Genomic DNA, 57248 nt, shown 5'->3' with positions numbered 1-57248 from the left:
CGTATCGGGGCCGATGTGTTTGATGTGCTTACCCTGGAAGGGTCGGTTCAGGCCCGCAATCACTTGGGCGGTACGGCGCCGGATCAGGTTCGTGCGGCCGTTGGCCGGGCGCGCAGCCAACTGGGCTGAGCCGCACCTGCCGGCCACGGGTGGGGCCGTTAGCCGCCAATCCGTCCCGTGGCCAGATCAACCGCTGCCGGCGTTAGCTGTTCCAGAGGTTGCGGGCGGAACAGGCGGTAGCCCTGGCCATAATGGATGCCGAGGGTCCTGACTTTCCGGAGGGCATCGTCGCTCTCGATAAATGTGGCCACGGTGACCTTGCCGGCGGCCTCGGCAATCCGGTGCAGGGCTTCGAGCATCACCTGCTGCACCGGATCCTCTTCCAGCTGCTGCACCATCCGCCGATCCAGCTTGATAATGTCCACGGGCAATTTCGCCGCCAGGCTGTAACTTTCCACCGAAGCGCCGGCGCCGTCCAGAGCCACCCGACAGCCCGCCCGATGCAGGGCGTCGCAAAGCACGGCCACATCGTCCGGGTATTGGGTTGCATGAGCTTCGCGAATTTCCAGGCAAAAGCAGTTGGGGGCAAACGGCGATTCGCTCACAGCCCGGGCCATAAAATCCGGGAAGGTGTCATCCAGTACACTGGCCAGCGACAGGTTAAAGCCGCAGTATTTCAGTCGGGGTTCCAGCAGCGGCTGGTTGCCTAACCAGTCCAGGGTTTGGCAAATCACCTGGCGGTCCAGGCGTTTGGCCAGATCAAAACGTTCCGCGACAGGCAGGAAGTTGTCGGGCCTGAGCATGGTCCCGCCATCCGATGTTGCCGGGATCCGGCACAGGATTTCAATATGATCGCCCCAGGTGGGGCTGGCCACCGGTCGCATGGCTTGATATTCGAGAATCAGGTGACCGCCGTCCAACGCCTCACGTATCTGCTCCACTCGTCGGCTGGCGGTTGAATCGTCGGTCTGTTGGGTGATTGCTCTGGCGGCATGGACCCGGTTTCGGCCCGAGGTTTTGGCGGTGTGGCAAAGGTCCGCGGCCTGGCTGAGCAGTTGTTCCGGATCGCCCGGTATGTCGCTGTCCATGATCAGGAGGCCGCCGGAGGCTGTGGTCTGAAGCTTGTGGCCCTGCCATTCGAAGACCAGTTCCCCGATCAGGTCCAGGGTTTCCTGGGCAATTTTCCGGGCCCGGGCCTCCGGGCAGTTCTCGATCAGCAGGGCGAAAGTGTCTCCGGCCAGTCGTGCCAGGGCGTCACGCTGATGCACCCGCACGCCGAGATTGCCGGCCAGCTCCCGCAGGTAGCGGTCACAGGTACCGCTGCCGGCCAAATCGTTGAAGCGTTCAAAGTCATCAAGATCCAGATACAGCAGGCTGTCACAGGAATTCCGGTGGGCTTTCTGTTCCAGAGTCCGGAGCATCCGGGCGATGAATTCCTTGCGGTTCATCAGGCCGGTGACCGGATCGTGCCGGATCCGGTGGTCGCCATTTGAGGCGTGGTTGATGCGGTTCCCGATGCGCCTTGCCACATGGACAGCGCCGGTCACTTCGCCAAGTTCGTTGGTCAGGCGCTGGTAGTGGAATTCATGCACTGGCAGCTCACGTGACTGTTGTGCCATAGGCATTTCAACCACGAAGCTGTCGCGCTCGAAGGCCCGATGCCAGAGGCGCTCCATCAGCCTGCGTTCATTCGGAAATTCCTGCAGAAGTTTGCTCAGGTTATCGCCGTGCCCGGGATTCACGCCAAATGTTTCCACGAACTGGCTGGCCCAGGCACCATTGAAGTGCAGCAGGTTGAACGATGTGTCCACTGCAACCACAAGATCCGGTGTGGCACGGGTGGTCGCTGCCAGCAACTGTTGCGCATTCTGGCAGGCGCATTCGCGCTGCATTTCAGCAGTATGGTCCACCAGTGTTCCGCCGAGCCTGTGAATCCCGCCCCCCTGCTTGAGTGCCTGACAATTCAGGGTAACCCGGCGCGGGTTCTGCCTGGAGGTAAGAATGTCAAGATCGAGGGAAAAGCTTTCGCCGGCCCGCATGCAGCGCCGGAACATGGCCCTGACCCGTGCCTGTCCCGTCTGGCAGCAGAACAGGGCCTGTTCCGGGGTGATCTCGCTGCCGGGCCTAAGCTCAAGGAGCCGGAACATACCCTCTGTCCAGGTCATCTCGTTGGTTCGGGTGTCGAGCTCCCAGACTCCGAAGCGGGCACTGTTCTCCGCCGAGCGCAGCAGCCGTGAGTCCCTGGTTGCACTGTCGCACGGGGTTATGGTGGCGCTGGCTGCCTTGTCGGAATCGCGCATGTCGGCGCGCAGGCTCAGACAGGCTGTGTAAAAGAACCCTTCCTTGTGCCTGAATGTCACCAGAACGCTCTGGCCACGTTCAATACGGTGTCGGTTCGCCGGCGCAAAAGGGTCGTCCTGGCGGGATGCCAGGATCCGGTGTACCGGCTGGCCCACCAGTTCATCGCTGCCGTAACCAAGGATGGCTTCGGCCTGATGATCGGCAAGCAGCACTTTGCCTTCATCGTCAATGCGCACAATCGTATAGCGCTCCGGTGTCGGGGACTGCTCCGAGCGGTAGCGGCGAATGATGAATTCTTTCACGACGGGTGAGCCTCGGGGTTCTATAGCTTTTATTTTTTTGTCGGTTTTGCCACGATGCGTCCATCATACCCATACTGACCCTGAAAAGAACCTCTCTGCGGAGGCGCCTTGACCGCCCACGTTGCCCCGATTGCCCTCGACTTTGAGGAGGGAATAGACCGCAAGACCCTCCGTCGCCTGAGAGACCGGTTCCTTCTGGTCAATCAGCAGCGCTGGAGCCGTGCCCATTCGGCATTGTCCTATCGCCAGCAGATGGTGCTGGAAATCCTGCCCCTGGTTTTCCATCTCAACCATCCGGCTTTGCCGGGGTACCTGGACAGCGATTGCCCCTATGGCCTGAACGATTACAAGCCGTCCTTTGCAACCATCAACGCGGCGCGACGACTGGCCAGGACCTTCACCCTGAAGGATGAAGGCAAGCGCAAACCGGGTCTGGACGCCATGTTTCTGATGGGCAGCCCCGGCACCCTGGGTCATTCCGTGGCGAGCGATCTTGATGTCTGGCTATGCCACCGCAACGATTTGCCCGAGCGTGGAATCCGCTGTCTCGAACGCAAGGCCGAGAAGTTGGCGCGCTGGGCAGAAGCCCTCGGTGTGGAACTTCACGTATTCGTCTTCTGTGCCTCGGACTGGCGGGCCGGCCGGCAGCGGGCCGAGGTAACGGGCGAGAACTGTGGCAGTGCCCAGCACTTCCTGTTGCTCGACGAGTTCTACCGGACCAGTATCCACCTGGCCGGTGCCTGGCCCATGTGGTGGCTTATTCCGGCCGAACAGGAAGCGAGCTACGATGACTGTATGAGAAAACTGGTGGATTGCAGGTTTGTGCGGGCTGATGACTACATTGATTTTGGCCCTGTGCCGGCGATTCCTGAGGCGGAATTCCTCGGTGCCGGAGTCTGGCAATTGTACAAGGGGATTGATGCGCCCTGGAAATCCATTCTTAAACTGCTTCTGATTGAGTGTTATGCGCGGACAGCGGGACAGGCATTATTGTCCAGCGAGTTCAAACGTGCGGTGTTCCGGGGCGAGACCGGTGCGGACAGTCTCGATCCTTATGTCATGCTTTATGACCGGCTGGAGGCCTGGCTTTCAGGGCCTGGGATGGCGTCCAGGCTGGACCTGATCCGTCGGAGCCTGTATCTGAAAGCCGGCCTGCCGCTGACCCGTTCGGAGGTGTCCTCTGAACAGTGGCGAGCCCGCCTGCTGAGACGGCTGGTTGAACGCTGGGGCTGGCCGGAGAGCACGCTGGCGGAGCTGGATGAGCGCCAGCGCTGGCGGGCTGAGGATGTCACCAGCCTGCGCCGGATGATCGTGAACGAGCTTACCCACAGCTATCGCCTGCTCTCGAAAATGGCCAGGGAACACGGCCAGCGGGCCGCCATCAGTGACAGCGATATCAACCTGTTGGGCCGTAAGCTGTACGCGGCGTTCCAGCGTAAAGCCGGCAAGATTGAACAGATCAATCCGGGCCTCGCGCCGTCGCTGGCGGAGGAGAATCTCGCCTTCCACCACCAGTCTGGGCAGGGTGGCAATGGTGAAGGCTGGTTGCTCTACCGGGACCTGGAAGATCCGGCCGATGCCTTCTGGCAGCCGGTAATTCGCCGCTCTGGCAATCTGGCCGAGTTGATGGTCTGGTGCTACTGCAATGGCCTGTTGACCCGGTCGACACGGCTGAACGTGCGTTCCGGAACCCGTATTGCCTCGGTCAGCGAGTTGCGGGAAATGCTCGATGCCCTGTCCGCGTTCCTGCCATTCCCGATTGCACCGGCCGAGCGGGAGGCCCTGTCACGGGGTGTCCGGCCCCTGAGAACTCTCCTGCTGGTGAATGTGGGCGTGGACCCCCAGGCTCACCTCACTGAAAAGGGGCTCCATAAACTCAGTTCGCGGCATGATTCACTGGGTTTCAGCGGCGGTCGGGAGAACCTGGTTATCAGCATCGATCAGATCACCTTCAACAGCTGGCACGAAGTCAGCCTGCAGCACTACGCTGCTGGCGACACGCTCATCCAGTGCCTGAAAAATGTTCTGGCATCGGTGGCGGCCAACCCATCCGAATTGCCCGGTATTGTGGTGCATTGCCATAACCGGGGGCACGGCTCCGCCATTGCCCGTCGGGTTCAGGAACTGTTTGCCGACGTTCTGAGGCCTTTCTTTGCCGGCGGCAGCGGGCCACACCCGTTGCGCTACGTGATTGAGATGGATCGCCGTTATTTCCTGCTGCAGTTTAACGGCCTGGAGCCGGGGTTCGTGGCGCTGGAAAGCTTCGAGGCGCTGATGGAGCACCTGGCGTTGCCCCAGGAGCGATACTTGCCGGTGGTGTTTGATCGCTACGCGCTGCAGGAGGAACAGGCCCTGCGGGCCGTTAGTCAGGCCAGTGAACCGGATAATATCCAGGTTTTTTTCCGGGTTCTGGGGGATCAGGCGCGGCTTTGGGTCGTTGATGAGCTCGGTTCGGTGTTCAGCTGGGACCAGGCTGTGGGCAGCCGTCGGCACTTGCTGGTGCCTGTGCTGCGCTTTCTGGACAACCTGATTGAGCGGCGGTTGCTCAGCCATACTGATGCGCCCGGGATTGTTGCCGGGGTGCAATGCTACGAAGTTGTCCGGCGCGACGGCACCTGGTGTGCCGAATACCGGCCGGAATCGGATTCGGGTGCGCCCTTGCCCGGGCTTGAGGTGCAGGCTGTCGGAATTCACGAAGGGGATAGCCGGCTGCGCTTTGATATTTTTTGTGGCGAGCAGGAATTTACCGTGCAGGAATACGGCGACCAGTTGATTCCTGCCGTAGCCCACTACATCCGTTCCCTGCGCCAGAGCGGCGAGGTTTACCCGGTGTACCTGACCGATGTCCATCTGCCTCACGATATTGACCCCAGGGTCTATCAGCAGGATATCCAGACCAGCCAGTACCTGTATTACCGGTCAGCGCTGGAGGATTCCCTCAACCGGCAGCTTGCCAGGGTGCGCTGACCTCGCCGCACGGTGCGGGTCTCAGGTATACTGCCGCCATAGTGAACTCAGGGGTAGCAGGTATGCGTGCGTGGACTCTGCCGATCATGGTGCTGTTGCTGGCGTTGGTGGTGAACGGTTGCGGCCAGAAAGGACCGCTGTACCGTGACAGCCAGGACGCTTCGAGGGCTTCCGGGACGGGCTCTGCCGGGCAACCGCAGGACCGGAAAGCAGACCGAGACTGACGCTCAGGCCTCCTGACCCCGCGCAACGAATCAGGAAACTCATGGATCATTTCAACTATCGCGACGGCGAGCTGTACGCCGAGGATGTGGCTGTCTCTGCCATCGCCGATCACTTTGGTACGCCGGCCTACGTCTACTCCCGGGCAACGCTTGAGCGTCATTACCGGGCCTATGACGATGCCCTGCGGGATCACCCGCACCTGGTGTGTTATGCCGTCAAAGCCAACAGCAATCTGGCGGTGCTCAATGTTCTGGCCCGGCTCGGTGCCGGTTTCGATATTGTCTCGGCGGGCGAGCTGGAGCGGGTACTGCGGGCCGGCGGAGACCCGGCAAAGGTGGTGTTTTCAGGCGTTGGCAAGCAGGAATGGGAAATGAAGCGCGCGCTTGAGGTGGGTGTGCGCTGTTTCAACGTTGAATCCGATACCGAGCTGGACCGGCTGAACGCTGTCGCCGGCGAGCTTGGCGCCAAGGCACCGGTTTCCCTGCGGGTGAACCCGGATGTTGACGCCGGTACCCATCCCTACATTTCCACGGGTCTGAAAGAGAACAAATTCGGAATCGACATCGCCGAAGCGCCGAACGTGTACACCCGCGCTGCGAGCCTGCCAAACCTGGAGATCAAGGGCGTGGACTGCCATATTGGCTCCCAGCTCACCACCGTCTCCCCGTTTCTGGATGCGCTGGACCGGGTGCTGGCCCTGATCGACACCCTGGCCGACCGGGGTATTCACATCCATCACCTGGATATGGGGGGCGGTCTGGGCGTTACCTACAATCAGGAGCAGCCACCGCAGCCGTCGGATTATGTCCGGGCGCTGGCGGAGCGTCTGGGTGACCGGAAGCTGGAGCTGATTCTCGAACCGGGCCGTTCCATTGCCGCCAATGCCGGCATCCTGGTGACCCGGGTCGAGTTCCTGAAGTGCACCGGGCACCGGAACTTTGCCATCATTGATACGGCCATGAACGACCTGATCCGCCCGGCCCTTTACGGTGCCTGGCAGGCGATCATTCCGGTCAGGCCGCATCAGGGCGGCGAGCAGAAAGCCTGGGATCTGGTCGGTCCGGTCTGTGAAACCGGAGACTTCCTGGGCAAGGACCGTCATCTGCGTCTCCAGGCTGGCGACCTGCTGGCGGTTCGCTCTGCTGGTGCCTACGGCTTTGTCATGAGTTCCAACTACAACACCCGCAATCGTCCCCCGGAACTGATGGTCGATGGCGAGCAGGTGCATGTGGTCCGGCGCCGCGAAACCCTTGAAGACCAGCTCGCGCCCGAGAGCTGCCTTCCGGAATGAGCGGAGGCGAGGAGATGAGTCAGCAGCGCCGGAGCCAGGGCCCCTTAATTCGGTTCACCAAGATGCACGGGCTGGGTAACGATTTCATGGTTGTGGATGCCATCAGCCAGCCGTTCCGGCTGCGCCCGGACACGATCCGGGATCTGGCCAACCGGAATTTCGGTATCGGGTTTGACCAGTTGCTGGTGGTGGAGCCGCCGGGCTTGCCCGACGTGGATTTCCGCTACCGCATCTTCAACGCGGACGGTTCCGAGGTGGAGCAGTGCGGCAATGGCGCCCGTTGTTTCGCCCGGTTTGTCCGGGATCAGCACCTGACCAATAAAAAGGTGATACGGGTCCAGACCGCCAAGGGTGTGATCGAACTTCGCGTTGGCCGGGATGGCATGGTCATGGTCAATATGGGGGTGCCCGAGCTGAACCCGCCGGCCATTCCGTTTGCCGCAGACCGTCGCAAGGACGTCTACACCGTGGATGTGGACGGCCAAACCGTCGAACTCAGCGCTGTGTCCATGGGCAATCCCCACGGCGTGCTGGTGGTGGCGGACGTAGACACAGCGCCTGTGGACACCCTGGGGCCGAAGCTGGAGCGGCACCCCCGCTTCCCGGCCCGGGCCAACATCGGCTTCCTGCAGATACTGGATCGCAGTCACGCCCGCCTCCGGGTGTTCGAACGAGGCGCCGGCGAAACCCTGGCCTGCGGCAGCGGAGCCTGTGCCGCTGTTGTCGCTGGCTGTTTGCGTGGCCTGCTGGATCATCGGGTTGAAGTGGAGTTGCGCGGCGGCAAACTGGTCATTGAATGGCAGGGTGACGGGACCCCTGTTATGATGGAAGGGCCTGCAACCAGCGTATTTGAAGGCCAGTTAAGGCTGCCGGGTGATTCTGGCAGCCGCCGCCGAAAGGGCAGTGGCCGCCCCCACAAACAACGATCCTGACAGCCAGGAGTTCACCATGACAGAACAAGCGGCCCGCCAGAAGGCCGGTGACCTCACCCGGAAAGAGGTGGCGGAGTACTTACGAGCCAACCCCGATTTCTTTGTCGACCAGGACGAGCTGCTGCGCAGTCTGACCCTGCCCCACGACAGCGGTCGCGCCATTTCCCTGGTCGAACGCCAGGTGCACCTGTTCCGCGAGCAGCGGGACACGCTGCGCAGGGAGCTGGTGGAACTGGTGTCCATTGCCCGCCACAATGATCGCCTGTTTGAAAAGAGCAAGCGCCTGTTGATGCAGGTGATTGAAGCGCGGACCCTCAACGATATGGCTTCAGCCATCGATGACAGTATCCGTGGCGATTTCGGCCTCGACGCGGCCTCGGTGCTGCTGTTTACCGAAGCCGAGCTGCCGGAGGCCTCCCAGGGGGCTCTTCATGTGGTGAGTCCGTCCGTGGCTCGAGAACGACTGGGCAGTCTGCTTGAAGGCGAACGGGCGGTGTGCGGCCAGTTCCGCGAGAGTGAACGGGAGTTCCTGTTTCCGGACCGGGAAGAGGCGATTGCTTCTGTCGCCCTGGTGCCCTTGCGTCATGATGAACTGGTGGGCGTGTTTGCCGTTGGCAGCTGTCAGCCCGGTTATTTTGACCAGAGCATGGGCTCGCTGTTTCTCAGCTACATCAGCGACACCCTGAGCCGGCTGCTGCCGCCCATGGTTCAGCGCCACACCATGGCTGCCCCGGTTACCGATATGGCGACGGAGTCGCGCTGAGGTGTCAGAGATTCCGGCGGCGTCGGATGTGCCCGATGAGCTGTGCGGGCCATTAACCGGTTTCATCCGGCATCTGGCGTCGGAGAAGCGGCATTCACCCAGAACCTGTGACAGCTATCAGCGGGACCTCCTGCGCCTTGCCCGGTGGCTGGCTGGCGGCGGGGTTCCTTCGTGGCGGCGGGTTACCAACCATGATCTTCGCCGCTATGTGGCGACTCTCAGCCGGGAAGGCCTCTCGGGCCGCAGTATTGCCCGGCACCTTTCGGCAACCCGTCGTTTTTTCCAGTTTCTGCTCAGGGAAAAGCTGGCACCCGACAACCCGGCCCTGGGCACCCGCGCGCCGAAGGGTGGCCGGCGCCTGCCCCGGGTGGCCGACGTCGACCAGCTGAGTCAGCTTCTGGACAGCCCGCCGGATGACCCCCTCGAAGTCCGTGATCTGTGTATGTTTGAGCTGATGTATTCCTCCGGATTGCGGCTGGCGGAACTGGCAAACCTGGATCTGGAAACCGTTGACCTGCGAAGTGGCGAGGTTCGGGTAGTCGGCAAGGGTGGTAAAGAGCGGCTGTTGCCAGTCGGGAAAAAAGCGGTGGAAGCGATCCGGGCCTGGCTGCCTCAGAGGGCGGGGCTGGCCCATGAGGCTGAAGGCGCCCTGTTTGTCAGCCGGCGTGGTGGGCGGCTCAGCCACCGGAGCATCCAGGCCCGGCTGAGTCGTTGGGGGATCACCAGGGGGGCTGACCAGAAACTTCATCCCCATCTTCTGCGGCATTCCTTTGCCAGCCACATGCTTGAATCCAGTGGAGACCTTCGCGCCGTTCAGGAACTGCTGGGGCACGCCGACATTGCCACAACCCAGGTCTATACTCATCTTGATTTTCAGCATTTGGCCCGGGTTTATGACCAGAGTCACCCCAGGGCCCGCCGGGATAAGTATCATGGCAGGAGCAAGGACGAAAACAGCTCAGGTCAGTGACCGTCATACCGGTCCCTTTCACTCAGTAACGGTACGGCCAGCGTAAACGGGAGTGCTTCATGGCATCCGATCTTTCCTGGAAGGAGAAATACCTTCAGGAACTCGAATCCGCAGATAACCGGGAAAAGCAATGGAAGGCGGAGCGGAATACCCTTGAGCGGATGCTGGTGCGTACCAGCCTCGCATCCGAGGGCCAGACTCCGGAGCTTGACCGCTTGCTGGTCCGCATCCGCAAGGACCTCCGGAAAAGCAGGGTGGATGTGGATGCCTGGAAGGAACTGCAGAATCAGATTGACCGCCAGGTAGCCCTGCTGGATGAACGCCAGGCCTCCGGTAACATGAAGCGTTCGTTTTTTTCGCGCAAAGAGCGGGAGCCAGAGCCAGAAAACGGGCCGGAGCCCCAACCAGAGCATGAAGTCGCCTCAGAAGCTATTAATGTACCGGGCAATGACCAGGATATTGAAGACAATGCCCAACGGCTGCGTATTGCCCGCCGGGTTGGTCAGCTGCTGGGCCAGATGCTTGCTCAGGTCTCGCTGGAATCCACCGCCGAGGCCCGGGCCCGGGCCCTTCAGCGATCCCTGCTGGCAAGTAACGACTGGAATGAGTTGCGGGAAGGCCTGAATCATGTCGCGGAACTGGTCATTGCCGCGGTTACCCGGAGCAAGCGTGAGTTTGAGGCCTTCCTCAAACGTTTGGATGAGCGACTCGAGATCCTGCGGGAACATTTCTCGGTCCAGTCCTCGGCCCAGACCGGTCGCCTTGATGCGTCAGAGCATCTTGACCGGGAGATCCGCGAGGAAATCGAGCAGGTTGGGCTGCGTTTGCAGGCCAGCGACAACCTCCAGGACCTCAAACAGTCTGTCAGTGGCCATCTGGAAAGCATTGTTCAGGCAGTTGGCCGGTTCCGCACCCTGGAGTCAGAGCGTGAGCAGGTGCTTTCCGAGCAACTGGAGGCGATGCAGGAGAAAGTGGCCGCCATGGAGGCGTATTCAGAGCAGATGCAGGAGCAGGTTCGCAAGGAGCGTCTGCGAGCCATGACCGATTTGCTCACGGAGCTGCCCAACCGGGAAGCCTGGCAGGAGCGGCTGTCTTTCGAATGCAACCGCTGGCAGCGTTACCGTCATCCACTGACCGTCGGCGTTCTCGATATCGACCTTTTCAAGCGAATCAATGACTCATACGGCCACAAGGCCGGGGACAGGGTGCTTCAGCTGGTTGCCAGGGAATTCAGGGAGCGGCTGCGTACCACCGATTTCGTGGCTCGCTTCGGGGGCGAGGAGTTTGTGGTGCTGTTTCCGGAAACCGGGCCCGCCGACGCCCGTACCGTTGTTGACAAGGTGCGGGAGTATGTCGGCAAGCTGCCATTTCATTTCCGGGGCGAGCCGGTAACCGTTACCTTTTCTGCCGGCTTGGCGGGTTTTGTTCCGGGCGACACTGAAGAATCGGTGTTTGATCGGGCCGACCGCGCCCTTTACCAGGCCAAGGACGCGGGCCGTGATCGGGTTATTATCAGTGAGGGCGCCGAGTTCTAGTGGCGCATCCGGGCATCCAGTTCATCGATAATCTCTGCCCAGTCACTGTCTTCCTCCAATCCTTCTTCCAGGAAATGAGACTGGCTCTCTGACCAGAAAGGGGCATCCTGGATCGCAACCTCGCTTGGCAGGGGAGAGTACCTGGCGACAAAATCCTCGATGCTCTCGGTATCGGAGGCAAGGCCAAGCTGCTCGAATAAAGTGCTGAGGTCGTGTTTGCTGGTGTCCATGTCCACTCGTCTCCTGTTGGCGGTCCGCCTGAATGAAATCGCCGGCGATTGCAGGTATTGTTCCCTCAAATGTAGCGGAACCCTTGAGGAATTCCAGTGAAGGTTACCCCTCCTCTTCTACTGTGCTGCCTGCTGGCACTGTTTCAATCCCCGGTATGGGCGGACCCGCCGCAAACGTCGCCGGCGCCGGTGCTCGGTCTGAAGGAACTGACCTGGCTGGCGGAGCAGGAACGCTTCCGGATAGGTCTGCGTAGTGCTGAGGTTCCACTGGCTTTTGATACGGGCGAAGGTGCTCTGGCGGGAGTCTATATCGATTATCTGGCCCGGTTATCGGAAAAGCTGGATGTGGCCATCGAGCCCGTGGTCCTTCCGTCGGAGAAAGACCGTGGCCCGGTTCAGCGCGAGTCCGAGACCGATGCCATTCTGACCACCCGGATGCCGGGCATGCCAGTGGTGCCGGGGAAACGGTTCACCGACCCGCTGATGTCCCTGACCTACGGTCTGTTTGTCAGTGCCGGCGACGCCGCCATCCGAACTCTGGCGGATCTGGAGGGCAGCCGGATTGCTGTCATCGACGGCGACCCGAATCAATACCCCATGCTCGACCGGGTGGAGGCGTTCACACCGGTTCCGGCGGCCAATGTCAGCGAAGCCGTGGGGCTGGTCCTTTCCGGCAAGTCCGATGCATTTCTGGCACCGGTGCCTGTGGTTTCAGATTACCTGCAGTCGGCAATGGTGAGCGGCATCGGTTTATCGGATTTGCTGGACGACAATCCGGTGGATGTGGTGTTGCAGGTGGACGCCGGAAATGATCGTCTTTTTCAGGTACTGAACAAGGCCGTTTCGGCGATCAGCTACAACGAGCATCGGGGGATCCGCCAGTCCTGGCTGCAATCGGGGCAGCCTGTGCTGGAGCGAACCGGGACCGAGCTATCTGCTTCCGACCATGACTGGCTTAAGCGGCACCCCGATCTCAAGGTGGCCTTTCGCTCGGACTGGCCGCCGTTTGAATATTCCCAGGATGGCCGGCCCACTGGCCTGGTTCCGGATCTGCTGACCCGCCTCGAAGAGCGATTGAACACCCGGTTCATCCGTACGGTGGTCGGGAGCCGGGTGGAGGCCGAAGACCAGCTCCGGTCCGGCGAGGTGGACATACTTCCTGGATTGTCCCGGACGCCGCGTACCGAAGACGACTTTCTGTTCACCCGGGCCTACCTGACCGTGCCCATAGTCCTTGCCATCCGGGATGACGGGCGCTTTATCGGCGATCTCCGGGAGCTTCGCAATGAACGGGTGGGAGTGGTGAACCGGCAGGCGGCCCATGACTACCTGCTGATCAACCACCCGAATCTGGACCTTTACCCCGTGACCACCGTAGAGGAAGGACTTCTGGCACTCTCCAATGGGGATCTGGACGTTATGGTTACTCACATCCCGGCGGTCAGCTACACCGTTGCCCGGCTGGGGTTGTCGAACCTCAGAATCACCAGTATCACCCCCTACCAGTACGATCTGAGACTGGCGGTCCGGAAGGACAGTCCGGAGCTGCAGCGGGTGCTGAACAAGGCTCTGGGCAGCCTCGATGCAAGCGAGACGGAGTCCATCTACAATCGCTGGATTCACCTTGATATTGAACAGGAAACCGATTACACCGTGGTGCGCCGGGTGGTGCTCATTGCCATCGTTGTTGTTCTGATTTTCTTGTACTGGAATCGGAAGCTGTCCCGGGAAGTGGATGAACGGATCCGTTCTGAAAATGCCCTTCGCCGCAGCGAGGACGAGTTGCGGGCGGCCAAGCTTGAAGCCGAGCGTCTCGCCCGGGAGGCAGAGGCCGCCAGCCTCGCGAAAAGTGAGTTCCTGGCAAACATGTCCCACGAAATACGGACACCGATGAACGCCGTGATCGGCTACAGTGATCTGCTCAGCAACACGGTGACGGATCCCCGGCAGCGAAATTATCTGGACGCCATCCGGGCTGGTAGCCGCAGTCTGTTAATGCTGATTAACGACATTCTGGATCTGTCCCGCATTGAAGCGGGGAAAATGCGTCTGGACTATTCTGCCGTGTCGGTGCGGCGACTGCTCGACGATGTTCGCCATATTTTTGATCTCCGGGCCCGCGAACAGGGCATCACCCTGGAGGTGAGTGTTGATTCCAGGATACCGGCGGCCATGATGCTGGACGAAACCCGACTGAGACAAGTTCTGTTCAACCTGGTAGGCAATGCCATCAAATTCACCCATGAGGGTGGCGTTACTGTCCGCGCCGCAGCGAAGCCTCTGAAGGTCCGGGAAAAGGGCAGCCCGGGCTCCGGAAGTCCGGAACGTCAGCTTTACAAGCTGGTGGTGACCGTCAGGGATACCGGTATTGGTATCCCTCGGGATCAGCTTGAGCGGATTTTTGATGCCTTTGAACAGCAGGAGGGCCAGAACACCCGGCGCTATGGGGGTACTGGCCTCGGCCTGGCCATCAGCCGAAAGCTGGCCCGGATGATGGGCGGAGAACTGGAAGTTGAGAGTGAATCAGGCGCCGGCTCGGTATTCACCGTGACCTTGCCTCGGGTTGAAGCGACCGTGGAACAGGCGGAAGGCGAAGGCGCCTCGAAAGAATCTGATTGGCTGCTGGCCCAGACCCTCAGCATTCAGGAACGGGGCTGGCTGAGAGAGCAGCTCGCTTCCGACTTTGGTGACGAGTGGAAAACGGTCAGGGAAAGCGGCGATCCGGAGCAGATGAAACATTTTGCCCGGCGGGTGCTGGCCTGGGGCCAGCGATTCCGGTCCCGGTCAGTGACGGGTTACGGGGAAAAACTGCTTGCCGATGTGGAGGCGTTCAACCTCGACGCCGTCAACAGCGCGCTTGAGGCCTTTCCGAAACTGCTGGGCCGAGATGACTGACCAACCCGGCAGCGATGCTACAGGCAGTCAAACTGGGAGCGGCGGTCAAAGGCGACTGATACCATGTCGTAACCGGAATCCGACAGTTGCCGGATCAGCTTGCGGTCTTTCAGCAACGCCATGCAGACCTTGTGAACACTGGCCTGGAGCTGCTCTGAGGCCAACTGACTGGAGGCCAGGCGAAAATCCACAATCAGGTATTTGCGTTCTACCGAGGCGCTGGCCGGGATATCCTCCCGCTCGACGCTTTCATAGCCGATGTAGGTTGCCTGTGCCTGTGGGAAAACCTGGCTCAACAGTACGTCCAGGTTTTCACCATGGGCAAACGGTGCCGACAATAAAAAGGTTACGGCGGCGATGCGAAGTGATTGTGTGATCGTCATTGGAGACCACTCCCTGGTGATGTTCCGTTCAGAATGTAACTGATTGTAAATTTTGGTTACCATTAATTATTGCAGAATCTGTCGCAATTTGCGTGATGTGTGAATGGATTTTTCAATTGTTTGCAGTCTGGATACAGGGGCAGCAGGCTTCGCGGACTCCCGGAGCGCCATGCGATCAACTATGATGTGAGAAAGACAGACGCCAAGAGGAAGACGCATGTTTCAGCTTGTCTTTAAAGGGGAATGCGTTCCCGGAACGGATCTGGAAGCTGCGCGCAACAATGCCCGCACCTTGTTCAAGGCTTCGCTCGAGCAGGTCGACCGTATGTTCAGCGGCCAGTCGGTGGTTATTCGCAACCGGCTGGAAGAGGTGCAGGCCGAAAAGTACCGCGCTGTGCTGAAAAAACACGGCATGGTTGCATACGTTCAGCCCATGGCCGACGCCCGGCCCGCCGCCGCCAGTCCCGCCGCCGCCAGTCCTCAGCCGAAGCCGCCGGCAGCGCCTGCCCCTGTTGCACAGAAGAGGGGTGCGGCTCCTCAAACCGAGCCTGGCGACCGTCTGCCGGTGGCGGGTGAAAAGGTAGACGACATTCTCTCTGGCTCCGGCCTGAGCCTGGCCCCGGTTGGAGAAACGCTGGCGGAGCCATCGGAGGTAGAGCCACCGATGTTCCAGCATCTGGACGAATGGAGCCTGGCGCCGGCCGGCAGTGATCTTGGCGTTGAGCGTAACCTTCCTCCGCCGGTGGTGCCGGATGTGTCCCACCTGTCGCTGGCGGACGACGACGCCTCTGACAGAAAATGATGCGACGGTGAGTTTGCGGAACCTCGGGCGAGGCAGGTCATAACACCGTGTCTGGCTTGCCGCTGGTATTGCCAATCGCGTCCAGGACCTGATGGCATTGCTGCAGGGCATAACGGTGCAGAATGCCTGCCAGACACTCCTCATCCCGGTCCTTGATGGCGCTGATGGACTCCTGCATGTGGGCGAGGTTGTCTTCCAGCACCTGATTGCCACCCTGCTGGAAGGCGACGAAGGCGCAACGCTTCGCCGATGGCCAGAGATCGTCAATGGCGGAGACAATAAAATAGTTATCGGCGTAGGCCAGCGATGCCTTGGTGTATTCGATGCCCAGTTCCAGAAAGGCCATCAGATCGTTCTTTTCGAAGCAGGCTTTCATCTGGTCATACAGAGATTCGAGCCGGGCCATATCATCCGGTTGCCAGTTGCGGACCAGCTTGCGCCCGGTGTGCGTAAGGTAAAGTTCCAGTGTCTCATAGAGGCTGCGAACGAAGTAGTCGTCCAGCGGCGTGACAAACGCGCCTTTGCGGGGAACATTACGGACCAGGTGCCGTTTCTCCAGCAACAGGAGCCCCTCTCGTATCGAGCCGTGGCTGACGTCCATCTCCCTGGCCATGGTGCCTTCGTAGATCCGTTCTCCGGACCGGAGCTGACCAAAGGCAATGAGGTTCTCTATGTGGCGGGCAACCTGCTCGGTCAATGTTTCTCTGGGTTTGAACACGTTCATGATGATCGGTCGCTACTGCATACTGGCTGATTTGTACTGGCATATTCGCACATTCCGGCATGGCGGAGCCAGTAGCCACGGAAGCTCAGAGCAGGGGCGCCAGCAGCCGGACCGCCCGGCAGCCCAGGCGGAACAGGATGGAGCGATCCTGGTAATCGCCTTCGGCCATCAGGCGTGAGCTGTCCAGATCCTCCTCCAGCATGGACTCAACGCTTCGGACAAAATGGCGCGCTGTGGTAATGGCGGTAATTTCGAAGTTGAGGCGCATGGAACGGTTGTCCATGTTGGCGGTTCCGACCGCGGCGTAGCGGTCATCCACCAGAATCACTTTCTGGTGCATGAAACCCGGCTGGTAGCGGTAGATGGCTATGCCGTTCTTGCAGGCCTGGACCAGATAGGAGTAAGCCGCTAACCCGATCAGGCGGCTGTCGGATTTTTCCGGAATAAGGATTCGTACATCCACGCCCCTCAGTGCCGCCAGCTGAAGGGCATTCATGATCTGGAAGTCCGGGACAAAATAGGGCGAGGCAATCCATAGCCGGGTGCGGGCGTTATTGATGCAGTTGAGGAAAAACAGAGTGCAGGTTTCCCAGGTGTCCGCAGGCCCGGTTGGCAACATCAGTACCTCGTCGTCGCCAGCCCGGTTCTCCACCGGGGCCCAGTCAAGGCTCGGAAAATCGCTACTGGCCCAGTTCCAGTCCTCCAGCCAGGCCAGTTGAAGACCGGTGACCGCCGGCCCCTCGACACGGCAGTGGGTGTCGCGCCAGGGTTCCTGATCCATGGCAGTGCCCAGATATTCATCCCCGAGGTTAATGCCGCCGACAAATCCGATCCTGCCGTCGCAGACCAGCAGCTTTCGATGGTTCCGGAAATTGATCTGGAGACGCCGTCTGCGAATATTGCCCTTGCCGAACGACGCGATCCGGGCCCCCGCTGCGGCGAGCTGGTGCAGATAGGTGCGTGGCAGCCAGACGCTGCCGATGTCGTCGTACAGGAACCAGACTTCCACACCCTGGGCCAGTTTGCGCTCAAGGATGGACTTGATCCGTCGCCCGACCCGGTCCGAGCGGACAATATAAAACTCAAGGAGGATATAGCGCGTAGCGTCCTCCATGGCTTCAAACAGAGCCTCGAAGGTGGCTTCCCCGTCCCGCAACAGTGTGCATCGGTTGCCGTTGGTAAACGGCTGGCGACCCAGCCTGCACAATACCTTAAGCTCTTCACTGGACCGGTCACCGGTGGGTGTCGGGATGGACGTGGTCTGTTGTTCAAACCGGTTGAGCAGATCAGTCAGGGATTCGTCGCCCAGCCGGCGGGCCTTGACGTAGCCGCCGAACCGGTATCGCCCGAACAGCACGAACATGGGTACGGCGAGATAAGGCAGGCCGAGAAGCCCAATGATCCAGGCGATAGCGCCCTGGGTGGTGCGGTAGGTCAGAAGTATGCGGTAGATGCACGCCAGCGCGCCAAGATAGATGGCGCCTAATGCGATGGCAACCAGCGACAGCTCTCCCATCATCGTTCTCCGCTAGTGTCAGCCGGCGCCTGGTCGACTGTTCCGGGTGGTGCGAGATGCCTGGCGCGGTACTCCGCCGGGGACGTGCCGGTCCAGCGCTTGAACGCCCGGCTGAACGCGCTGAGTTCGGAGAATCCGAGTAAAAAGGCAATTTCGCCGAGGGCGTAGTGGTCAGCGGCAACATAGCGCAGGGCCTTGTCCTGGCGAACCTGCTCCACCAGGCCGTGGAAGCTGAGGCCTTCTTTTTTCAGTTTCCGGTACAGGGTCTGGCGGCTTATGTGGCACTGGTGCGCCAGGGTATCGGCGTCGATTTTTTCAGTCGCCATCTGCCTTGAAATCAAACGGCGAATCCTGCGGCCGAACGAGCGGCGGGTCTGCAGCCTGGCCAGCAGCGCGTTGACCTGTTTCAGCACCGCCGAATAGACATAAGGATTGCGGCGCGGAATCGGGTGTCCCAGGTGCCGGCTGCTGAAGGCCAGCCGGGTTATGCCACAGTCAAACCGGACCGGGCCGCCAAGAAGCTTCTCGTACTCATTGGCATAAGCCGGGGCCGGATGGGCAATTTCCGCCCAATCGGCGCGGATGCCTGGATGGATGAAGTGCCGGGTCCGGGTGATGACAGCGGCCAGTGTCCGGTCCATATCCTGCCGGCAGTAGTGCTCGGCCACGTCCGGCTGCCAGCACAGAATAGCCTGGTCTCCGGTCTGTTCGAAGCTCAGGAGCACGGATTCATTGATCAGCCGGTGCAGGCGCACGTATTGGGTAACCGCTTCTCCCAGGGTGTCGCAATTGAAAAACACGTGCCCCACCAGCCCCATTCGTTCCGGGTCCACCACCTGCCCGGCATGGAGCCCGACGCCCGGGTCGCCTGTTACCCGTTCGGCATGTTCCCACAGGCGGTAATGAGCATCGGCCGGTACCCGCCGGTCCGGATCCGTGAGTTCCGACATGGCCAGACCGGTGAGTTGTTCAACACGGGACGGGTTCAGCACGCCCTGGCGTTCAAGGTAGTGCGCCAGGGCGAGGGTGCTGGACGCCGCGACCCGCGGTGCGTCTGTGGTGTCTGGCTGAGCTGATGTCACAATGTCTGGCCTGACCGTTAATGACCTGTCATGAGTGCTGATACAGAATGTCAAGTGGATGCAACCGCCTGTCAACGGGTACTCCTGTGTTTAACGATAGCATCAACTCAACGGGTTGAAGCAATGGAAAGACAATCGGGAGGTGTTTTATGGAACAGCAGATTTTCGTACCCCATACCGAGCTTGAGCGTAAAAACGTGGTTGAGCTGGCCGAGTACCTGAACAGCATCTTTTATTGCTGATCTTTCAGGCGTAACGTCTATGATCTGGATGCCGGGCTTTGCCCGGCTTTTTTTCGCCTTCAGAAAATAACCGCCAATACCGGCACTTGCTCGCGAGGCTGGCAGTGGTAATGTATTTGTTTCGAGAATGCAGAGCTATCCGGAGACTGACTGCCCATGAGTGTTGCGCTGAATCACCGCATTACCGGCGAAGGCCCGCCGCTGATCCTGTTACACGGTTTGTTCGGATCCCTGGAAAACCTTGGTGGTATCGCCCGGCGCCTTGAGGATCAATGGCAGGTCCACGCACTGGACGAGCGCAATCATGGTGGCTCTCCTCACACTGGAGCCATGGATTATCCGGCGATGGCTGAGGACGTGATTGCCTACATGGACGCCCGGGGGATCGCAAAGGCCAGTCTTCTGGGCCACTCCATGGGCGGCAAGGTAGCGATGCAGGTTGCCCTTCAGGCGCCGGAGCGGGTGGATAAACTGATCGTGGCCGATATTGCGCCAGTGAGCTACAAGCCCCACCACGACGCTATCCTGGAGGGCCTGAATGGCATCGACCTGAACGGTGTGCGCTCCCGTCAGGACGCAGACAAGCTGATGGCCGGGTTTGTTGACACCCCGGGCGTCCGGCAATTCCTGTTGAAAAACCTTGAGCGTATTCCCCGGGAACAGCAGGAAAAGGGGGGCGCCGTGTTTCGCTGGCGCCTGAATCTGCCGGTCATAGATGCCTGTTACGAGAAGCTCGCCAGGGCACCGGAGGGCGAGGGGCCGTTCACCGGCCCGGTGCTGTTTCTCAAGGGTTCGGATTCCGCCTATATCCAGGACAAGCACCGGGGCGATATCCAGCGCCTGTTCCCCCAGGCTCAGTTACGGATTATCCAGGACACGGGGCACTGGCTGCACGCCGAAAAAGCCGATACCTTCGCGGCGTTGTGCCTCCGTTTCCTCAGCGCCGATAGCTGAGCGGCACCCCGAAAACCGGCATTTTCATGCTCACCGGCCTGTCTGCTAAGGTTAGGTGATCGCTGATCCACGGAATGTACATAACAACGGGCGGGCAGAATGTATGAAATGGCTGATGGGGGGGTTGTTGGTTGTTTTCCTGCTGCTTGGCAGTTTCCTGCTGACGCCCTCACCCGTCGACAGCAAGGCCTGGAATCCTCCCGCCCCGCCGCCCCTGACAGGACCCTTGGCGCCGAACGAGCGTTTGCGGCTTGCCGATCTGTTGGCCCGGGGGCAGGTTTACGGCCCTGAAGACACCACAGTCGGCCCCGATGGTGTGCTGTACACCGGAACCCAGGACGGGTTTATCGTTCGGGTGTTCCCGGGTGGCCGGGTGGAAAACTGGCTGTCGACCGGTGGCCGGCCTTTGGGTATGGTGTTTGACCGCCAGGGCAACCTGATCGTGGCGGATGCCTGGAAAGGCCTGCTATCCATTAGCGCCGATGGTGAGATTACGGTACTGGCCAGGGAAGCCGGGGGTACCCCATTCCGGTTCACGGATGACGTCGATATTGCCGATGACGGCCGTATATACTTCACCGATGCCAGTTCCCGCTTCGAGCAGCCGGATTACCGGCTGGACCTGCTTGAGATGCGGCCCCACGGCCGATTGCTGCGCTATTCCCGGAAAACCGGCAAGGCCGAGGTTCTGCTGGGCAACCTGTACTTTGCCAATGGCGTCGCCGTATCTCCCGACGGCAATTCCGTGCTGGTTAATGAGACCTGGAAATACCGCATCCTGCGTTACTGGATCCGCGGCCCCAGGGCCGGGCAGGCGGAAGTATTTGCAGACAACCTGCCGGGTTTCCCCGACAATCTGGCGGTGGATGATAAGGGCCGCTACTGGGTCGCGTTTCCTACCCTGCGCAATTCCCAGGTGGACACCCTGCACCGGTACCCCTGGCTCAAGGATCTGGTGGCCAAGCTGCCGGACCGCCTGAAGCCGGCGCCCCAGGAGTATGGCCTGGTCATAGCTTTTGATCAAAACGGCGAGGTCATCACCAGCCTCCAGGACACTCGGGGCACGCAACTGAAGGAGATCACCTCGGTGAATCCCCACCGTGATTACCTGTACTTTGGTTCACTCCACAATGACCGCATTGGCCGGCTGGCGTTTCAGGCCATTCCGGGCTTCGGGGATAACCAGTAATGCCTCACCGGGATATTGCCTGGGTGCGGCACGAAAAGACCGGCAGGGCTGTGGGCTTGCTGAGCCCTTTTGTGCTTTACTTCTGCTAGTCTGAAACAAAGCCAAGCCTGTTTAACCTGTTGTCCGGAGATTCTCATGGAAACGACTGCTGATCAGAATGCCGAATCCAGGATGCGCCATGTGGTCTATGATCGCTTTGGTGCACGCGATGTGCTGCGGGTGGTTCAATCCGGTGTGCCGGCGCCTGCGGCGGGGCAGGTGTTGGTCCGGGTGCATGGTGCGGGGCTTAACCCCATCGATTGGAAAACCCGTAAGGGTCTGGGCTTTGCGGCCCGGCAGATCGAGAATTCCCTGCCCTGGACACCGGGATACGATGTCGCCGGCGAGGTAGTGGCTGTTGGCGATGATGTCACTACACTGGCCCGGGGCGACCGGGTGATGGGCATGGTTGGCTTTCCCGCCGGAGGTGGCGGCTACTCGGAATACGTGTTGGCGGCGGCGGATGAACTGGCTATCGTGCCGGAGGAGCTGGATCTGGTGTCCGCCGGCGCTTTGCCGCTGGCGGCGCTGACTGCCTGGCAGGCCCTGTTTGAAGTTGCCAAGCTGGACGCTGGCCAGAAAATCCTGATCCACGCGGGCGCTGGCGGCGTGGGACATTTTGCGGTGCAATTTGCACTGGAACGGGGTGCGCACGTGATTGCCACGGCCTCTGCCGGCAACCGGGATTTTCTCGCAGAACTTGGGGTCCATGAAGTAATCGATTACCGCACCACGGATATTGGCGAGGAATGCTATGGCCTGGATGTGGTGCTGGATCTGGTGGGCGGCGACGCTGGCAAGCGTTCTTTGCACACCCTCGGCGAACATGGCGTTCTGGTGACAATTCCGACGGTCACGGCCGATGAGATCATCAGCGCAGCGGAAGAGCTGGGCTTACGTGCCCACGGCATGACCGTCCGCCCGGATGTTTTTCACCTGGACGAGATTGCCGAGCTGATTGAAGATGGCGACGTGAAGGTCCACATTGACAAGGCTTTCCCGCTGGACGAGGTTGCGCAGGCCCACGAACTTCTGGAAGGCGGGCATGTGCGCGGCAAGTTGGTGTTGGACTGCCGCTGAGGCGCTCCCTCAGCCGTCCGTTGAAGGCTCTTTACTGGCGTATGGTTCCTTGCCCGCTTCTTTCCCGCCATCTTTCTCCCTGCGTTCTTTTCTTGCCTGCGGGGGCACCAGGCTGATCAGGATCCAGTCGTCATCCGGTTTCAGGTCTTCCATACTGCGAACCGGGGCGACGTGTTCCTTGCTGTCGAAGGTGAACAGTACCAGGGCCTGGTTCTGGTACTTCTTCAGGAAGTTTTCGTAGTCGAACGACTCGCTCAGCTGGGTGGTCTTTATGGTGTAGCCCTGGCTTACCAAGCTGGCCAGTTTGGCGTAGCTGACGCCGTCAAAGAGCCCCCGTGTCATCTGGATCTTTTCGGCGGTCTGGTGCCGGGCCTTCTGGTCCTGGTCACCCTCGGCAAGGCTGTATACACATTTGTTTCCAAACCAGTCAAGGAAGTGGTAGATGGCCAGGGAGTTCATGTGCTTGTAGGGGGAAATCACCAGAAGCTTGCCAATTCCAGTCAGATCCAGGTGTGTGGAGGCGTGTTCTGAAACCGGGTTGCCGAAGTAAGCCTGAAGGTTTTCCATGCGTGCCTGGCGAACGTTTTCCCAGTTGGTGTCTGCCAGGGTCACCGGGACCTCATATTTTTTCAGAGCCTTTCCTATCATCCGGGCCACCGGGTTGGCGCCGAGAATCAGGAAGCCGTATTCCGCCGGCTCAGCGACCTTCAGCAGTCGAGCCACCGGCCTTGCTGTCATGCTTTGCAGGGTGACGGTGGCAATAATCAGCATGAATGTCAGCGGCACCAGAGCGCCGGCGCTCTCATAGCCGAGCTCCTGAAGCTGGAAGGCGAACAGGGCAGAAACCGCCGCAGCAACAATGCCCCGGGGGGCAATCCAGCTGAGGAAAAGCTTCTCCCGACAGTTCAGGTTGGTGCCGATGGCCGCAAGGAAGATGCTCAGGGGGCGGGCGACCAGCATCAGTAGCGCCAGCACTACCACCAGGCCCCAGCCGAGCTCGGCGATGGCGGCAAACTCCACCCGTGCCGCCAGAATGATGAACAATGCCGAGATCAGCAGAACACTGAGGGATTCCTTGAATTCGAGGATACTGTCAATTGGCACCCGCTTCATATTGGCCATCCAGATGCCCATTACGGTCACTGTCAGCAGGCCGGACTCGTAGGCCAGTTCGTTGGAAATGGCATACACGCCGAGCATGAAGGTCAGGGTGCCGGCATTATGAAGGTATTGGGGGATCCAGTGCTTGCGCAGTACCATGCCATTGAGGTGGCCGGCTACGGCGCCAATCAGGAAGCCTACCGCCAGGGTCTTGCCGAAAATACCCAGGGAGTGCCCGAACACATTGCCCTGGCCCCAGGAAACAATGCCCTCGAACACCAGAACCGCGAGCAGGGCGCCCACGGGGTCGATAATGATGCCTTCCCAGCGCAGGATGTTGGCCAGTTTTGAATCCGGCCGCACGGATCTTAGTAAGGGGGCGATCACGGTGGGGCCGGTGACAATCGAAATGGCGCCAAAAAGCAGGGCCACGGCCCAGGAAACGTCGAGTACCCAGCGTGCTGCCAGCGTGCCGATGATGCAGGTGACCATGGAGCCCACCGGAATCAGGTTGCGGACCATCTTGCCGTGGCCGCGTATTTCCGCAAAGCGCAGGGTCAGGCTGCCTTCAAACAGAATAATGGCGACGGCCAGTGAAATAACCGGAAACAGCAGGTCGCCGAACACGGCCTCGGGTACCAGGAACCCCAGTACCGGCCCCGCGGCGATGCCGCCCGCCAGCAGGAAAACAATTGCCGGCATACGGACACGCCACGCGAGCCACTGGCAGAACAGTGAGAGAACGCCAATGCTGGCAAGAAGCAGGACAGTGCTGACAGGCATAGTGGTTTCAGGTCCGTTGAGTTATTGGTTGGCGCGCCGTGCAATGCGGTTCAGCAGCCGGGACGCTGCAAAGAATCCGAAGCTGGCAGTCACCGGGCTGGCGGCGCCAAAACCGGAGGCGCAGTCGAGCCGGACCGGGCCGTCAGTGGCGGGTTTCTGCCGGCAGACTTCCCCGTCTCCGGCAGGATACGTCAGCTGCTCGAGGGAGTATACGGCCTCAATGCCAAAGCGCCGTTTCGGGTTGCGGGAAAAACCGTATTCCCGGCGCAGCAGGTTGCGCACCTTGGCCAACAACGGATCCTGAGTGGTTTTACTCAGATCGGCCACCTGAATCTGTGTCGGGTCGACCTGTCCGCCGGCACCTCCGGCGCAGATCAGTGGAATTTTCCGGCGCTGGCAGTGGGCAATCAGGGCCGCCTTGGCCTTGACGCTGTCAATGGCATCGACCACACCGGTCATGTCGGCCATGATCAGCTCACCAACGTTCCTGGTGGTCAGGAAACCGAAGTGCGCACGGATGTCCGCCGCCGGATTGATGGCTCTGAGGCGATCAGTCATGGCATCGGTTTTGGTCCGCCCGTACTGGCCTTCGAGGGCATGGAGCTGGCGGTTGGTGTTGGAGACACAGACATCGTCCATGTCAATCAGGGTAATGGTACCAATGCCGCTTCGGGCCAGGGCCTCGGCGGCCCAGGAGCCGACACCACCGAGCCCGACTACCGTAATATGGGCGCGGCGAAAGGCCTCCAGAGCCTGGCGTCCGTACAGTCGTTCAATGCCGCCAAAGCGGAAAGCGTAATCGCTGGCGTTCATGGTGTCCCCGTGCTGGTCCTGCTGGAAGCCGGACGGAATCTAAAAAGCGCAATTGTAACCCAGTGGTGGCGCAGACAAAAAAGCGACCATGAAAAAAGCCACGCGAAGCGTGGCTTGCAAAAACTACCCAGTCCTACCGGGAGCCTGGCAGGACTGCTTCAGCGGATAAACGGGTTCAGCATCCGGGTAAACGTACCTGTCAGTCTGACTGGCGCGCTCAGCACCGACAAGGTAATGCAGTCTTCACAGCCAACCGCGACGGGTTTGTGTTCATCGTGATCGGTCAGTACGACAAAGTCCCACTGGTTGAACACGCCTTTCTGATCGGCAAAGGCGCCTTGCAGAACGATGGTCGTTTCGTCACCCCGGTGGGTGTGAGCCGGAGCCTTGCCGCCGGCCGCCAGTTTCTGCAGAACGACCTGGTCTTTCTGGCCGGGGAACCGTTCGGTAATATCCAGCACGCTGACATCGCCCAGTTGCCGTTTCCAGGGCAGGCTGCTGAGGTCTTTGCCTAGCAGCTTCTGAAGGACACCGATCCTTGGGGCTGGTGGCATCGCCGGTTGGTCATTGGGTGCGCTGTCAATCTTTGCAAGTATGCTGTCGAACATGCTTTCCGAGAGGCTCACCTTTGGCTGCTGTTCCATCACCACAGCGCCAAGACTGTCCAGGGTGTCTACCCGACTGCGGCAATGCGAGCACTGATCCAGGTGGAGCCGGATGCAAAGGGCATGGGGCTCGCTCAGGTTGCCTGCGCTGTACTCCATTAGGCTCAGGCTGTCGGGATGATGCCGTGTCATACGTTCTGGTCCTGCAAAATTACTTTCAGTTTATTCAGTGCCAGGCGTACCCGGCTTTTCACGGTGCCAAGGGGAATGTTCAACTCATCGGCCACCATCCGGTGAGACTTGTTTTCCATGTAAACCTTGGCAATCACCGTGGTCTGTTCTTCCGGAAGATGGCTCAGGGATTCGCGAATCCGCCGCTCCGACATCAAACGGTGCAGCGAGGTGACTGGCTCATTCTCGTTTTCGCCAGGGATTTGCCAGAGGTCTTCGGTTTCAACCGGCATCTCGGCACTGGTACGCTGCATCTTTCTCAACATATCAATGCGCTGGTTCCGGGCAATCGTGAAGATCCACGTGGACGCAGCCGCTTTGCGCCAGTCATAGAGGCAGGACCGCCTCCAGATAGACACGAACACTTCCTGGACCAGTTCTTCCGCGTGACTTGCCAGACCGTTGGCCATGGCGTAGTACTTGATCTGCGGGCCAAAATGCTGGAATAGCGCATGATACGCCTCGCGATCCTGGTTCTTGCCCACTTTCTGCAGCAACTGGCTCCAGGGGTCTTTGCGACCCTCGGAACTGGCTGGCTTCTGATCCAGTGTGGTCACCGGACGCTCCTTGACAGTCGCGTGATTTGAGCTTGTTCTGGTCATCATTCTATGCACTCGCCCCGGGTTTGTCAGTCTTAGGATTTACGGATCTGTCTGAGGCGCGGATCAACTGACCGGTAAATTATTCTTCCAGATAGGTGTAGCCCTCCAGCCCGGAAGAGAGCTCTGCCAGCAGTGCCGACTGGGTTTCCGGTGTCAGCCCGGACGCCGTGAACTGTCGCCGATACGCTTCCAGCAGGGCGTCCGGTTCAAAGTTGACGTAACGAAGGACCTTCGCCACGGTATCTCCGGTGATGGGCGCACCGATCTCGTACCCGCCCTCCGTTGTCAGGCGGACATCCACGGAATGGGTGTCGCCGAACAGGTTGTGCATGTCTCCGAGGATTTCCTGATAGGCCCCGGTCATGAAAAAGCCCATGAGGAGAGGCTCTCCGGGCTGGTCTTCCGGCAAAGGCAGGGTGGTTTCCGTGCCCTGGCCATCCACGTACCGGTCGATGCGGCCATCGGAATCACAAGTGATGTCCTGGATCACGGCGCGGCGATTCAGCGGGCGATTCAGGCCGTTGACCGGCATGACCGGGAAAATCTGGTCAATGCCCCAGACATCCGGCAGTGACTGGAACAGGGAGAAATTCACGAACAGCTTTTCGGCCAGTTTTTCGTTGAGCTCGTCGATGATTTCCCGGTGGGCCCGGTTGCTGCTGTCCAGTTGGTTTCGCAGCAGGCGGCAGCAGCGGGTATACAGCGTTTCAGCCTCTGCCCGCTCCTGCAATGAAAGCAGGCCGTGGGCAAACTGGGCATGAACATCCGCCATGGCATGCAGCACATCGTGGTAGATCTCTGCCAGTGAGCGTGGGGAGTTGGTCTCTTCCAGGCTCTCCAGATCGCGCCAGAGATCGTGCAGCGGGGCCGGTGCCCCAGGTTCCGGCTGCTTCGGGGCGCGATTTTCCGGCGCTTCGCGATCAATCACGTTGGTCACCAGTACCGAGTGATGGGCAGTGAGGGCGCGCCCGGATTCGCTGATCAGATCCGGGTGGGGAATGCCTTGGCGGTCGCACTCCGCTTGCAGAATATGCACCACGTTGTAGGCGTATTCATAAACGCTGTAATTCATGGAACAGCTGCTGCGGGAGCGGGTACCCTCATAATCGACGCCCAGGCCACCGCCGATATCGACCGTGCCGATCGGGGCGCCCATCTGGCGTAGCTCACTGTAAAACCGGGCACACTCCCGCAAGCCGGTCTGGATGTCCCGGATATTGGCAATCTGGGAGCCGAGATGGAAATGCAGCAGTTGCAGGGCACCCAGCGCATCAGCCGCGCGCAGGGTGTTTACCACATCAAGCACCTGGCTGGCGGACAGGCCGAACTTGGATTTTTCACCACCGGTATTCTGCCAGTTGCCTTTGCCAATGGTCGCCAACCGGGCCCGAACGCCAATCAGCGGTTCAACGCCCAGGTTGTTGGCTTCCTCCAGAATCAGCGGCAGCTCCGATTGTTTCTCCACCACAATAAATACCCGGTGGCCCAGGGCCTGGCCAATCAGGGCCAGGCGAATGTATTCCCGGTCCTTGTAACCGTTGCAGACAATCACCGAGCCCGGTTGCCGGGACATCGCCAGCACCGCCATCAGCTCGGGCTTGCTGCCTGCCTCAAGGCCGATCTGTCCCTTCGAGGCGGCAGGCTCCGCAGCCAGAAGTTCTTCAACCACCCGCCGCTGCTGGTTCACCTTGATGGGGTAAACTGCTGTGTAGCGGCCCCGGTACGCCTGCTCGTTCGCCACCTTGTTGAAGGCATTGCACAGTTTATTGACCCGATCATGCAGGATATCGACAAAGCGGATGAGAACCGGAAGCTGGAGCCCGGATTCGGTCAGTGTGTGGGTCAGCTGCGGCAGATTGATCTGAGCCGCGGTGTGGCCGCGGTCCGGCCGGATCATTACCTGGCCCCCGGCGTTGACGCCGATGTAGCCATCACTCCAGTGGGCAATGTTATAAACCTTGTGGGCCGGGGTCGCGCTGGCTTCGCTCATGCTTGCTATCCTGTCAGGAAACCGGAGCCGGCGGCTGTTCGGTCAGGGGCCGGCCTATGGCCGCCATTGTAGGGATTCCCATCCCCGCCTAAAAGAACCGGGTGCGGAAATTATCTGTCCGGTAATAACGATTATCCCTTTAGCTCAGGGTGGGGCACCCCTACAATATGCCCTTTCAACACAGCCCAAGGGCCACAGCGGGAGGCAAGAGATGACAGTACTCAATGATGGCTGGTTTACCGAGGTGTTCCAGGACCAGGGAACGGCGTTCTCCCTGCAGGTGAAAAAGAAGCTCCACCAAGAGCAGACGCCGTTCCAGAAGCTTGAGATCTATGAAACTGAGACCTTCGGCAACCTGATGGTTCTGGATGGCTGCGTGATGCTGACCACCCGGGATAATTTCCTGTACCACGAGATGATGACGCACCCGGCCCTGTTTACCCATCGGGACCCGAAAAAGGTGGTGATTGTTGGTGGCGGCGATTGCGGCACCCTGAAGGAGGTGCTCAGGCATCCGGGTGTGGAAGAGGCTTGGCAGGTGGAAATTGATGAGCGGGTTACCCGCCTGTCAGAGAAGTATTTTCCGGAGTTGTGCGAGGCGAACAGCGACCCGCGCGCCAATTTTTTCTTTGGTGATGGCATCCAGTGGATCCGCGACATGGCGCCGGGCAGTGTAGACCTCATCATTATCGACAGCACGGATCCGGTCGGCCCGGCGGAAGGCCTGTTTGCCGTGGATTTCTACCGTGACGCCATGCTGGCGCTGCGTGAGGGCGGCATTATTGTGCAGCAGAGTGAGTCTCCTCTGCTGCACACCAACACCATCATCAAGGACATCCACAATGACATGCGCAAGGCCGGCTTCCGTCACCTCCAGACCCTGCCGTTCCCGCAGCCGGTCTATCCGACCGGCTGGTGGAGTTGCACCATGGCCAGCAAGGAGAACCCGGTAAAATATTTCCGCGAGGACGATGTCAACAACCGGCCGTTCGTGACCCGCTACTATAATGCCGGAGTGCACTACGGGGCCTTGGCGATGCCCCAGTTCATGGTGGATGCGCTGGAGGATGAGATCAGGCCAGAGGAAGGTTAAGCCGGCAAAAAAAGAGGGGCGCCAGATGGCACCCCTCTTCGCTTTTATGTTGCCAGCGATTATTATTTGCTGCTGACAAACTCCGGATAGGCTTCCATACCACACTCGGACAGATCCACACCTTCGTACTCGTCCTCTTCGCTTACCCGAATGCCCATGACAGCCTTGAGAATACCCCAGACAATCAGGCTGGCAACGAATACCCAGACGAAGATGGTGATGGCGCCGATGATCTGGCCGCTGAAGCTGACGTCGCCGTTAGTGACCGGAACCAGCAGCAGGCCCAGCAAGCCACAGGTACCGTGAACCGAGATGGCGCCCACCGGGTCGTCGATGCGCAGCTTGTCCATGGTCACGATGCTCAGGACCACCAGGATGCCGCCGAAGGCACCGAAAAGGGTCGCAGTCAGGGCGCTCGGAGTGGATGGTTCAGCCGTGATAACCACCAGGCCAGCCAGCGCGCCGTTCAGCAGCATGGTCAGGTCAGCCTTGCCAAACATCAGGCGGGCGGTGATCAGGGCGGCAATTGCACCGCCGGCCGCGGCGGTATTGGTGTTCAGGAACACCATGGCCACGGAGTTGGCGCTGGCGATGTCGCCCAGCTTGAGAACCGAACCGCCGTTGAAGCCGAACCAGCCCATCCACAGAATGAAGGTACCGAGAGTTGCAAGCGGCAGGTTGGCACCCGGGAAGGCGCGGATTTCGCCGTTCGGGCCGTATTTGCCTTTACGGGCACCCAGCAGCAGAACGCCTGCCAGAGCTGCGGCCGCACCAGCCATATGAACGATACCGGAACCGGCAAAGTCACTGAAGCCGAGGTCGCCCAGGGTATACATGCCGAACACCGAAGCGCCGCCCCAGGTCCAGGCACCTTCCATCGGGTAGATGAAGCCGGTCATGAACACAGCAAAGACCAGGAAGGCCCAGAGCTTCATGCGCTCGGCCACGGCGCCGGAGACGATAGACATAGCCGTTGCAACGAACACAACCTGGAAGAAGAAGTCAGACGCGCCGGAGTAGATGGAGCCACCCTCGAAGCCGTCTTCCCGGCTGGCGAAGTCACCCAGAACAGCGGCGGTGTCAACGTCCGCGATCCCGGAAAGGAAAATGTTACCGCCGTACATGATGGCATAGCCACTGACCAGGTACATGATGCTGGCGATGGCAAACAAAGCCACGTTCTTGGTCAGGATTTCCGTGGTGTTCTTGGCACGCACCAGGCCAGATTCCAGCATGGCGAAGCCCGCTGCCATCCACATAACCAATGCACCGCACACCAGGAAGTAAAAGGTGTCTATAGCATACTGCAGGTGAAAAAGATTGCTTTCCATATGAAGCCCTCCGCACGAGGCTTTTCAGGTTATAAATTTTTTTGCGTTGGCTGATCGAAAAAATCAGAGCGGGTTCAGACCGCTTCTTCGCCGGTTTCGCCTGTCCGGATACGGATGGCCTGTTCCAGTTCAGTCACGAAAATCTTGCCGTCACCGATCTTGCCGGTGTTGGCTGCCTTGGTAATGGATTCGATGACCTGGTCCAGCAGGTTGTTGCTAATGGCCACTTCCACTTTGACCTTGGGCAGGAAGTCCACCACGTATTCCGCGCCACGGTACAGTTCTGTGTGGCCTTTCTGCCGACCGAAGCCTTTGACTTCAGTGACGGTTACGCCTTGCACGCCAATCTCGGATAGTGCCTCACGGACATCATCCAGTTTGAAAGGCTTGATGATCGCTGTCACAAGTTTCATTGCTTTCTCCTTGGTAAAGCCGTCCCAACAGTGAGGGCCCGTCGGCCAGTTGTTGAGGTCGGGATGCTGCCACCTCGCACACCAATTGTGCGGATTGCGTACGAGGGCTTTAGCATCGGGTATGCCAACGCAAAAAAAACACATTCAAAACAATAATCTACAATATCCGCGTACCAGAATGGCGCAAAGATCTGCACCAAAATGGAGCGGGCAGTCAGCCGGTGAGTCAAATTGGAGCGGGCTCACTGGCCGTTCGTCCATTATTATAAGGCCGACCGGGCACAGTATGGCAGGGGCTGCGGTGTGATACACTCCCGTAAACCGGTGAGAGCTCCTCTCTTTTAGTCGAAGCCCGACATTTCTGGAATCAGTGAGGTGATGTGTGAAGGGTCCCCAGGATATTTTCGCCCAGTTACAGGGCCAGCTTGGTCAGTTCGTTCCCGATATGGCCCGCGCCGCCCGAGAGGATTTTGAAACCCAGGCTCGGGCAACGGTGATGTCGGTCCTGTCCCGCCTGGAACTGGTAACCCGGGAAGAGTTTGATGCCCAACAGGCGGTGCTGCTGAAGACCCGTGAAAAGGTGGAGGCGCTCGAAAAACGGGTCGCCGAGCTGGAAAAGTCCCTGCAGGAACAATAAACTCCGGATCAGTCCGGCAGGGTGCCGGGCACGGTTTTCCGGTCACCATGGAAGGTTGTCATGTTAGCTATCGTTCATTCCCGCGCCATAATCGGCGTGTCTGCTCCACCCGTTACAGTTGAAGTCCACCTCTCAGGGGGATTGCCGGCACTCTCGATTGTCGGCCTCCCTGAAACCGGCGTTCGCGAGAGCAAGGAGCGGGTTCGCAGTGCCCTTCTGAATGCGGGGTTCGACTTCCCCGCCCGCCGCATTACGATCAACCTCGCCCCCGCTGATCTGCCCAAGGAAGGCGGCCGGTTTGACCTGCCCATTGCCCTTGGGGTTCTGGCGGCATCGGGCCAGATTCCGGCGGAGAGTCTTGCCGGTTGCGAGTTTCTCGGGGAGCTGTCCCTCGATGGCGCGCTGAGGCCTCTGAAGGGCGTGCTTCCGGCTGTGCTTGCTGCCCGGCAGGACCAGCGAGCCTTGCTGGTTCCCCACGGCAATGCCGGCGAGGCGGCCCTGGCCAGCCAGGGTGACGTGCTGGCGGCCGGCCACCTGTTGACCGTATGTGAACACCTCAGCGGCCGGGCCAGGCTGGTTCCGGTGCCCAAATCACCACTGGAGCGGGTACCCGGCAACAACGGTGAGATACCAGACCTCTCCGATGTCCGCGGCCAACGGGTCCCTCGCAGGGCGCTCGAAGTGGCCGCCGCCGGCGGCCACAACCTGTTATTGTTCGGGCCGCCTGGTACCGGCAAGAGCATGCTGGCCAGCCGTCTGCCGGGTATTCTTCCGGCATTGACCGACGATGCGGCCATGGAAGTTGCCAGCGTTCACTCGGTTGCCGGGCTTGCCATGAGAGAGGGCGGGTGGCGCCAGCCGCCGTTCCGGGCGCCCCACCACACAGCATCCGCGGTGGCTCTGGTCGGTGGCGGGAGCAGCCCGCGGCCGGGGGAAATCTCTCTCGCCCATCGCGGCGTACTTTTTCTGGATGAATTGCCAGAGTTTGAGCGTCGGGTTCTGGAAGTGCTTCGGGAACCCATGGAAACGGGGCACATTACGATCAGCCGGGCCGCGCGCCAGGTGAATTTTCCGGCTCGCTTTCAAGTCGTCGGGGCGATGAACCCATGCCCCTGCGGTTACAGTGGTCACCCGACCATTGAGTGTCAGTGTACACCGCAGCAGGTGATGCGGTATCGGTCGAAGATCTCCGGGCCTCTGCTGGACCGGTTCGATCTGCATGTGGAGGTCCCGGTTCAGGGTGGCGGCCTACTGATGCAACAGGGCGGCGATGGCGAGGCCAGTGCCAGGGTCCGGGAACGGGTTATCGCAGCCAGGATGAAACAATCGGAGCGGGGTTGCGTGAACGCTGCCCTGGCAGGGCGGGGACTTCACTCAGCTTGTCAACTGGACCACCAGGGAGAGCAGTTGCTCTGCGGCGCCATGGAGAAGCTGGGGCTGTCGGCCCGGGCATTGCACCGGATATTGCGGGTGGCTCGTACCCTCGCGGATCTTGAGGACTGTGACGGACTCCACCAGGTCCACCTGGTTGAGGCGCTCGGCTACCGGCAACTGGATCGCCAACAGGGGCGCAATTCGGTGGTATCCGCCTGAACCTTGTCACTCTGGTAGACTGTGGTCAAAGTCCGTTGAACAAGACCCGCTGCCGGCGGTTAAGGATTGCAGATGACTGACCAGAAAGAGCCGCAAGATCCGAAAGGCACTGCCACGGAATCACCGGTAACAACCCGCCGTGGCGTGCGCAGCTTTGTCCTGCGCCAGGGCCGAATGACCGAGGGCCAGAAAAAGGCGTTTGAGCGCAGTTGGCCGAAATACGGCCTCACCCGGGAAGACGGAATGATCGATCCGCGCCAGGTGTTTGGCCGGGACGCCATGCTGAATCTGGAGATTGGGTTTGGCATGGGCAAGTCCCTGGCGGAGATGGCGGAAGCTGCCCCGGAGCAGGATTTCATCGGTGTCGAGGTGCACCAGCCAGGTGTGGGTGCTCTGCTCAGGGAGGTTGAGGATCGCGGCCTGGACAATGTCCGGATCTATAGCATCGATGCCAATGACGTGATTGATCTGTGCCTGCCGGATGCCTGTCTGGATCGGGTGATGGTGTTCTTCCCGGACCCCTGGCACAAGAAAAAGCATCACAAGCGCCGGCTGATCCAGCACGAGTTTGTCCAGCGTGTTCGCCACAAGCTCCGGGTGGGCGGTATTCTCCATCTGGCGACGGACTGGGAGAACTACGCGGAACACATGATGGAAGTAATGAATGAATCCGAAGGGTTTGTTAATGCCCGGGAATCCGGAGGATATTCACCGCGACCGGAAGATCGTCCGATTACCAAGTTTGAAAAGCGGGGCGAAAACCTTGGACACGGGGTATGGGATCTGTTGTTTTATCGAACCAATTAGTCGGTGACCCCCGGCAGGAATGGTCGGGCGGAGCTTCAGTGGTGCGCCAGCGGACGGCGCCGCGAGGCCCGGAGAATGACCAGCCCGGCCATGCCCAGGGTCAGCGCGGTAAATTTGACCAGGGCGCAGAGGGTTGCCGAAAGGCTCATCGCATCGGTGGGCGGGCTGAAATTGTTCAGCAGCAGGATGTTCTCGGCAACATCACTGAGCCCGGCCGTTACGAATAGTGCTCGGACCCATCTGGCCACCATGCGCTCACGGATTCCGGGGCGATCCCGGGTGAAGTGATGGGTCAGGAGAACCAGGGCGATGGTGTAGGCGGGAATAAACAGGAAATCCAGCCACAAGGAAACCTTGGCCCAGACAACGCCCTCACTGCGCCAGCTACGAATGATGGCGTGCGCCTGGTCAGCTGTGCCGGCGAGCTGGTAACTGACAATGCCTTGGGGAGCGGAAGCGGACTGCAATGGCTGATTGATCAGCAGCAGGGCAAACAACAGCACCGCAGCCACGACCAGGCTGACTTTCAGGCCTTTTGGAAAGGCTGCCAATCCGTGCGCAGGGTCCATTACAGAAAACGCTCCAACAGGCTGTTAAGGTATCTCTGGCCCAGGGCTGTGGCCTGCAGCCGGTCTTCAACCAGCAGTTTCTCATCGCGTGCTGTTTTCAGTTTTACCCCAACTGATGACAGGGGTAAACCCGTTCGCTCGCAAAAAAGGCGTTCGCTCACCCCCTCTGTAAGCCGCAGGGCGTTCATCAGGAATTCCAGGGGCAGGTCTTCGGGAGCAATCATGGCATTGCCTGCTGTCCGGCTGCCGATCCGGTTCAGGTAAGCTTCGGGCTGGCGGGTTTTCCAGTATCGCCGGATGCTGCCATCGGCCAGGCTGATCTTGCCATGGGCTCCGGCGCCAAGCGCCAGGTAATCACCAAAGGTCCAGTAATTCAGGTTGTGGCGTGACGCGCTATCGCCTCGGCTCCAGGCTGAGACCTCGTAATCCTGAAAACCCTGCTGCCGCAGAAGTTGGATGCCCTGCCGATAGATGTCCCAGAGGTGATCGTCGTCCGGCATATCCGGTGGCCGGCTATGGAATTCGGTGTTCGGCTCCAGGGTCAGTTGATACCAGGACAGATGCGGAGGCTGGTAATCGAGAGCGGTTCTGAGATCTTCCAGTGCCTGCTCAGGCGTCTGGCCTGGTAACCCGTGCATCAGGTCTATGTTGAGGTTGTCGAACCCCGCCTGACGGGCGGCAGTAATGGCGCCATGGGCGGCTTCGCTGTCGTGGATGCGCCCCAGTGCTTTCAGGTGGCTGGAGTTGAAACTCTGAACCCCGATGGACAACCGGTTGATACCGGCTTTCCGGAAGGCCTCGAAGCGGCCGGTTTCCAGTGTTCCCGGATTGGCTTCCAGGGTGATTTCTGCATCGGGTGTGATGTTGAGCCTTGCCCGCAAGTGGTCGAACAGCCGGTGGTAGAAATCACCACTCATCAGTGACGGTGTGCCGCCTCCGATAAAGAGGGTTTCTATGGGGCGTCCGGAAACGAAAGCCAGGTCCTGGTCGAGGTCTTCAACCAGGGCGTCAAGGTAGGCGGATTCCGGAATTGCGTCTGTAGTGGAGTGAGAGGTGTGGATAGCGTGGGAGTTGAAGTCGCAGTAGGGGCACTTGCGCACGCACCAGGGCACATGGATATACAGGCTCAGTGGCGGGCAAACCGCCGCCGGTTGGTAACTGTCGACGGGTTCGTGGCTGTCCACCGGTTCAGGACTGCCCACAGATTCAGCACTGCGCACCGGCTAAGGACTCCGCTCTGAGCTGTTCTGCCAGAAGCCTCAGGGCCCGGCCCCGGTGGCTGATGCGGCCTTTCTCGGTGCGGGACAATTCCGCCGCGCTGCAACCCTGTTCTGGAGCCAGGAACACCGGATCGTACCCAAAACCGCCGTCGCCGCTGGGTACCCGGAGTATTGACCCGGACCAGCGGCCATGACAAATCACCGGGGTCGGGTCATCGGCGTGGCGAAGGTATACCAGCACACAGTGGAACTGCGCTCCTCGCTGCTCGTCCGGGATGCCGGCCATGGCTTCGAGCAGCGCGTTTACGTTGTCCTGGTCCGTGGCGTTTTCGCCTGCAAAGCGGGCAGAGCGAACACCGGGCTGGCCTCCGAGGGCATCAACGGCCAGTCCGCTATCGTCTGCCAGGGCGGGCAGTCCGGTTGCCCTGGCTGCGTGCCGGGCTTTGAGAATCGCGTTCTCGACAAATGTAACGGCGGGTTCCCCGACCTCATCCACCCCAAGCTCTCCCTGGGCAATCGGGGTTATGCCCAGGGGCGCCAGCCACCCGGCCAGTTCGGCAATTTTGCCTTTGTTGTTGCTGGCGATAACGAGCTTTTCGGTCATAACGGGCTCAATCGTTGAACAGTGTGTGGGCAAACCGTACCGCCAGATCCTGCGGATGGCCGGTGGGACGCGCGGTGATGTTGAAGGTCATCAGCTCACCGGACGGGTACTGGTACTCGGCGATGAAATAGACGGAATCGCCTTCCTGAATCCGGCGGAACGCCAGGAATCGCACCTGCTGGACATCGTTGGCCACCTTGCCCTCCACCTGGCCACTCACCGGAGACATGGAGCCGTCCTCGTTTTCCTCCATGATGGCAATGTTGACGATGCCAATGCCCTTGCTGCGCTGAAGGTTGTAGGCTTTGGCAATCTCCGGAGCCAGAAAGGTGCTGGGCAGAACGCTCCAGAGTACGGTGTAGTCACCGAAGTTTTTTGAACCCGCATGGACCTGGGCGCTGAACAGGCCAATGAGTGTGACAATCAGGAGGCTGCGCAGAAGGTTGCGGCATGTGGAAACGGTTTTTGCGATCATTGGTTGGTCTCCCGTGTAATCCGGTAAATGGCGATCTCGCCCAGCAGGTTTGGCCACAAGCGGGCCAGCCAACTGTTCTGGTGCTGGCGGTCCACCACCCGCCGGCTTTTGATTTTGATGCCTTTCTGTCGGCACAGGGCCTCAAAATCCTTGAAGGTGCACAGCCGTATGTTAGGCGTGTTATACCATTTATACGGCAATGCCTCGGACTCGGGCATACGCCCGCTCAGGGTTAGTCCCCAGCGCAGGCGCCAGTGGGCAAAGTTCGGGAAGGTGACGATGCCTTCGCTGCCAACCCGCAGCATTTCATCCAGAACCTTGTCTGGCCTCCGCACGGCCTGCAGCGCCTGGGTCATCAGAACAATATCGAAACTTCCGTCATCAAAGTTGCCCAGCCCCTGGGTGTCAAGGTTCTGTTCGATGACCGCGACGCCCCTGCCCATGCAGGTTGTGATGTGGTCCGGGTTGATCTCCAGGCCGAAGCCGCTGGCGCCTCGCTCCCGGTGGAGGAAGTCGAGCAGGGTGCCATCACCACAGCCCAGATCAAGTACATGGTGGCCGGGCTGAACCCATTGCTGGATGATTTCGAGATCCGGTCTCACGCACCGACCTCCCTTGCGACGCGGTCCATGTAGGCGTTGAAAATATCAGTATACCGTGGTGTGGGAATCAAAAAGGCGTCGTGGCCCCAGGGGGCATCCACTTCAGCATAGCTGACTTGGCGCCTGGCCGCGATCATGGCGTTAACCATCTCTTCCGAGCGGGACGGAGTGAAGCGCCAGTCGGTACTGAAGGAAAGGACCAGGTACTCGCAGGTAGCCGCAGCGAGGGCCTTGGACAGGTCGCCGCCGAACTCATAGGCCGGATCAAAGTAATCCAGCGCCCGGGTCATCAACAGGTAGGTGTTGGCGTCGAAGGATTCGGAGAATCGCTCGCCCTGGTAGCGCAGGTAGCTTTCCACCTGGAATTCGGCGTCGTAGCCGAACTTGTAGGCCTGGTCCCTCAGTTCGCGGCCAAACTTCTCGCCCATGGAGGCATCGGACAGATAGGTGATGTGCCCGACCATTCGTGCAAGCATAAGGCCCCGGCGGGGGACGGTATCGAAGTCGTAGTAGCGGCCGTCGTGGAATTCCCGGTCTGAGGTGATGGCCTGGCGCGCCACCTCGTTAAAGGCAATGTTCTGGGCCGTCAGCCGGGGTGTAGAGGCAATAATCACCGCATGCCGCAGGCGGCCCGGGTAGTCCAGGCTCCACTGCATTGCCTGCATGCCGCCCAGGGACCCTCCAATCACGGCGGCCCAGCAATCAATGCCGAGCCGGTCCGCCAGCAGGGCCTGGCTTTTTACCCAGTCGCCGACGGTAATGACCGGAAACTCCGGCCCGTAGGGCTTGCCGGTCGCGGGGTTGGTGCTGCCCGGGCCAGTGCTGCCGTGGCAGCCTCCGAGGTTGTTCAGGCTGACGACAAAAAAACGGTCGGTATCGATGGGTTTTCCTGGCCCGATGCAGCTGTCCCACCAGCCCGGCTTGCGGTCTTCGGCGGAATGATAGCCGGCGGCGTGGTGATGCCCGCTCAATGCGTGGCAGATGAGCACGGCATTGCTCGCATCCGCGTTCAGTGTGCCGTAGGTCTCGACCACCAGGTCATAGTTTTCCAGGGTCTGGCCACAGGCCAGATCGATGGGAGCGTCGAAATGATAGGTCTGCGGGGTGACTATCCCAACAGAATCCGCAGGCAGGGAATCGGGCATCGGCGCGAGAGGTTCCTGGTTCGATCCGTAAGTGTCTGGAACGGCAACGGCAAAGCCATCGCCAGCCCAGCAGTTTAAAGCCGGGGCGTGATGGCTGCAACCGCCTGCATGGTCGCTGTGGCGGGGCTTACACAGCCCCGGAGATGTTTACCACTTTCTGCTGGATCAGGGTAGGGGCCGGCTTGCGGATCTGGCGCTGCATGGCATCGGCCAGTTCCAGTTGTCGGCGGAGGTCGGTGATGGCGTGATTCAGGCGCTGACGCTCGGCCCGGCTGTCCCGGTCATTGCGGACCATGTCGCGCAGGCGCCGGATCTGGTGTTCCAGCAACTGCTTCTGTTCCATTGAGAATTGCATAATGGGCAGCAATGCTTCCGATGGCCAGCGCTCGACGTCTTTGCGCACCCGGGCGTGCAGGGTGCGGGCTTCACCGACCATGACATTGAAGAAGCGGCGAACCAGGACGGATTGCTCGGTCAGCAGGTTTTTCGGGCTGCTGCGGAAGCGGCGGGCCTTTTTCCGCAGTTCGCGGATGGCAATGACGTGGCGGCCGGCCCGCAGAGGTATGGGTTCCAGGTGGCGGGCACGGTTATCCTCGTTGTAGCGGCGGTATATGGCGCCCACCATTTTCTCGGCCAGATGGCCTTCGCCAAGCAGGTTGGTCAGATCACTCTCAAGCAGTTCAAAGAACTGATCCATGGCGCGGTTCATGCCGGCTGTGGTCCAGCTTTTCGACATGTTATCGCGGACTCGCTCGGCGTGGGCCTCAAAGCGCTCCTCGCTCACCAGCGCTTTCAGCAGGTTGCCCTGGGAATCCATCAGGCGCCGGCTTGAACGCAGGGTGATCAGCTTCTTGTAGTAGTAGTCGTAGTCTTTCTGGGCGCGCTCGGCCAGCCGGCCCAATGCTGCCTTGTCCATGGTCACGCCGGCACAGGCCTGGAGTTCCTCTTCCAGGGATTCCAGGCGAGTTTGCATGGCTGCCTGGCTGTTCTGCAGCATGCCCAGAAGATCGTTGATCAGGCTTTGGGTGATCAGCTGCTCCTTGTGCATCAGGATGCGCTGTATAATCAGTTGCTCAAGCTGGCCAATATTGGAGCGGTCGAACAGTTCACTGTTCTTCCTGACTCTTGCCATCAGGCCCTGTTTGGCGGAGACGGGGATGACATCATGCTGGCGCATGCCCAGATGGTCGGCGGTATAGCCGCGCACCCGGCCTATGGCTTCCTGGGTGTGGCGCTCGCCCTGCAGGTCGTCCCAGAGCACATCGATTTTGTTCAGAACGGCAAAGCGGCCGGCGCGATGGTCTGCGTGCTGGGTGTCGATATGCTCGTTCCAGATGGTCATGTCGCTGGCGGTTACGCCGGTGTCGGCGCTGAGCACGAAGATTATGGCATGGGCCCGGGGCAGCATGCTGATGGTCAGCTCGGGCTCGGAACCCAGGGCATTCAGCCCCGGGGTGTCCAGAATGCGGAGCCCGCGCTCGAACAGCGGGTGCCGGATGCTGATCTGGGCGTTACGCCATGCCGGCACCTGGACATTGCCTGGGTTGCTGCGGTCATGCTCCAGCATGTTTTCGTCAAAGCCCAGCCCCCGCGCCTCTTCCGGCGGCACGCTCTTGACCCTGGCCACCTCGGCCAGTGCTTCGCGCATGATTTCGGGGTTGCGCTCGTCCAGTTCATGCCTGACCCAACGTTCCGGCTGTTTGCGCAGTTGTTGCAGGGACAGATCGCCGTTTCGGGTTTCAATCGGTAACAGAAGCAGATAATTCTCGTTGGCGCTACGATCAAAAAACAGCTCGGTGGGACACATGGTGGTGCGCCCGGCCTGGGACGGCAGCATACGTTGGCCGTATTCCGAGAAGAACAGGGCGTTAATCAGCTCGGTCTTGCCGCGGGAGTACTCTCCGACAAACGCAATGGTCAGTTCGTCCTCAATAAGCAATTCGAGCCCGTGGCGAATGCGGATGCTGATATCGTCGGAAAACAGATTGTTATCCTGCAGCCATAACCGGTAGCGGCCAATCTGGCGGATCAGCTCTTTTTTCCAGTTGTGGTAAGCCTCTACCTGCTGCGACAGAGTTCCCTGTGGGTTCATTGGAATTTCCTTCTGCGCGACTTCCGGGTATCCCGGGCAAAGCGGGTGCTCACGGGTGACGGATTAATTACCGGCAATACTATCCTGTTGTGGTAATGTTTGCGGCTGGGCTGCGGGAGTGAAATTGGGTGAGTTGGAAAGTCACCCAAAAAAAAGCTGCAAAATCAGCATTCTGAGTCTGCAGCCAAGTAATAATCGTTTTCGTCGCAAAGTGTTACAAAATGTATATTTGAGACGCGGTTTACAGTCCGAGCCCGATGGACCCCAGCCCTGCAGCCACCTTCATATGTCCAATGACCACCGAAATGACATTCAGAATCAGGAAGACAATGATCGGTGACAGGTCCAGGCCGCCCATGGAGGGTATGACGTTACGCACCGGGCGCATCACCGGCTCGGTGATCTGGGCAACCAGCTGAATCGCCGGATGGCTACTGCCGGGCGCTATCCAGCTGACAACCACGACGGCAATGACGGACCAGAAGTAGATCTTCACGATCAGATCCAGCACGTTCAGTACCGCCCAGACCAACAGGGTGAGCGGGTTCATGGCGGGAATACCGCTGTTCAGGGCGACCAGAATCAGGAAGAGGGTGATGGCCTGGATAATGACCGCCAGAACCAGTGCGGCACCGTCAATTCCGCCCCACCCCGGGATAAAGCGCCGCAGTGGCCGTAGCAGGGGGGTGGTGGCCTTAACCACAAACTGGGTGATCGGGTTGTAGAAATCCGCCCTGGCCAGTTGAAGCAGGAACCGCAGCAGAACGATGGTCAGATAAAAGGTGGATGCGATCAGCAGGATGGTAATCAGGATGTCTGCCAGCATGAAGCCGTGTCTCCGTTATCGGTTACTGTTTGCCAGCCAGTTCTTTGGCCATTTCTTCCGAGCGCTTGAACGCCGCGTTGTAGGCCTTGCGGACCAGATCCCGCATACCGCCCTCTTCAAAGGTTTTGATGGCCTGCTCCGTGGTGCCTCCGGGCGACATCACATTACGCTTGAGCTGGCCGGGATCGTGTTCACTGCGGGCGGCCATCTCGGCAGCCCCTGCCATGGTCTGGATGGCCAGTTCACGGGCGGTGCCGGCGGCGATGCCGGCTTCCGTCGCCACTTCCTCGAGTACTTCGAGCATCAGGAAGAAATAGGCCGGCCCGCTGCCGGAAAGGGCGGTAACGCCATGCAGAAGGTGTTCGTCGTCGACCCAGAGCGCGGAACCGATGCTCTCGAATACCGACGCCACCATCTTCTTCTGGTTGTCTTTTACGTCCTTGTTGGCAAAGAGGCCGGCAGCCCCTTTGCCGACCAGAGACGGCGTGTTGGGCATCACCCTGACCAGGGGCAGGCCGCCACCGAGCCAGCCATCCAGCGTGTCAACAGTCAGGCCGGCGGCAATGGAGACCATCAGTGGTCGGGTGTTCTGCACTACCGGAGCAATATCGCGACAGACATCGGCCATCACCTGGGGTTTGACCGCGAGAACCACCATGTCAGCCTGTTGGGCGCAGTAGCGATTGTCGGTGGTGATGCTCACCCCGAAACGCTTGCGGATGGATTGCAGGTGTGTGTCATCCGGTGCGCTGACCCAGATGTCGCCGGCTTTGCAGCCGTTGTCCAGCATACCGCCAATGATGGCGCTGGCCATGTTGCCGGCGCCAATAAAAGAAATGGTTGGTGATGTGCTCAAGGTTCACTCCCCGGTTGATCGGTTAAACGTCTGGACCTGATGATAACAGGAACCGGCCGCTTCAGCTCTTTGCTGGCCGTTTGCCGAACAGTGCAGTGCCCACTCTCACCCAGGTAGCCCCTTCGGCAATGGCAATGTCCAGGTCGCCGGACATGCCCATGGACAGTGTGTCCAGGGGGCCTGCGTCTGGATAATCCGTTTTCAGTTGCTTCAGGGTGTTGGCCAGTTTCCGGAAGCTGGTCCTCAGCTCTGCCTCGGGCTGGTCCGGGTCCGGAATGGCCATCAGGCCTCTCAATTTCAGGTTCGGTAACTCGCCGATGGCGGCCACCAGTTCCGGAAGCTCCGTAATTCTGCTACCTGATTTGCTGTCTTCCTCATTAATATTGACCTGAAGGCAGATATTCAATGGTGGCATACCCGGGTCTCGTTGCTCACTGAGTCGACGGGCAATCTTGAGGCGATCGACACTGTGGACCCAGGAAAAGGCAGACGCAATTTGTCGGGTCTTGTTGGATTGTACCGGGCCGATGAAATGCCACTCGATGCCGTCGAGATCCGCCAGCGCTTCGATCTTCGCCAGGGCTTCCTGAAGGTAACTCTCACCGAACGCGCGCTGCCCCGCGGCGTAGGCCTCATGCAGATTGTCAGGCGGTCGCGCCTTGCTCACGGCGAGCAGCTGCACGGCTCCCGGCTCGCGGCCCGCCTGCAATGTTGCTTTTTGTATGCGTCGGGTTACGCTCCCGATGTTGTCTGCTATGCTGCTCATAGTGTGAAAATGCCACGTCCGGTCTGTCACTTGTACGATGACACGTTACCCGCAGGTCACTGAAATGCCAAGTGAACCACGCCGGGGCCTCGCCGGGCGCATACGACCGGGATAAAAGAAAAAGCCTTCCGAGGATTTCTATGGATATTACTGAACTGCTTGCCTTTTCGGCCAAACAGGGCGCGTCTGACTTGCACCTGTCTGCCGGCCTGCCACCGATGATTCGTGTTGATGGGGACGTTCGCCGCATCAACCTGCCGCCCATGGAGCACAAAGAAGTCCACGGGCTGATCTATGACATCATGAATGACAAGCAGCGCAAGGACTACGAAGAATTCCTGGAAACCGACTTTTCCTTTGAAGTGCCCGGTGTGGCCCGTTTCCGTGTCAACGCCTTCAACCAGAACCGCGGTGCCGGTGCGGTGTTCCGGACCATACCCTCCAAGGTTCTGACCATGGAGGATCTGGGCATGGGCCAGGTCTTCAAGGATGTGTCTTCGGTGCCCCGCGGGCTGGTGCTGGTGACCGGCCCGACCGGTTCCGGTAAGTCGACCACGCTGGCCGCAATGATCGACTACATCAACGACACCCGTTATGAGCACGTCCTCACTATTGAGGACCCTATCGAATTCGTGCATGACTCCAAGAAATGCCTGGTGAACCAGCGGGAAGTGCACCGGGATACCCTGGGCTTCAACGAAGCGCTGCGCTCGGCACTGCGGGAGGACCCGGACATTATCCTGGTAGGTGAGCTGCGGGATCTGGAAACCATTCGCCTGGCCCTCACCGCCGCGGAAACCGGCCACCTGGTGTTCGGCACCCTGCATACCACCTCTGCCGCCAAGACTATCGACCGGGTGGTGGATGTGTTCCCGGCCGAGGAAAAGTCCATGGTGCGGTCGATGTTGTCGGAATCCCTGCAGGCGGTTATTTCTCAGACCCTGATGAAGAAAATGGGCGGCGGCCGGATTGCGGCACACGAGATCATGATTGGAACCTCAGCGATCCGTAACCTGATCCGTGAGGACAAGATCGCCCAGATGTACTCGTCGATCCAGACCGGTGGTTCCCTGGGCATGCAGACACTGGACCAGTGCCTGGAGCGGTTGCTTCAGAAAGGGCTGATATCCCGCGAAGCAGCGCGGGCCAAGGCGAAGATGCCTGATAACTTCTAACTTTCTTGTTCCCTGTGCCCAGAGTCGGGTGTAGGGAGTAGCGGGGTAATCCAGCCGGACTCCCCGAATTAGAGTTTGACCCGAATAGAGTTTGAAGGGTGGGGCGGGTACTGCTTTCCGGGACTGACTGCAGCATGGATGCTGCAGTCAAGCTTACATGGATGTATTTACAGCGCGTCCCGGGAAGCAGTACCCACACCACCCAGGCACCAAAAAATGAAGACTGGGTAAAAAAAATGGAATTCGAAAAACTGTTACGGCTGATGGTGGAAAAGGGCGGTTCGGACCTGTTTATTACAGCGGGTGTGCCGCCAAGCATGAAGGTGAACGGGAAAGTGCTGCCGGTTACCAAGAACGCGCTGACGCCGGAGCAGACGAGGGAGTTTGTCTACGGCTCGATGAACGAAAAACAGCGCGCCGAGTTTGAGGAAACCCACGAATGTAACTTTGCGATCAGCGCCCGGGGCATTGGCCGCTTCCGGGTCTCCGCCTTCTTCCAGCGCAACCTCTGCGGCATGGTGTTGCGCCGGATTGAGGTGAAGATTCCGCAGATTGACGACCTTGCCCTGCCGGGGGTGATCAAGGATCTGGCCATGACCAAGCGGGGCCTGATCATGTTTGTGGGTGCCACCGGTACCGGCAAGTCCACCTCGCTGGCGGCCATGCTGGGGCACCGTAACCGTAACAGCCGTGGCCACATCATTTCCATAGAGGATCCGATCGAATTCGTCCACCAGCACCAGGGCTGTATCGTGACCCAGCGGGAAGTAGGGATTGATACCGAAAGCTTTGAAGTGGCTCTGAAGAACACCCTGCGTCAGGCACCGGACGTTATCCTGATCGGTGAGGTGCGTACCCGCCAGACCATGGAATACTCGGTGCAGTTTGCCGAAACCGGCCACCTGTGTCTGGCGACATTGCATGCCAATAACGCCAACCAGGCACTGGACCGGATCATTCAGTTTTTTCCGCCGGAACAGCATAACCAGATCTGGATGGACCTGTCCCTGAACCTCAGGGCCATTGTGGCGCAACAGCTCATTCCCACACCCGATGGTAAAGGGCGTAAGGCGGTTATCGAGGTGCTGATCAATACTCCGCTGGTGGCGGACCTGATCCGTAAGGGCGAGGTGCATCGCCTGAAGGAGTTGATGGCCAAGTCCAACGAATCCGGTATGCAAACCTTCGATCAGGCGCTTTACCAGCTGTACTCCGACGGATCGATTACTTACGAAGACGCTCTGGCTCATGCCGACTCCGCCAATGATCTGCGCCTGATGATTAAACTGGGTGCCGATGCCCAGGGGGCGGATAAATTGTCGTCTTCGGTGGACAGGCTTTCGATTCAGGACGACTAACCTGCGCCGCACCATCAGGCTTTCGTTGCAGATGTTTCGCAAAGCATTCTGGGAACCCTGCACCGCGTACTGATCAGCCAACCACCTGGTCGCGCAGGGTGCGCTTCGGACCGTCGTCCATGCCCTGTTTTGGGGTGTCTCAGTGGGCTTGGTCCCAGTTGTCGCCGGCTCCGGCTTCCACCAGCAGTGGTACATCCAGCTCTGCGGCTGCCGACATGCGTTTCACCAGTCCTTTACGGATTTTCTCCAGGGCCGATTCCTTTACTTCCAGAATCAGTTCATCGTGAACCTGCATGGTCATCCGGGCTTCGTCGGCATGCTCGGTGAGCAGCCAGTTCTCCACATCCACCATGGCCCGCTTGATAATGTCCGCTGCGGTGCCCTGCATGGGCGCGTTGATGGCGGTCCGTTCGGCAGCCTGTTGCAGTTGTTTGTTTCGGGCGTTGATTTCGGGCAGGTACAGGCGGCGACCAAACAGGGTTTCTACAAAACCATTGTCGTGGGCCTGTTTGCGGATGTTGTCCATGTATGCCAGTACCCCCGGGTAACGCTCGAAATAGCGGTCGATGTATTGCTGGGCCAGCTTGCGCTCCACATCCAGTTGCCGGGAGAGACCAAAGGCGGACATGCCGTAGATCAGGCCAAAGTTGATGGCCTTGGCGCTCCGGCGCTGGTCCGGCGATACCTCGTCCAGGTTTACGCCGAACACTTCGGCGGCGGTTGCCTTGTGAATATCTTCCCCGTGTTCAAAGGCAGTGAGCAGTCCCTTGTCGCCGGACAGGTGAGCCATGATCCGCAGTTCGATCTGGGAGTAATCCGCCGCGACCAGTTTGTACCCTTGCTGAGCGATAAACGCCTGACGTATCCGTCGCCCCTGCTCGCTGCGGATAGGGATATTCTGCAGGTTTGGCTCGGAGGAGGATAACCGCCCCGTCGCTGTGACGGCTTGATGGTACGAGGTGTGCACACGGCCCGTCCGGTGGTGAATCAGCTCGGGCAGAGTATCGGTGTAGGTGGACTTGAGCTTGCTCAGGCTCCGGTGTTCGAGGATCAGTCGCGGCAGTTCATACTCATGAGCGAGTTCCTGCAACACCGGCTCGGCGGTTGACGGTGCGCCCTTGGGGGTTTTCTTGACGACCGGCAAGCCCATTTTGTCGTAGAAAATGGTCTGGAGTTGCTTGGTGGAGCCCAGGTTAAAGGTCTCACCTGCGACGTCGTGAGCTTCCTTTTCCAGTTCGGCCAGACGTTCGGCCAGCTCCTGGCTGTGCCGGCGCAGTGTGCTCGCGCTGATCAGGGTTCCGCGCTGTTCCATACGCGAAAGCACAGGCACCAGGGGCAGATCGATTTCCTCGTAAACGGACGCCAGTTTGCCGGTTTGTTTCAGCTTTGGCCTCAGAACCCGGTGCAGTCGCAGTGTGATGTCCGCATCCTCGGCGGCGTAGGGTGCGGCTTTTTCCAGCTCGATCTGGTTGAAGGTGAGCTGCTTTGCGCCCTTGCCGGCGATGGATTCGAAACTGATGGTCTTTTCGCCAAGGTAGAGCATGGCCAGGCTGTCCATATCGTGGCGGGTGGCCACGGAATTCAGGACATAGGACTCCAGCATGGTGTCCTCGGCAATCCCCTGAAGGGTGATACCGTGATTGGCCAGCACATTTTTGTCGTATTTCAGGTTCTGTCCGATTTTGGCCTGGCCGGGATCTTCAAGCAGTGGCTTGAGCTGTTCCAGTACCGCCTCACGGTCCAGTTGGTCCGGAGCCCCCATGTAGTCATGAGCCAGGGGCACATAGGCCGCTTCACCCGGAGTGATGGCAAAGGAGACGCCAACTATCTCGGCGTCCATATAACGAAGGCTTGTGGTTTCGGTATCAAAGGCGAAAAGGTCGGCGGATTTCAGGCGCTGCAACCAGCGGTCAAGATCGCCCTGGTCGGTGATGACGCTGTAGTTTTTACCGGTCTTGGGCGCCAGGTTTTCGCTGGCGGATTTGCTGGCTGGTGTTTGCGGGTTTTTATTGCTCTCCAGTTCAGCAATCCAGCTCCGAAATTCGTACTCCCGGAACAGTTCCAGCAACTGCTGGTCATCCTGCTCACGCAGTTTCAGATCTTCCAGGCCAAAGTCCAGCTCCACATCGGTGCGGATGGTGGCCAGTTCGCGGCTCAGGGGGAGGGCTTCAGTGGCTTCCCGGAGGTATTCACCAATCTTGCCTCTGATCTCATCCGCATGCTCAACCAGATTGTCCAGATCTTGGTAGGTCTGCAGCCACTTCACCGCGGTCTTCGGTCCGCACTTGTCAACTCCCGGGATGTTGTCCACCTTGTCGCCCACCAGGGTCAGGTAGTCGACGATCTGCTCGGGGGTAACACCGAACTTTTCCACCACGCCTTCCCGGTCCATCCGGGTTTCGGTCATGGTGTTGATCAGCGTTACGTGGTCGCTGACCAACTGTGCCATGTCCTTGTCGCCGGTCGAAACCACCACGTCAATGCCCTTGCTGGTGGCTTCGTTGGCCAGGGTGCCGATTACGTCGTCCGCCTCGACGCCGGTTACGGTCAGCAGGGGCAGCCCCATGGCCTTCACGATTTCGCGGATGGGTTCGATCTGGCAGGCCAGGTCCTCAGGCATCGGCGGCCGATTGGCCTTGTACTCTTGGTACAGGTCATGCCGGAAGGTTTTGCCCTTGGCATCGAAGACCACCACCATCTTTGAGCCGGGGAAATCCTGCTCCAGGCGCCGGATCATGCTGATCACACCCTTGATCGCACCGGTGGGGTGGTCCTTGCTGGTAGTCAGCGGTGGAAGTGCATGATAAGCACGGAAAAGATAGGACGATCCGTCCACAAGAACCACTGGTGGTGTGTTTTTGCTGGTCATGTCAAAACAAGTCCGGATTCTGTATTGAAGCGTGGGTTGGCTTATGCAACTCTGTACTGAAATCGATGAACGAAAGGGTATCACGAAAATGAAACGAATCGCCTGCCCGGCATTGCTGCTCGCCTGTTTGCCGTTGGCTGCTCTGGCCCAGGAAGAGGGGGCGCTGAACGAGACGCCGGTGGAAACGCCGAAAGAGCCCGTTGTGGTTTCCGATTACCAGTCGGCAAGTGACGGCCCGCAAATTGTTATCCGCCCCGGCGAGAGCGAGGTCTTTTATGAGTACCGGGTTAACGGCCAGCTTGTGGAGATCAAGGTTGTGCCGGAAGTTGGCGCGGAATATTACCTGGTCCCTGTCGATGGCGGTGGCTGGATTCGGGAGACTGAGTCCGACATGCTGGTGCCCAGTTGGGTGATTTTCCGCTGGTAACCCTGATTCGCCCACTTCCCGCTTTTAGTATGAACATTCTAATTTTTGGGCGTAAGTTGGATCCTGAGATCGAAGCAAGGCCTGCTCCAAGCAGTTTCAGCAGGGCCTTGGAGCTTTCAGGAAAACCAATAGGAGAACAGACATGGGTAAACTCAAGTCATATCAGGAACAGCTGCAGGAAATCGTCGCTAAGGGTATCAATGCCGCTGAAGAGCAGCAGAAGAAGCTGGCTGCAAAGCCGTTTGATTACGCGGAGAAGCTGGAGGCCGAGGCGCGTGAGTACAGCGTCAAGACCCTGCGCAAGCGTTACAACGGTTACAGCGATAGCCTGTTTGGCCAGCTGCGCAGCCTGAACAGCCGCTTTGGCAGCTTCGCGGGTGATCTGGTCGCCAAGCTGGAAAAAGAGGCCGCTGAAGGCGCTGACGCGGTATCTGAAGCTGCCGAGGGTGTTTCCGAAGCCGCTCAGGACGCCAAGAAGTCCGTTGAGGCCAAGAAGCCGGCTGCGCGCAAAACCACCGCGCACAAGACTACCGCTACTACCAAGAAGAGCACTGCTGCTTCCGCCTGAAAGCGGTGAGGCATCGCACTTGATCAGTCAGTGAAATGAAAGAAGGGCCTTCGGTTCACCGCTGGCCCTTCTTTTTAGTCTGCGCTCCGGCGCGGCCCGGCGGCGGGGATCAGTTGGTTTCCCCAGCAGGCTCAAACGGCAGTGTCCGGGCCTCGTCGGTGACTTCTTCGAGGCGTTCTATATCGGCTTCAAAGGCCTTCTGCAGTGCCTTGATTTCCTGGGTTTGCGAGGCAATCTCCCGCTCAATGTCGCGAATCTGTGACTCCAGCCTCCGGATTTTCTCAAGGATGGATTCCGGTATGTCGCGTCCGGCCCGTTCCATATCAGCCGCGCGGCTCTGTTCGCTGTCCAGTTGGCTGGATATTACCGAGATGTTGCCTTTCTTGAGCTGGATCAGGCCCTCGAGTTCCCGGATCTTTCGATGCATGGCTTTCACTGCCTGATCCGGGTGACTGAAGCGCTTCAGCAACTGCCGATCTTTCTCACGTTGTTCGGCGAGCTCTTTCTGGCGTTGCTTTTCTGCTTCCCGGGCCGCAATTTCCTCTTTTGTGGGGGCTGGAGGGATGGTCTCGATCACACGACCATTGTTGCCCAGAATATCGTAGCCCCTTTTGGTGGCTTCCTGGGGAATGGTGCTGCTGATCACAACCTGGCCGTTCTCATCCGTGTATCGGTACATGTTGGCTGCGGCGTGGGTCGCCATGCCCAGAATAAGCGCAGATGCGCAAGCCCTGGCTGAAAATGCGGTCAGACGGTTGGCCATTGATCAGACTCCGTAACGATCCCGATAACTGGCGACCTTCCCGGCATGCCCGGCGAAGTCCGGGTTGGCCCTGAGGTAGTCCAGAACCTGTTCGAGGCGAATGATGCTCACCACCGGGATGGCGAACTGCTTTTCCACTTCCTGGATGGCCGAAAGTTCGCCGTTGCCTTTTTCCTGGCGGTCCAGCGCTATAAGCACGCCGGCTGGTTCTGCACCGGCAGCCCGAATAATGTCGATGGACTCACGGACCGCAGTGCCCGCAGTAATAACATCATCGACAATCAGTACTCTGCCCCGCAGCGGTGCGCCAACAATGTTGCCGCCCTCGCCATGATCTTTCTTTTCCTTGCGGTTAAACGCAAAAGGTTTGCTGCTACCGTCTGTCGCCAGGGCCATTGCGGTTACGGTGGCCAACGGAATGCCCTTATAGGCAGGTCCGAAAATGATGTCATAATCCAGGCTGCTGCGTGTGATCGCGGCGGCATAGGCCTTGCTTAACTGAAGCAGATCGTCCCCGGTGTTGAACAAGCCTGCGTTGAAGAAGTAGGGGCTGGTGCGACCCGACTTGAGCGTGAACTCACCAAAGCGCAGTACGTTCCGGCGGATGGCGAATTCGATAAACTGTTGCTGGTAGTCGTGCATGACAAGGCTTCTGGCGGGTGTTGATCTTTAATTAACACGTAAAAACGGTATCATACACACAAACCGAATCAGGGAACACGTATGCGGGTAGTATCAATCAGCGTCAATGGTCTCGCCCAGGCTGTTGATAAGGGCTTTTTCGAGTGGCTGGCGCAGCAGGATGCCGACGTAGTCTGTGTTCAGGACCATCGCATGCGGGCCTACGAGATTGAGGACTACAACCTGATTCCGGAAGGGTACGAGGCCTATTTTATTGATGGCGAGACTAATGAGGATGGTGGCGTCGGCATTTACACCCGCCATTTTCCGAAGGCCATCATGTACGGTTTCGCCAACGAACAGGCGGATCGTGAGGGCCGGTTTATTCAGGCCGATTTTGACAAGGTTTCCGTTGCCTGTGTGCTCGCGCCCTGTGCCCTTGGCCGGGAAGAGGAGCTGATCGGCGAAGACGACCTGACGGTGCTGGACCACAAGGACGAGTTTATGGAGTCCTTTGGTCTGCACATGCAGAAGACGCTGCGCAAGCGCCGGCAGTTTATTTTTTGCGCCAATCTCCAGACGGCCCACCATGTAACGGATGCCAGCCCGCTTTATCACAAGCTGGATTTTTCCGGTTTCCTGCCCCATGAGCGTGCCTGGCTGGATCGCCTGTTTGATGAGATGGGCTGTGTTGACGGGTTCCGGGAAGTGAACAGGCAGAGTAATCAGTTCACCTGGTGGCCTGAACAGGCGGAAGGTTCCCGCAGGAATGCCGGTATCCGGGTGGATTACCAGTTGCTGACCCCTGGGATCCGCAAGACCATCGAAGACGGCTGGATTGACGACGCAACCCGGTTTTCCGATCACGCACCGGTGATCATGGATTACGATATCGAAATCGGTTTTTGAGTCTGGGGAAGGCGCCTGTTTGGCGACGTTTCCCCAGACACGCTACGAGCACATCCCTGTGCGCTTGTTTCGGGCCGTCCATGGCCCTCAACAGCCTGGGGAAACGTCGCCACACAGGCGCCTCAGACTTGTGAGTTAGCCTTCCAAAGCTGTTTTCTGGATTTCGAACAACTGCTCAATGCCCTGCCTGGCCAATACCAGCATGTTGTCCAGCTCTTCCTGAACAAACGGCGCACCTTCCGCCGTTCCCTGAATCTCGATAAAGCCGCCCTGGTCGGTCATGATAACGTTCATGTCGGTTTCCGCTTCGGAATCTTCCGGATAGTCCAGATCCACCACCGGGGTACCCTTGTAAACGCCAACGGACAGCGCGGCGACCATCTGTTTGAGTGGTGATTTTTTCAGGCGCTTTTCGGCCACCAGGTGATTCAGGGCGTCGACCAGTGCCACGCAACCGCCGGTGATGGCTGCGGTGCGGGTGCCGCCGTCGGCCTGGATGACGTCGCAGTCGATGGTGATGGAGTGTTCCCCAAGGGCGGTCAGGTCCACGGCGGCGCGCAGAGAGCGGCCGATCAGGCGCTGGATTTCAACGGTGCGCCCGCCCTGTTTGCCCCGGGCGGCTTCCCGGCCCATGCGGCTGCCGGTGGAGCGGGGCAGCATGCCGTACTCCGCAGTGATCCAGCCTTTGCCTTCACCCCTCAAAAATGGGGGAACCTTGTTTTCGACGGAGGCGGTGCAGATAACTTTGGTGTCCCCGAATTCAACCAGCACTGAGCCCTCAGCGTGACGGGTATAGTTGCGGGTAATTCGAACCTCTCTCGGTTGCTCGGGTGTTCTGCCGCTTGGACGCATAGTATTTCCTGAAGTCAGTAATGAATGTCCGGGCGCGTGTCCCGGTTGATCGTGTGCCGAAAAGGGCAGCGAGTATAACACGTTGGCTCTGTCCTTTTTTCGGTTCGCCGTCGGCGTTAAGAGCCTGCTAAACTCGGAGGCTTTCCACCAACCATAAAAGCGGAGCCGACATGATCCGAAGTATGACCGCATTTGCCCGAAAGGATGTTCAGGGAGGCTGGGGCACGCTGACTTGCGAGATCCGGACGGTGAACCATCGTTACCTGGAGCCTTCGTTCCGTCTGCCAGAAGCGTTCCGGGAGCTCGAGAACGGGTTTCGCGAGGAGCTTCGGCATCAGTTGAAGAGAGGCAAGGTGGATGTGTCCATGCGGCTTCAGTCCGCCGAGAGTGCGACCCAGAGTTTCGAGATCAGCGAAGAAATGGCGCAGGCCGTCAATGAGGCTGCGAATCACATCAACCGGATGCTGGATAACCCTGCCCACATCAACGCCCTGGATATTCTCCGCTGGCCTGGTGTGTTGTCGGTGCCGGAGCAGGACTATGGCCCGGCGAAAGAGGCGGCTGTAGCTCTGTTCGAGCACACCGTTGCCGAGCTTGCGTCGGTGCGGGAACGTGAGGGCGAGCGACTGCGGCCGTTGTTCGAGGATCGCCTGAAAGCCATGGGCGAACTGGTCTCCAAGGTGCGCACGCGCATGCCGGAGTTGCTTGAAGCTCAGGAGAAGGCACTTAGGGAGCGGTTCGAGAAAGCCAGGGTGGAGCTGGATTCCGAGCGGGTGGCCCAGGAAATGGTCGTGCTGGCCCAGAAGAGTGACGTTGCCGAAGAGCTGGACCGTCTCGATGCTCACATGAATGAGGTCTCCGACACGTTGCAGAGCGAGGATGCCATTGGCCGACGGCTGGACTTCCTGATGCAGGAGTTGAACCGCGAGGCCAATACCCTGAGTAGCAAGAGTATTGATGCTGGTGTCACACGAATTGCCGTGGACCTGAAGGTTCTGATCGAGCAGGTGCGTGAGCAGGTCCAGAACCTGGAATAAGCGCAGGTCAGGGCTTTTTGTGCTCAAGGCTGTCCAGCTCGTCCGGCAGTTGGAGCGTAACCTTTTGTTTGCTCAGCGGGCAGTCGAATTCCAGGTAGAATGCCAGCAGTTGCAGGGGAGCCGGGGCGGGTCGCCCGTAGAGGCGGTCGCCGATGATGGGGTGCCCCAGACCGGCCAGGTGACGGCGGATCTGGTGTTTCCGTCCGGTTTCAATGCACACCTGTACCAGGGAGGTCTGGTGGGTCTCGCTGGCATTTAGTGTCGTCACCCGGCTGGTTGCCGGTTTGCCCTCCACCGGGGCGTCAATAATCTGGTCCTGGGCGTTGATCACCCCGGTCACTCTGGCCCGGTAGCGTTTGGTCATGGTTCGGGCTGAAAAGCACTGGGACAGGGCGCCCGCGGCTTTCGGGTCGTGGGCGATCAGCATCAGCCCGGCGGCGTCGGCATCGAGGCGGTGGATCAGATGACACGGCCGCCCGAGAAGTACTTCTGCCAGCCGCAGCAGGCTGCAATGGTCGCCCCACTGGGAGCCCTGAGCCAGCATCCCATGCGGCTTGAACCAGACCGTGTAGCGCCCAAGGTCTTGTAGGAGCACCGGTTCTTCAGGTTTTCTGGCCAGCACGTTCTCGTCGTAGTACAGCTGAAGCCGGATGCCCGGCCTGAGTTCTTTGGTCGCCCGGCGCAGTCTCAGGCGTTTGCCTTTATGGGTCCACCAGCAGGCGCCCTTGGTCATGGCGTCCTTGATTTTCTGGCGTGAGAGCCCGGGTGATGCTTCGCTCAGGGCGTCAATGGCTTTTCGGGGTTCCTGAAGCGTAATGTCTATGGTGGTTCGCATAGATAGGATGTATCTGTTGGTATAAAGGGGCAACCAGATAAATGGTATCAGGTGATGCTCTGTCGGGGTGCGGTGTTTTGCCAAAGTCCGTATAATTCCAGCTTTTACCGGCCGAAATAGGTGGCCTCCGCGTTCAGGTTTGGAGTTCTCGGGTTATGAGTCAGGCAGTTGAACAGGGTACCCTGTACGTTATATCTGCGCCATCCGGTGCCGGCAAGACCAGCCTTGTGGCGGGCATGCTCCGCAATGACCACAAACTTGGCGTCTCCGTGTCCCACACCACCCGCTCCATGCGCGAAGGGGAGCAGAACGGTGTGAGTTATCATTTTGTCAGCCGGGAAGAGTTTGAGGCAATGATTGCCGAGGGTGATTTTCTGGAACACGCGGATGTTTTTGGCAATTACTACGGCACTTCCCAGGTCTGGGTGCGGGAGGCGCTGACCAGGGGCCAGGATGTCATCCTGGAGATTGATTGGCAGGGGGCCAGCCAGGTGCGCAGGCTGATTCCGGAGTGCGTCGGTATTTTTATTGTGCCGCCGTCGCCGGAAGTGCTGCGCGAGCGACTGGTGGGGCGTGGTACCGATTCGCCCGAGGCCGTGGAACGCCGGTTGGCGGAGGCCAGGGAAGAATGCCGCCACGCTGTTGAGTTCGATTTTCTGGTGGTCAATGACGACTTCGATATTGCCCTGGCGGATCTGCTGGCCATTGTGCGGGCCCAGCGCCTGCGCATGGAGGCGCAGCAGCCACGGTACCAGAAGCTTCTGGCAGGGTTGTCGGGGCCGGGCTGATACGGGCTTTTCCGGTATACAAATTGAGCCGCCCGCAGTAAACTGTCCGGTCTGCTAAATCAGTCATTTTATTTGTCGGGGAAGTTATGGCACGAGTTACCGTTGAAGATTGTCTGGAACACGTTGATAACCGCTTCCAGCTGGTAATGCTGGCTACCAAGCGTGCGCGTCAGCTCGCTACCAAGGGGGCTGAGCCGATGGTGCCGGAAGAAAATGATAAGCCGACGGTCATTGCCCTGCGCGAAATTGCCGAAGGTAAGATTTCTCGTGATCTGCTCAAGGAAGAAGACGAGTAGGTTGTTTGCGGATACCGGGTCATTGAATGCCTGTCCGCGAGCGAGAAACATTGAAATCTGTCCCCGCAGTTTTATAGTGTGTCTATAGAACGTTGCTGGAAGGACTAAGGAAGGACCCGGATGTGCGCATTCGGGTTTTTTTGTCCCTGAATTTCAAGAAGTCGTGGAGGCGTGGTGTCGGCAGAGGCTACGGTTGAAGGGCTGGCGAGAGAGCTCAGTTCCTATCTGGATACCCATCGCATCAATCAGGTGCGGCGTGCCTACTATTATGCCGAGCAGGCCCATGAGGGCCAGATGCGCAAAAGTGGCGACCGGTATATTACCCACCCCCTTGCCGTTGCCCACATTCTCGCCGATCTCAGACTGGACCATCAGAGCCTGATGGCCGCGATGCTTCACGATGTCATTGAAGACACCGGTATCCCGAAGGATGCCCTGTCGGAGCAGTTCGGTGAGGATGTGGCCGAACTGGTGGATGGTGTCAGCAAGCTGACCCAGATTGAATTCCGTTCCCGGGCCGAAGCCCAGGCCGAGAACTTCCAGAAGATGACTCTCGCCATGGCCCGGGATATCCGGGTCATCCTGGTAAAGCTGGCGGACCGACTGCACAACATGCGTACCCTCGGTCCCATGCCTTACGAGAAACGCCAGCGCATTGCCAACGAAACCCTCGATATCTATGCCCCGATCGCCAATCGCCTTGGTATGCACTCGATCTGCACCGAACTTGAGGATCTGGGTTTCTCCTCGCTGTACCCGATGCGATCAAAGTACATCTCGAAAGCGGTGGAGAAGCTTCGGGGCAGTCACCGGGAAATCATCGAGGACATCCGTGGCAAGCTGCAGGAAAAGCTGGAAGAGCGTGGCCTGCCCGGGCGGATTCTTGGCCGGGAGAAGCATCTGAACAGCATCTACAACAAGATGAAGTTCAAGCAGAAATCCTTTCATGAAATCATGGATGTGTACGCCTTCCGGATCATCACCGACACCGAGGATGACTGCTATCGCATCCTCGGCGCCGTTCACAGCCTGTACAAGCCCCTGCCAGGCCGGTTCAAGGACTACATTGCCATGCCCAAGGCCAATGGCTACCAGTCTATCCATACGACCCTGTTCGGCATGCACGTGAACATTGAAATCCAGATCCGCACCGAGGAAATGGAACACATCGCCA

54 protein-coding genes (2 of these 54 running past the window's edge) are annotated in these 57248 nt (G+C 59.4%); 26 read left to right on the top strand and 28 right to left on the bottom strand.

The genetic code is table 11. The annotated features are described in order from the left end of the window. Positions 1 to 129 carry the end of an argininosuccinate lyase gene (gene argH, locus QPL96_RS12485; protein ID WP_303287697.1) on the top strand. It extends 1281 nt beyond the left edge of the window, so only the last 129 of its 1410 coding nucleotides appear in the window; the start codon falls outside the window, past its left edge; it ends in the stop codon at positions 127 to 129. 29 nt (positions 130 to 158) lie between these two features. Here the strand turns inward: argH and QPL96_RS12480 are convergent, their stop codons facing one another. Then, positions 159 to 2603 carry an EAL domain-containing protein gene (locus QPL96_RS12480; RefSeq protein WP_303287696.1) on the bottom strand — a complete coding sequence of 815 codons (2445 nt, stop codon included), beginning with the start codon at positions 2601 to 2603 and terminating at the stop codon, positions 159 to 161. A 108-nt stretch (positions 2604 to 2711) separates the two neighbouring features. On the opposite strand from QPL96_RS12480, the gene QPL96_RS12475 reads away from it, so the two are divergent. From QPL96_RS12475 to QPL96_RS12445, 7 genes are all read left to right on the top strand, one after another. Further along, on the top strand, positions 2712 to 5570 hold the full coding sequence (locus tag QPL96_RS12475) for a class I adenylate cyclase (RefSeq protein ID WP_303287695.1): 2859 nt from the start codon (positions 2712 to 2714) through the stop codon (positions 5568 to 5570). A gap of 62 nt (positions 5571 to 5632) precedes the next feature. Then, on the top strand, positions 5633 to 5794 hold the full coding sequence (locus tag QPL96_RS12470) for a lipoprotein (RefSeq protein ID WP_303287694.1): 162 nt from the start codon (positions 5633 to 5635) through the stop codon (positions 5792 to 5794). Positions 5795 to 5835: 41 nt separating this feature from the next. Further along, positions 5836 to 7086, top strand: a complete 1251-nt coding sequence (lysA, locus tag QPL96_RS12465) for a diaminopimelate decarboxylase (RefSeq protein WP_303287693.1) — start codon at positions 5836 to 5838, stop codon at positions 7084 to 7086. A 14-nt stretch (positions 7087 to 7100) separates the two neighbouring features. Beyond that, positions 7101 to 8018 carry a diaminopimelate epimerase gene (dapF, locus tag QPL96_RS12460; RefSeq protein WP_303287692.1) on the top strand — a complete coding sequence of 306 codons (918 nt, stop codon included), beginning with the start codon at positions 7101 to 7103 and terminating at the stop codon, positions 8016 to 8018. A gap of 16 nt (positions 8019 to 8034) precedes the next feature. After that, positions 8035 to 8781, top strand: coding sequence for a DUF484 family protein (locus QPL96_RS12455; protein WP_303287691.1), 747 nt, complete (start codon positions 8035 to 8037; stop codon positions 8779 to 8781). A 28-nt stretch (positions 8782 to 8809) separates the two neighbouring features. After that, complete coding sequence (gene xerC / locus QPL96_RS12450) at positions 8810 to 9751, top strand: tyrosine recombinase XerC (RefSeq protein WP_303287738.1); 942 nt, start codon at positions 8810 to 8812, stop codon at positions 9749 to 9751. Between the two features lie 59 nt (positions 9752 to 9810). Next, entirely contained in the window at positions 9811 to 11286 is a 1476-nt protein-coding gene (locus QPL96_RS12445) for a GGDEF domain-containing protein (RefSeq protein ID WP_303287690.1), read from the top strand. On the opposite strand, the gene QPL96_RS12440 is transcribed toward QPL96_RS12445, so the two are convergent. Further along, positions 11283 to 11516 carry a DUF2789 domain-containing protein gene (locus QPL96_RS12440; protein WP_303287689.1) on the bottom strand — a complete coding sequence of 78 codons (234 nt, stop codon included), beginning with the start codon at positions 11514 to 11516 and terminating at the stop codon, positions 11283 to 11285. The two genes, QPL96_RS12445 and QPL96_RS12440, sit on opposite strands and share 4 nt — an antisense overlap. A 96-nt stretch (positions 11517 to 11612) precedes the next feature. Between QPL96_RS12440 and QPL96_RS12435 the strand changes: the two genes are divergently transcribed. After that, on the top strand, positions 11613 to 14411 hold the full coding sequence (locus QPL96_RS12435; RefSeq protein WP_303287688.1) for a transporter substrate-binding domain-containing protein: 2799 nt from the start codon (positions 11613 to 11615) through the stop codon (positions 14409 to 14411). 17 nt (positions 14412 to 14428) lie between these two features. Here QPL96_RS12435 and QPL96_RS12430 read toward each other — a convergent pair whose 3' ends face one another. Beyond that, a complete protein-coding gene (locus QPL96_RS12430) occupies positions 14429 to 14794 on the bottom strand; it encodes a hypothetical protein (RefSeq protein WP_303287687.1) in 366 nt (121 codons plus the stop codon). A gap of 217 nt (positions 14795 to 15011) precedes the next feature. On the opposite strand from QPL96_RS12430, the gene QPL96_RS12425 reads away from it, so the two are divergent. Continuing rightward, entirely contained in the window at positions 15012 to 15596 is a 585-nt protein-coding gene (locus QPL96_RS12425) for a hypothetical protein (protein ID WP_303287686.1), read from the top strand. A gap of 37 nt (positions 15597 to 15633) precedes the next feature. On the opposite strand, the gene QPL96_RS12420 is transcribed toward QPL96_RS12425, so the two are convergent. The 3 genes from QPL96_RS12420 to QPL96_RS12410 form a co-directional block, all read right to left on the bottom strand. Further along, the gene (locus QPL96_RS12420; protein ID WP_303287685.1) at positions 15634 to 16320 is read right to left on the bottom strand and encodes a GntR family transcriptional regulator; all 687 of its coding nucleotides are present in this window, start codon (positions 16318 to 16320) and stop codon (positions 15634 to 15636) included. 85 nt (positions 16321 to 16405) lie between these two features. After that, entirely contained in the window at positions 16406 to 17836 is a 1431-nt protein-coding gene (cls, locus tag QPL96_RS12415; RefSeq protein WP_303287737.1) for a cardiolipin synthase, read from the bottom strand. Next, entirely contained in the window at positions 17836 to 18918 is a 1083-nt protein-coding gene (locus QPL96_RS12410) for an AraC family transcriptional regulator (protein WP_303287684.1), read from the bottom strand. Before QPL96_RS12410 ends, cls begins: the two co-directional genes overlap by 1 nt. Before the next feature lie 398 nt (positions 18919 to 19316). Here QPL96_RS12410 and QPL96_RS12405 point away from each other — a divergent pair, with 398 nt between their 5' ends. From QPL96_RS12405 to QPL96_RS12395, 3 genes are all read left to right on the top strand, one after another. Next, positions 19317 to 20114, top strand: coding sequence for an alpha/beta fold hydrolase (locus tag QPL96_RS12405; protein WP_303287683.1), 798 nt, complete (start codon positions 19317 to 19319; stop codon positions 20112 to 20114). Between the two features lie 103 nt (positions 20115 to 20217). Beyond that, positions 20218 to 21303, top strand: coding sequence for an SMP-30/gluconolactonase/LRE family protein (locus QPL96_RS12400; RefSeq protein WP_303287682.1), 1086 nt, complete (start codon positions 20218 to 20220; stop codon positions 21301 to 21303). Between the two features lie 135 nt (positions 21304 to 21438). Then, the gene (locus QPL96_RS12395; protein WP_303287681.1) at positions 21439 to 22422 is read left to right on the top strand and encodes an NADP-dependent oxidoreductase; all 984 of its coding nucleotides are present in this window, start codon (positions 21439 to 21441) and stop codon (positions 22420 to 22422) included. Positions 22423 to 22431: 9 nt separating this feature from the next. Here the strand turns inward: QPL96_RS12395 and QPL96_RS12390 are convergent, their stop codons facing one another. The 5 genes from QPL96_RS12390 to speA all read right to left on the bottom strand — a co-directional run bounded on the left by QPL96_RS12390 (position 22432) and on the right by speA (position 28547). Continuing rightward, positions 22432 to 24306, bottom strand: coding sequence for a sodium:proton antiporter (locus tag QPL96_RS12390; protein WP_303287680.1), 1875 nt, complete (start codon positions 24304 to 24306; stop codon positions 22432 to 22434). 21 nt (positions 24307 to 24327) lie between these two features. After that, complete coding sequence (gene tcdA / locus QPL96_RS12385; RefSeq protein WP_303287679.1) at positions 24328 to 25119, bottom strand: tRNA cyclic N6-threonylcarbamoyladenosine(37) synthase TcdA; 792 nt, start codon at positions 25117 to 25119, stop codon at positions 24328 to 24330. Between the two features lie 158 nt (positions 25120 to 25277). Further along, complete coding sequence (locus QPL96_RS12380) at positions 25278 to 25916, bottom strand: ChrR family anti-sigma-E factor (RefSeq protein ID WP_303287678.1); 639 nt, start codon at positions 25914 to 25916, stop codon at positions 25278 to 25280. Continuing rightward, positions 25913 to 26512: a sigma-70 family RNA polymerase sigma factor gene (locus tag QPL96_RS12375; RefSeq protein WP_303287677.1), complete on the bottom strand. Its 600-nt coding sequence runs from the start codon at positions 26510 to 26512 to the stop codon at positions 25913 to 25915. Before QPL96_RS12375 ends, QPL96_RS12380 begins: the two co-directional genes overlap by 4 nt. A gap of 124 nt (positions 26513 to 26636) precedes the next feature. Next, complete coding sequence (speA, locus tag QPL96_RS12370) at positions 26637 to 28547, bottom strand: biosynthetic arginine decarboxylase (RefSeq protein WP_303287676.1); 1911 nt, start codon at positions 28545 to 28547, stop codon at positions 26637 to 26639. Between the two features lie 211 nt (positions 28548 to 28758). On the opposite strand from speA, the gene speE reads away from it, so the two are divergent. After that, complete coding sequence (gene speE, locus QPL96_RS12365) at positions 28759 to 29640, top strand: polyamine aminopropyltransferase (RefSeq protein ID WP_303287675.1); 882 nt, start codon at positions 28759 to 28761, stop codon at positions 29638 to 29640. Positions 29641 to 29702: 62 nt separating this feature from the next. On the opposite strand, the gene QPL96_RS12360 is transcribed toward speE, so the two are convergent. Both QPL96_RS12360 and glnK read right to left on the bottom strand, forming a co-directional pair. Next, a complete protein-coding gene (locus tag QPL96_RS12360; protein WP_303287674.1) occupies positions 29703 to 30971 on the bottom strand; it encodes an ammonium transporter in 1269 nt (422 codons plus the stop codon). A gap of 74 nt (positions 30972 to 31045) precedes the next feature. Continuing rightward, complete coding sequence (glnK, locus tag QPL96_RS12355) at positions 31046 to 31384, bottom strand: P-II family nitrogen regulator (RefSeq protein ID WP_303287673.1); 339 nt, start codon at positions 31382 to 31384, stop codon at positions 31046 to 31048. Positions 31385 to 31766: 382 nt separating this feature from the next. On the opposite strand from glnK, the gene QPL96_RS12350 reads away from it, so the two are divergent. The 3 genes from QPL96_RS12350 (at position 31767) to trmB (ending at position 34421) form a co-directional block, all read left to right on the top strand. Beyond that, positions 31767 to 32021, top strand: a complete 255-nt coding sequence (locus QPL96_RS12350; protein WP_303287672.1) for an accessory factor UbiK family protein — start codon at positions 31767 to 31769, stop codon at positions 32019 to 32021. Positions 32022 to 32081: 60 nt separating this feature from the next. Next, a complete protein-coding gene (locus QPL96_RS12345; protein WP_303287671.1) occupies positions 32082 to 33614 on the top strand; it encodes a YifB family Mg chelatase-like AAA ATPase in 1533 nt (510 codons plus the stop codon). A 72-nt stretch (positions 33615 to 33686) separates the two neighbouring features. Further along, entirely contained in the window at positions 33687 to 34421 is a 735-nt protein-coding gene (gene trmB, locus QPL96_RS12340; RefSeq protein WP_303287670.1) for a tRNA (guanosine(46)-N7)-methyltransferase TrmB, read from the top strand. A 35-nt stretch (positions 34422 to 34456) separates the two neighbouring features. Here trmB and QPL96_RS12335 read toward each other — a convergent pair whose 3' ends face one another. The 10 genes from QPL96_RS12335 to QPL96_RS12290 all read right to left on the bottom strand — a co-directional run bounded on the left by QPL96_RS12335 (position 34457) and on the right by QPL96_RS12290 (position 43576). Further along, a complete protein-coding gene (locus QPL96_RS12335) occupies positions 34457 to 34990 on the bottom strand; it encodes a hypothetical protein (RefSeq protein WP_303287669.1) in 534 nt (177 codons plus the stop codon). Beyond that, positions 34990 to 36120 (bottom strand): radical SAM family heme chaperone HemW, encoded by a 1131-nt coding sequence (gene hemW, locus QPL96_RS12330; RefSeq protein WP_303287736.1) that lies wholly within the window; start codon positions 36118 to 36120, stop codon positions 34990 to 34992. Before hemW ends, QPL96_RS12335 begins: the two co-directional genes overlap by 1 nt. Positions 36121 to 36196: 76 nt before the next feature. Next, positions 36197 to 36814, bottom strand: coding sequence for an RdgB/HAM1 family non-canonical purine NTP pyrophosphatase (gene rdgB / locus QPL96_RS12325; RefSeq protein ID WP_303287668.1), 618 nt, complete (start codon positions 36812 to 36814; stop codon positions 36197 to 36199). 7 nt (positions 36815 to 36821) lie between these two features. After that, positions 36822 to 37289, bottom strand: a complete 468-nt coding sequence (locus tag QPL96_RS12320; protein ID WP_303287667.1) for a DUF4426 domain-containing protein — start codon at positions 37287 to 37289, stop codon at positions 36822 to 36824. Beyond that, on the bottom strand, positions 37286 to 37891 hold the full coding sequence (gene metW / locus QPL96_RS12315; protein ID WP_303287666.1) for a methionine biosynthesis protein MetW: 606 nt from the start codon (positions 37889 to 37891) through the stop codon (positions 37286 to 37288). Before metW ends, QPL96_RS12320 begins: the two co-directional genes overlap by 4 nt. Further along, positions 37888 to 39036 (bottom strand): homoserine O-acetyltransferase, encoded by a 1149-nt coding sequence (locus QPL96_RS12310; RefSeq protein ID WP_303287665.1) that lies wholly within the window; start codon positions 39034 to 39036, stop codon positions 37888 to 37890. The genes metW and QPL96_RS12310 overlap by 4 nt, the downstream gene beginning before the upstream one ends. A 127-nt stretch (positions 39037 to 39163) precedes the next feature. Then, the gene (locus tag QPL96_RS12305) at positions 39164 to 41128 is read right to left on the bottom strand and encodes a dynamin family protein (RefSeq protein ID WP_303287664.1); all 1965 of its coding nucleotides are present in this window, start codon (positions 41126 to 41128) and stop codon (positions 39164 to 39166) included. Between the two features lie 241 nt (positions 41129 to 41369). Further along, positions 41370 to 41954, bottom strand: coding sequence for a YggT family protein (locus QPL96_RS12300; RefSeq protein ID WP_303287663.1), 585 nt, complete (start codon positions 41952 to 41954; stop codon positions 41370 to 41372). Between the two features lie 22 nt (positions 41955 to 41976). After that, positions 41977 to 42810, bottom strand: coding sequence for a pyrroline-5-carboxylate reductase (gene proC, locus QPL96_RS12295; RefSeq protein ID WP_303287662.1), 834 nt, complete (start codon positions 42808 to 42810; stop codon positions 41977 to 41979). Between the two features lie 61 nt (positions 42811 to 42871). Beyond that, a complete protein-coding gene (locus QPL96_RS12290) occupies positions 42872 to 43576 on the bottom strand; it encodes a YggS family pyridoxal phosphate-dependent enzyme (RefSeq protein ID WP_303287661.1) in 705 nt (234 codons plus the stop codon). Positions 43577 to 43716: 140 nt separating this feature from the next. On the opposite strand from QPL96_RS12290, the gene QPL96_RS12285 reads away from it, so the two are divergent. Both QPL96_RS12285 and QPL96_RS12280 read left to right on the top strand, forming a co-directional pair. Further along, positions 43717 to 44751, top strand: a complete 1035-nt coding sequence (locus QPL96_RS12285) for a type IV pilus twitching motility protein PilT (protein ID WP_008174189.1) — start codon at positions 43717 to 43719, stop codon at positions 44749 to 44751. Between the two features lie 236 nt (positions 44752 to 44987). Continuing rightward, positions 44988 to 46109 (top strand): PilT/PilU family type 4a pilus ATPase, encoded by a 1122-nt coding sequence (locus tag QPL96_RS12280; RefSeq protein ID WP_303287660.1) that lies wholly within the window; start codon positions 44988 to 44990, stop codon positions 46107 to 46109. A gap of 139 nt (positions 46110 to 46248) precedes the next feature. Here QPL96_RS12280 and polA read toward each other — a convergent pair whose 3' ends face one another. Then, positions 46249 to 48978 (bottom strand): DNA polymerase I, encoded by a 2730-nt coding sequence (gene polA / locus QPL96_RS12275; RefSeq protein ID WP_303287659.1) that lies wholly within the window; start codon positions 48976 to 48978, stop codon positions 46249 to 46251. A gap of 88 nt (positions 48979 to 49066) precedes the next feature. On the opposite strand from polA, the gene QPL96_RS12270 reads away from it, so the two are divergent. Together QPL96_RS12270 and QPL96_RS12265 are read left to right on the top strand one after the other, a co-directional pair. Next, a complete protein-coding gene (locus tag QPL96_RS12270; protein ID WP_303287658.1) occupies positions 49067 to 49405 on the top strand; it encodes a DUF2782 domain-containing protein in 339 nt (112 codons plus the stop codon). Between the two features lie 142 nt (positions 49406 to 49547). Next, on the top strand, positions 49548 to 49973 hold the full coding sequence (locus QPL96_RS12265; protein ID WP_303287657.1) for a hypothetical protein: 426 nt from the start codon (positions 49548 to 49550) through the stop codon (positions 49971 to 49973). 109 nt (positions 49974 to 50082) lie between these two features. On the opposite strand, the gene QPL96_RS12260 is transcribed toward QPL96_RS12265, so the two are convergent. Then, entirely contained in the window at positions 50083 to 50736 is a 654-nt protein-coding gene (locus QPL96_RS12260) for a DUF4124 domain-containing protein (protein WP_303287656.1), read from the bottom strand. Between the two features lie 3 nt (positions 50737 to 50739). Next, positions 50740 to 51378 (bottom strand): orotate phosphoribosyltransferase, encoded by a 639-nt coding sequence (gene pyrE, locus QPL96_RS12255; RefSeq protein ID WP_303287655.1) that lies wholly within the window; start codon positions 51376 to 51378, stop codon positions 50740 to 50742. 81 nt (positions 51379 to 51459) lie between these two features. On the opposite strand from pyrE, the gene QPL96_RS12250 reads away from it, so the two are divergent. Then, a complete protein-coding gene (locus QPL96_RS12250; protein ID WP_303287654.1) occupies positions 51460 to 52266 on the top strand; it encodes an exodeoxyribonuclease III in 807 nt (268 codons plus the stop codon). Between the two features lie 135 nt (positions 52267 to 52401). Here QPL96_RS12250 and rph read toward each other — a convergent pair whose 3' ends face one another. Next, positions 52402 to 53118 (bottom strand): ribonuclease PH, encoded by a 717-nt coding sequence (gene rph / locus QPL96_RS12245; RefSeq protein WP_303287653.1) that lies wholly within the window; start codon positions 53116 to 53118, stop codon positions 52402 to 52404. A 170-nt stretch (positions 53119 to 53288) separates the two neighbouring features. On the opposite strand from rph, the gene QPL96_RS12240 reads away from it, so the two are divergent. Beyond that, a complete protein-coding gene (locus QPL96_RS12240; protein ID WP_303287652.1) occupies positions 53289 to 54155 on the top strand; it encodes a YicC/YloC family endoribonuclease in 867 nt (288 codons plus the stop codon). A gap of 7 nt (positions 54156 to 54162) precedes the next feature. Here QPL96_RS12240 and QPL96_RS12235 read toward each other — a convergent pair whose 3' ends face one another. After that, complete coding sequence (locus QPL96_RS12235; protein WP_303287651.1) at positions 54163 to 54990, bottom strand: RluA family pseudouridine synthase; 828 nt, start codon at positions 54988 to 54990, stop codon at positions 54163 to 54165. Positions 54991 to 55145: 155 nt separating this feature from the next. On the opposite strand from QPL96_RS12235, the gene gmk reads away from it, so the two are divergent. The 3 genes from gmk to QPL96_RS12220 form a co-directional block, all read left to right on the top strand. Continuing rightward, positions 55146 to 55778 (top strand): guanylate kinase, encoded by a 633-nt coding sequence (gene gmk / locus QPL96_RS12230; protein ID WP_303287650.1) that lies wholly within the window; start codon positions 55146 to 55148, stop codon positions 55776 to 55778. 86 nt (positions 55779 to 55864) lie between these two features. After that, positions 55865 to 56074 (top strand): DNA-directed RNA polymerase subunit omega, encoded by a 210-nt coding sequence (gene rpoZ / locus QPL96_RS12225; protein WP_303287649.1) that lies wholly within the window; start codon positions 55865 to 55867, stop codon positions 56072 to 56074. A 174-nt stretch (positions 56075 to 56248) separates the two neighbouring features. Then, positions 56249 to 57248 carry the start of a bifunctional (p)ppGpp synthetase/guanosine-3',5'-bis(diphosphate) 3'-pyrophosphohydrolase gene (locus QPL96_RS12220; protein WP_303287648.1) on the top strand. It continues 1142 nt past the right edge of the window, so the window shows 1000 of its 2142 coding nt (coding positions 1–1000); it begins with the start codon at positions 56249 to 56251; the stop codon falls past the right edge of the window.

Origin of the sequence: Marinobacter sp. SS8-8, assembly GCF_030540945.1 — a bacterium.
Taxonomy (GTDB): domain Bacteria; phylum Pseudomonadota; class Gammaproteobacteria; order Pseudomonadales; family Oleiphilaceae; genus Marinobacter.
This window is presented reverse-complemented; position numbering and strand designations above follow the sequence as displayed.

Bases quoted from the DNA above. Each gene is read 5' to 3' on its own strand.
- QPL96_RS12425 (WP_303287686.1), top strand. From the start codon at position 15,012: ATGTTTCAGCTTGTCTTTAAAGGGGAATGCGTTCCCGGAACGGATCTG.
- gmk (WP_303287650.1), top strand. From the start codon at position 55,146: ATGAGTCAGGCAGTTGAACAGGGTACCCTGTACGTTATATCTGCGCCA.
- QPL96_RS12270 (WP_303287658.1), top strand. From the start codon at position 49,067: ATGAAACGAATCGCCTGCCCGGCATTGCTGCTCGCCTGTTTGCCGTTG.
- QPL96_RS12280 (WP_303287660.1), top strand. From the start codon at position 44,988: ATGGAATTCGAAAAACTGTTACGGCTGATGGTGGAAAAGGGCGGTTCG.
- QPL96_RS12300 (WP_303287663.1), bottom strand. From the start codon at position 41,954: ATGCTGGCAGACATCCTGATTACCATCCTGCTGATCGCATCCACCTTT.
- QPL96_RS12390 (WP_303287680.1), bottom strand. From the start codon at position 24,306: ATGCCTGTCAGCACTGTCCTGCTTCTTGCCAGCATTGGCGTTCTCTCA.
- QPL96_RS12445 (WP_303287690.1), top strand. From the start codon at position 9,811: ATGGCATCCGATCTTTCCTGGAAGGAGAAATACCTTCAGGAACTCGAA.
- polA (WP_303287659.1), bottom strand. From the start codon at position 48,978: ATGACCAGCAAAAACACACCACCAGTGGTTCTTGTGGACGGATCGTCC.
- QPL96_RS12440 (WP_303287689.1), bottom strand. From the start codon at position 11,516: ATGGACACCAGCAAACACGACCTCAGCACTTTATTCGAGCAGCTTGGC.
- QPL96_RS12250 (WP_303287654.1), top strand. From the start codon at position 51,460: ATGCGGGTAGTATCAATCAGCGTCAATGGTCTCGCCCAGGCTGTTGAT.
- QPL96_RS12420 (WP_303287685.1), bottom strand. From the start codon at position 16,320: ATGAACGTGTTCAAACCCAGAGAAACATTGACCGAGCAGGTTGCCCGC.
- rpoZ (WP_303287649.1), top strand. From the start codon at position 55,865: ATGGCACGAGTTACCGTTGAAGATTGTCTGGAACACGTTGATAACCGC.
- pyrE (WP_303287655.1), bottom strand. From the start codon at position 51,378: ATGCACGACTACCAGCAACAGTTTATCGAATTCGCCATCCGCCGGAAC.
- rph (WP_303287653.1), bottom strand. From the start codon at position 53,118: ATGCGTCCAAGCGGCAGAACACCCGAGCAACCGAGAGAGGTTCGAATT.
- QPL96_RS12235 (WP_303287651.1), bottom strand. From the start codon at position 54,990: ATGCGAACCACCATAGACATTACGCTTCAGGAACCCCGAAAAGCCATT.
- QPL96_RS12260 (WP_303287656.1), bottom strand. From the start codon at position 50,736: ATGGCCAACCGTCTGACCGCATTTTCAGCCAGGGCTTGCGCATCTGCG.
- QPL96_RS12360 (WP_303287674.1), bottom strand. From the start codon at position 30,971: ATGGAAAGCAATCTTTTTCACCTGCAGTATGCTATAGACACCTTTTAC.
- QPL96_RS12380 (WP_303287678.1), bottom strand. From the start codon at position 25,916: ATGACACGGCATCATCCCGACAGCCTGAGCCTAATGGAGTACAGCGCA.
- QPL96_RS12400 (WP_303287682.1), top strand. From the start codon at position 20,218: ATGAAATGGCTGATGGGGGGGTTGTTGGTTGTTTTCCTGCTGCTTGGC.
- tcdA (WP_303287679.1), bottom strand. From the start codon at position 25,119: ATGAACGCCAGCGATTACGCTTTCCGCTTTGGCGGCATTGAACGACTG.
- QPL96_RS12345 (WP_303287671.1), top strand. From the start codon at position 32,082: ATGTTAGCTATCGTTCATTCCCGCGCCATAATCGGCGTGTCTGCTCCA.
- cls (WP_303287737.1), bottom strand. From the start codon at position 17,836: ATGGGAGAGCTGTCGCTGGTTGCCATCGCATTAGGCGCCATCTATCTT.
- dapF (WP_303287692.1), top strand. From the start codon at position 7,101: ATGAGTCAGCAGCGCCGGAGCCAGGGCCCCTTAATTCGGTTCACCAAG.
- QPL96_RS12430 (WP_303287687.1), bottom strand. From the start codon at position 14,794: ATGACGATCACACAATCACTTCGCATCGCCGCCGTAACCTTTTTATTG.
- QPL96_RS12265 (WP_303287657.1), top strand. From the start codon at position 49,548: ATGGGTAAACTCAAGTCATATCAGGAACAGCTGCAGGAAATCGTCGCT.
- lysA (WP_303287693.1), top strand. From the start codon at position 5,836: ATGGATCATTTCAACTATCGCGACGGCGAGCTGTACGCCGAGGATGTG.
- QPL96_RS12335 (WP_303287669.1), bottom strand. From the start codon at position 34,990: ATGGACCCTGCGCACGGATTGGCAGCCTTTCCAAAAGGCCTGAAAGTC.
- QPL96_RS12405 (WP_303287683.1), top strand. From the start codon at position 19,317: ATGAGTGTTGCGCTGAATCACCGCATTACCGGCGAAGGCCCGCCGCTG.
- QPL96_RS12305 (WP_303287664.1), bottom strand. From the start codon at position 41,128: ATGAACCCACAGGGAACTCTGTCGCAGCAGGTAGAGGCTTACCACAAC.
- QPL96_RS12240 (WP_303287652.1), top strand. From the start codon at position 53,289: ATGATCCGAAGTATGACCGCATTTGCCCGAAAGGATGTTCAGGGAGGC.
- rdgB (WP_303287668.1), bottom strand. From the start codon at position 36,814: ATGACCGAAAAGCTCGTTATCGCCAGCAACAACAAAGGCAAAATTGCC.
- speE (WP_303287675.1), top strand. From the start codon at position 28,759: ATGACAGTACTCAATGATGGCTGGTTTACCGAGGTGTTCCAGGACCAG.
- QPL96_RS12290 (WP_303287661.1), bottom strand. From the start codon at position 43,576: ATGAGCAGCATAGCAGACAACATCGGGAGCGTAACCCGACGCATACAA.
- speA (WP_303287676.1), bottom strand. From the start codon at position 28,547: ATGAGCGAAGCCAGCGCGACCCCGGCCCACAAGGTTTATAACATTGCC.
- QPL96_RS12470 (WP_303287694.1), top strand. From the start codon at position 5,633: ATGCGTGCGTGGACTCTGCCGATCATGGTGCTGTTGCTGGCGTTGGTG.
- QPL96_RS12455 (WP_303287691.1), top strand. From the start codon at position 8,035: ATGACAGAACAAGCGGCCCGCCAGAAGGCCGGTGACCTCACCCGGAAA.
- glnK (WP_303287673.1), bottom strand. From the start codon at position 31,384: ATGAAACTTGTGACAGCGATCATCAAGCCTTTCAAACTGGATGATGTC.
- QPL96_RS12310 (WP_303287665.1), bottom strand. From the start codon at position 39,036: ATGCCCGATTCCCTGCCTGCGGATTCTGTTGGGATAGTCACCCCGCAG.
- QPL96_RS12320 (WP_303287667.1), bottom strand. From the start codon at position 37,289: ATGATCGCAAAAACCGTTTCCACATGCCGCAACCTTCTGCGCAGCCTC.
- QPL96_RS12285 (WP_008174189.1), top strand. From the start codon at position 43,717: ATGGATATTACTGAACTGCTTGCCTTTTCGGCCAAACAGGGCGCGTCT.
- QPL96_RS12395 (WP_303287681.1), top strand. From the start codon at position 21,439: ATGGAAACGACTGCTGATCAGAATGCCGAATCCAGGATGCGCCATGTG.
- trmB (WP_303287670.1), top strand. From the start codon at position 33,687: ATGACTGACCAGAAAGAGCCGCAAGATCCGAAAGGCACTGCCACGGAA.